General features: G+C 62.5%; 46 protein-coding genes (2 of these 46 cut by a window edge). 19 read left to right on the forward strand and 27 right to left on the reverse strand.

The annotated features are described in order from the left end of the window. Both H0Z09_RS01035 and H0Z09_RS01040 read left to right on the forward strand, forming a co-directional pair. Positions 1 to 1,017, forward strand: partial view of an FAD-dependent oxidoreductase gene (locus H0Z09_RS01035; RefSeq protein WP_186686186.1) — the 3' portion only. Its footprint begins 132 nt before the window's first position; only the last 1,017 of its 1,149 coding nucleotides appear in the window; its start codon lies off the left edge, out of view; its stop codon occupies positions 1,015 to 1,017. Positions 1,018 to 1,208: 191 nt separating this feature from the next. Then, on the forward strand, positions 1,209 to 1,484 hold the full coding sequence (locus H0Z09_RS01040) for an HU family DNA-binding protein (protein WP_003176958.1): 276 nt from the start codon (positions 1,209 to 1,211) through the stop codon (positions 1,482 to 1,484). A gap of 182 nt (positions 1,485 to 1,666) precedes the next feature. On the opposite strand, the gene H0Z09_RS01045 is transcribed toward H0Z09_RS01040, so the two are convergent. The 14 genes from H0Z09_RS01045 to tssA form a co-directional block, all read right to left on the reverse strand. Next, positions 1,667 to 2,290: a hypothetical protein gene (locus H0Z09_RS01045; protein WP_186686187.1), complete on the reverse strand. Its 624-nt coding sequence runs from the start codon at positions 2,288 to 2,290 to the stop codon at positions 1,667 to 1,669. A 10-nt stretch (positions 2,291 to 2,300) separates the two neighbouring features. Beyond that, on the reverse strand, positions 2,301 to 6,683 hold the full coding sequence (locus H0Z09_RS01050) for an RHS repeat-associated core domain-containing protein (RefSeq protein WP_346656772.1): 4,383 nt from the start codon (positions 6,681 to 6,683) through the stop codon (positions 2,301 to 2,303). A 70-nt stretch (positions 6,684 to 6,753) separates the two neighbouring features. Next, the gene (locus H0Z09_RS01055) at positions 6,754 to 7,032 is read right to left on the reverse strand and encodes a hypothetical protein (RefSeq protein ID WP_186686191.1); all 279 of its coding nucleotides are present in this window, start codon (positions 7,030 to 7,032) and stop codon (positions 6,754 to 6,756) included. Positions 7,033 to 7,034: 2 nt separating this feature from the next. After that, positions 7,035 to 11,456: an RHS repeat-associated core domain-containing protein gene (locus H0Z09_RS01060; protein WP_186686194.1), complete on the reverse strand. Its 4,422-nt coding sequence runs from the start codon at positions 11,454 to 11,456 to the stop codon at positions 7,035 to 7,037. A gap of 12 nt (positions 11,457 to 11,468) precedes the next feature. Beyond that, positions 11,469 to 11,903: a DcrB-related protein gene (locus tag H0Z09_RS01065; RefSeq protein WP_186686197.1), complete on the reverse strand. Its 435-nt coding sequence runs from the start codon at positions 11,901 to 11,903 to the stop codon at positions 11,469 to 11,471. 15 nt (positions 11,904 to 11,918) lie between these two features. Beyond that, entirely contained in the window at positions 11,919 to 13,859 is a 1,941-nt protein-coding gene (locus H0Z09_RS01070; protein WP_076952070.1) for a type VI secretion system Vgr family protein, read from the reverse strand. Positions 13,860 to 14,018: 159 nt separating this feature from the next. Continuing rightward, the gene (gene tssH, locus H0Z09_RS01075; RefSeq protein WP_186686207.1) at positions 14,019 to 16,676 is read right to left on the reverse strand and encodes a type VI secretion system ATPase TssH; all 2,658 of its coding nucleotides are present in this window, start codon (positions 16,674 to 16,676) and stop codon (positions 14,019 to 14,021) included. After that, the gene (tssG, locus tag H0Z09_RS01080) at positions 16,669 to 17,712 is read right to left on the reverse strand and encodes a type VI secretion system baseplate subunit TssG (protein ID WP_186686222.1); all 1,044 of its coding nucleotides are present in this window, start codon (positions 17,710 to 17,712) and stop codon (positions 16,669 to 16,671) included. Before tssG ends, tssH begins: the two co-directional genes overlap by 8 nt. After that, a complete protein-coding gene (gene tssF / locus H0Z09_RS01085) occupies positions 17,676 to 19,535 on the reverse strand; it encodes a type VI secretion system baseplate subunit TssF (RefSeq protein ID WP_186686233.1) in 1,860 nt (619 codons plus the stop codon). Before tssF ends, tssG begins: the two co-directional genes overlap by 37 nt. Then, entirely contained in the window at positions 19,532 to 20,047 is a 516-nt protein-coding gene (tssE, locus tag H0Z09_RS01090) for a type VI secretion system baseplate subunit TssE (protein WP_042945974.1), read from the reverse strand. The genes tssF and tssE overlap by 4 nt, the downstream gene beginning before the upstream one ends. A gap of 78 nt (positions 20,048 to 20,125) precedes the next feature. Then, positions 20,126 to 20,614, reverse strand: a complete 489-nt coding sequence (locus H0Z09_RS01095; protein WP_076952066.1) for a type VI secretion system tube protein Hcp — start codon at positions 20,612 to 20,614, stop codon at positions 20,126 to 20,128. A gap of 151 nt (positions 20,615 to 20,765) precedes the next feature. After that, positions 20,766 to 22,262, reverse strand: coding sequence for a type VI secretion system contractile sheath large subunit (gene tssC, locus H0Z09_RS01100; RefSeq protein ID WP_186686248.1), 1,497 nt, complete (start codon positions 22,260 to 22,262; stop codon positions 20,766 to 20,768). Positions 22,263 to 22,264: 2 nt separating this feature from the next. Further along, positions 22,265 to 22,771 (reverse strand): type VI secretion system contractile sheath small subunit, encoded by a 507-nt coding sequence (gene tssB, locus H0Z09_RS01105; RefSeq protein ID WP_010207547.1) that lies wholly within the window; start codon positions 22,769 to 22,771, stop codon positions 22,265 to 22,267. A 53-nt stretch (positions 22,772 to 22,824) separates the two neighbouring features. Further along, a complete protein-coding gene (gene tssA / locus H0Z09_RS01110) occupies positions 22,825 to 23,844 on the reverse strand; it encodes a type VI secretion system protein TssA (RefSeq protein ID WP_186686261.1) in 1,020 nt (339 codons plus the stop codon). A gap of 394 nt (positions 23,845 to 24,238) precedes the next feature. On the opposite strand from tssA, the gene tagH reads away from it, so the two are divergent. The 14 genes from tagH to H0Z09_RS01180 all read left to right on the forward strand — a co-directional run bounded on the left by tagH (position 24,239) and on the right by H0Z09_RS01180 (position 42,508). Next, entirely contained in the window at positions 24,239 to 25,570 is a 1,332-nt protein-coding gene (gene tagH, locus H0Z09_RS01115; RefSeq protein ID WP_186686276.1) for a type VI secretion system-associated FHA domain protein TagH, read from the forward strand. Positions 25,571 to 25,625: 55 nt separating this feature from the next. Beyond that, positions 25,626 to 26,141 (forward strand): type VI secretion system lipoprotein TssJ, encoded by a 516-nt coding sequence (gene tssJ / locus H0Z09_RS01120; RefSeq protein WP_076952062.1) that lies wholly within the window; start codon positions 25,626 to 25,628, stop codon positions 26,139 to 26,141. An 18-nt stretch (positions 26,142 to 26,159) separates the two neighbouring features. Next, positions 26,160 to 27,494, forward strand: a complete 1,335-nt coding sequence (gene tssK, locus H0Z09_RS01125; protein WP_076952061.1) for a type VI secretion system baseplate subunit TssK — start codon at positions 26,160 to 26,162, stop codon at positions 27,492 to 27,494. Between the two features lie 6 nt (positions 27,495 to 27,500). Continuing rightward, entirely contained in the window at positions 27,501 to 28,790 is a 1,290-nt protein-coding gene (locus H0Z09_RS01130; protein WP_186686280.1) for a DotU family type VI secretion system protein, read from the forward strand. Continuing rightward, positions 28,787 to 32,287, forward strand: a complete 3,501-nt coding sequence (gene tssM / locus H0Z09_RS01135) for a type VI secretion system membrane subunit TssM (protein WP_186686291.1) — start codon at positions 28,787 to 28,789, stop codon at positions 32,285 to 32,287. The genes H0Z09_RS01130 and tssM overlap by 4 nt, the downstream gene beginning before the upstream one ends. Next, complete coding sequence (tagF, locus tag H0Z09_RS01140) at positions 32,284 to 32,937, forward strand: type VI secretion system-associated protein TagF (RefSeq protein WP_186686294.1); 654 nt, start codon at positions 32,284 to 32,286, stop codon at positions 32,935 to 32,937. Before tssM ends, tagF begins: the two co-directional genes overlap by 4 nt. Beyond that, complete coding sequence (locus H0Z09_RS01145) at positions 32,938 to 33,657, forward strand: protein phosphatase 2C domain-containing protein (RefSeq protein WP_186686297.1); 720 nt, start codon at positions 32,938 to 32,940, stop codon at positions 33,655 to 33,657. Further along, a complete protein-coding gene (locus H0Z09_RS01150; protein ID WP_186686300.1) occupies positions 33,654 to 36,623 on the forward strand; it encodes a serine/threonine-protein kinase in 2,970 nt (989 codons plus the stop codon). The genes H0Z09_RS01145 and H0Z09_RS01150 overlap by 4 nt, the downstream gene beginning before the upstream one ends. Continuing rightward, on the forward strand, positions 36,623 to 37,327 hold the full coding sequence (locus tag H0Z09_RS01155) for an ABC transporter ATP-binding protein (protein WP_186686976.1): 705 nt from the start codon (positions 36,623 to 36,625) through the stop codon (positions 37,325 to 37,327). Before H0Z09_RS01150 ends, H0Z09_RS01155 begins: the two co-directional genes overlap by 1 nt. Beyond that, complete coding sequence (locus tag H0Z09_RS01160; protein ID WP_186686314.1) at positions 37,327 to 38,511, forward strand: ABC transporter permease; 1,185 nt, start codon at positions 37,327 to 37,329, stop codon at positions 38,509 to 38,511. The genes H0Z09_RS01155 and H0Z09_RS01160 overlap by 1 nt, the downstream gene beginning before the upstream one ends. Then, positions 38,504 to 40,213: an SUMF1/EgtB/PvdO family nonheme iron enzyme gene (locus tag H0Z09_RS01165; protein WP_186686325.1), complete on the forward strand. Its 1,710-nt coding sequence runs from the start codon at positions 38,504 to 38,506 to the stop codon at positions 40,211 to 40,213. Before H0Z09_RS01160 ends, H0Z09_RS01165 begins: the two co-directional genes overlap by 8 nt. Positions 40,214 to 40,297: 84 nt before the next feature. Beyond that, positions 40,298 to 41,221: a type VI secretion system-associated lipoprotein TagQ gene (gene tagQ, locus H0Z09_RS01170; RefSeq protein ID WP_186686327.1), complete on the forward strand. Its 924-nt coding sequence runs from the start codon at positions 40,298 to 40,300 to the stop codon at positions 41,219 to 41,221. A gap of 124 nt (positions 41,222 to 41,345) precedes the next feature. Then, positions 41,346 to 41,723, forward strand: coding sequence for a helicase (locus H0Z09_RS01175; protein WP_186686329.1), 378 nt, complete (start codon positions 41,346 to 41,348; stop codon positions 41,721 to 41,723). A gap of 479 nt (positions 41,724 to 42,202) precedes the next feature. Then, positions 42,203 to 42,508, forward strand: coding sequence for a DUF3077 domain-containing protein (locus H0Z09_RS01180; protein ID WP_186686978.1), 306 nt, complete (start codon positions 42,203 to 42,205; stop codon positions 42,506 to 42,508). 142 nt (positions 42,509 to 42,650) lie between these two features. Here the strand turns inward: H0Z09_RS01180 and H0Z09_RS01185 are convergent, their stop codons facing one another. From H0Z09_RS01185 to exbB, 6 genes are all read right to left on the reverse strand, one after another. Then, on the reverse strand, positions 42,651 to 44,051 hold the full coding sequence (locus H0Z09_RS01185) for an aminoacyl-tRNA deacylase and HDOD domain-containing protein (RefSeq protein ID WP_076952051.1): 1,401 nt from the start codon (positions 44,049 to 44,051) through the stop codon (positions 42,651 to 42,653). A 77-nt stretch (positions 44,052 to 44,128) separates the two neighbouring features. Continuing rightward, positions 44,129 to 46,204, reverse strand: a complete 2,076-nt coding sequence (gene recG / locus H0Z09_RS01190) for an ATP-dependent DNA helicase RecG (protein ID WP_186686331.1) — start codon at positions 46,202 to 46,204, stop codon at positions 44,129 to 44,131. An 8-nt stretch (positions 46,205 to 46,212) separates the two neighbouring features. Next, complete coding sequence (locus H0Z09_RS01195; RefSeq protein ID WP_076952049.1) at positions 46,213 to 47,133, reverse strand: hydrogen peroxide-inducible genes activator; 921 nt, start codon at positions 47,131 to 47,133, stop codon at positions 46,213 to 46,215. 205 nt (positions 47,134 to 47,338) lie between these two features. After that, positions 47,339 to 48,088, reverse strand: coding sequence for an energy transducer TonB (locus tag H0Z09_RS01200; protein ID WP_076952048.1), 750 nt, complete (start codon positions 48,086 to 48,088; stop codon positions 47,339 to 47,341). Next, positions 48,085 to 48,510 (reverse strand): TonB system transport protein ExbD, encoded by a 426-nt coding sequence (gene exbD, locus H0Z09_RS01205; RefSeq protein WP_003195519.1) that lies wholly within the window; start codon positions 48,508 to 48,510, stop codon positions 48,085 to 48,087. The genes H0Z09_RS01200 and exbD overlap by 4 nt, the downstream gene beginning before the upstream one ends. A gap of 6 nt (positions 48,511 to 48,516) precedes the next feature. Continuing rightward, positions 48,517 to 49,485 carry a tonB-system energizer ExbB gene (gene exbB / locus H0Z09_RS01210; RefSeq protein WP_186686334.1) on the reverse strand — a complete coding sequence of 323 codons (969 nt, stop codon included), beginning with the start codon at positions 49,483 to 49,485 and terminating at the stop codon, positions 48,517 to 48,519. A gap of 188 nt (positions 49,486 to 49,673) precedes the next feature. Here exbB and H0Z09_RS01215 point away from each other — a divergent pair, with 188 nt between their 5' ends. Then, positions 49,674 to 50,525 (forward strand): SDR family oxidoreductase, encoded by an 852-nt coding sequence (locus tag H0Z09_RS01215; RefSeq protein WP_186686337.1) that lies wholly within the window; start codon positions 49,674 to 49,676, stop codon positions 50,523 to 50,525. Positions 50,526 to 50,665: 140 nt separating this feature from the next. Here H0Z09_RS01215 and H0Z09_RS01220 read toward each other — a convergent pair whose 3' ends face one another. The 6 genes from H0Z09_RS01220 to H0Z09_RS01245 all read right to left on the reverse strand — a co-directional run bounded on the left by H0Z09_RS01220 (position 50,666) and on the right by H0Z09_RS01245 (position 55,977). Further along, entirely contained in the window at positions 50,666 to 51,409 is a 744-nt protein-coding gene (locus H0Z09_RS01220) for a hypothetical protein (RefSeq protein WP_186686340.1), read from the reverse strand. A 56-nt stretch (positions 51,410 to 51,465) separates the two neighbouring features. Further along, positions 51,466 to 51,846, reverse strand: a complete 381-nt coding sequence (locus H0Z09_RS01225) for a RidA family protein (protein WP_003176922.1) — start codon at positions 51,844 to 51,846, stop codon at positions 51,466 to 51,468. Between the two features lie 39 nt (positions 51,847 to 51,885). Next, positions 51,886 to 53,991 carry a bifunctional GTP diphosphokinase/guanosine-3',5'-bis pyrophosphate 3'-pyrophosphohydrolase gene (spoT, locus tag H0Z09_RS01230; protein ID WP_169376356.1) on the reverse strand — a complete coding sequence of 702 codons (2,106 nt, stop codon included), beginning with the start codon at positions 53,989 to 53,991 and terminating at the stop codon, positions 51,886 to 51,888. A gap of 60 nt (positions 53,992 to 54,051) precedes the next feature. Next, positions 54,052 to 54,315 carry a DNA-directed RNA polymerase subunit omega gene (rpoZ, locus tag H0Z09_RS01235; protein WP_003176920.1) on the reverse strand — a complete coding sequence of 88 codons (264 nt, stop codon included), beginning with the start codon at positions 54,313 to 54,315 and terminating at the stop codon, positions 54,052 to 54,054. Positions 54,316 to 54,482: 167 nt separating this feature from the next. Next, positions 54,483 to 55,103, reverse strand: a complete 621-nt coding sequence (gene gmk / locus H0Z09_RS01240; RefSeq protein WP_103734154.1) for a guanylate kinase — start codon at positions 55,101 to 55,103, stop codon at positions 54,483 to 54,485. A 10-nt stretch (positions 55,104 to 55,113) separates the two neighbouring features. Then, on the reverse strand, positions 55,114 to 55,977 hold the full coding sequence (locus H0Z09_RS01245) for a YicC/YloC family endoribonuclease (protein WP_186686343.1): 864 nt from the start codon (positions 55,975 to 55,977) through the stop codon (positions 55,114 to 55,116). A 187-nt stretch (positions 55,978 to 56,164) separates the two neighbouring features. On the opposite strand from H0Z09_RS01245, the gene rph reads away from it, so the two are divergent. Continuing rightward, complete coding sequence (gene rph, locus H0Z09_RS01250) at positions 56,165 to 56,887, forward strand: ribonuclease PH (protein ID WP_003176917.1); 723 nt, start codon at positions 56,165 to 56,167, stop codon at positions 56,885 to 56,887. Between the two features lie 22 nt (positions 56,888 to 56,909). Then, a complete protein-coding gene (locus tag H0Z09_RS01255) occupies positions 56,910 to 57,278 on the forward strand; it encodes a DUF4870 domain-containing protein (protein WP_186686345.1) in 369 nt (122 codons plus the stop codon). A gap of 58 nt (positions 57,279 to 57,336) precedes the next feature. On the opposite strand, the gene H0Z09_RS01260 is transcribed toward H0Z09_RS01255, so the two are convergent. Further along, a protein-coding gene (locus tag H0Z09_RS01260; RefSeq protein ID WP_003176915.1) for an exodeoxyribonuclease III crosses the window boundary here: on the reverse strand, positions 57,337 to 57,671 show its 3' end. The gene runs 445 nt beyond the window's last position; the window shows 335 of its 780 coding nt (coding positions 446-780); its start codon lies off the right edge, out of view; the stop codon is at positions 57,337 to 57,339.

Below are 57,671 nucleotides of genomic sequence, written 5' to 3' on the forward strand. Positions count from 1 at the left end.
ATGCTCTCCACCGGTTTCGGCAAGAACAAGGAAGCCGATGGCCTGAGCATGGCCGAACCTGGCGCCATGGCCGAGCAACTCAAGGCCCAAGTGCGTACCCACACCCGTGTCAGCGGCATCGACCCCGGCCACAAACGCTTGTGGATCGGCGAAGAAGCCGTGGCCTACCGCGACCTGATCCTGGCCTGGGGCGCGGAAACCGTGCGTGTACCGGTTGAAGGCGATGCGGCGGAGCTGATATTCCCGATCAACGACCTTGAAGACTACGCGCGCTTTCGTGCCGCTGCCGCGGGCAAGCGCCGTGTGCTGTTGCTCGGTGCCGGTTTGATCGGCTGTGAATTTGCCAACGACCTGATCCTTGGCGGCTACGAGATCGACCTGGTGGCGCCGTGCGAGCAAGTCATGCCGACCCTGCTGCACCCGGCCGCCGCCGCCGCGGTACAGGCCGGATTGGAAGGCCTCGGCGCGCGCTTCCACTTGGGCCCGGTGCTCAATCGCCTGCAGCGCACGGCGCAGGGCCTGGAAGCCCACTTGTCGGACGGTGAAGTGATCCCCTGCGACCTGGTGGTCTCGGCCATCGGCCTGCGCCCGCGTGTCGACCTGGCCGCCGCCGCCGGTCTGCAGACCAATCGTGGGATCATGGTGGACCGCCACCTCAAGACCTCCCACGCCAACATCTATGCCTTGGGCGACTGCGCTGAGGTCGACGGCTTGAACCTGCTATACGTCATGCCCCTGATGACCTGCGCCCGCGCCCTGGCCCAGACCCTGGCCGGCAATGCCACCGCCGTCAGCTACGGGCCCATGCCGGTGACCGTCAAGACGCCGGTCTGCCCGCTGGTGGTTTCGCCCCCGCCACGCGGCACCGAAGGGGTTTGGAGCGTTGAGGGCGAGGGCGCCGACATTAAGGCCCTGTGCCGCGACAGCAGCGGCCGCTTGCTGGGTTATGCATTGACCGGCAGCGCCGTGATGGAAAAACTGGCGCTCAATAAGGAACTTCCGCCGTTGTTGGCATAAATACTGGCCGTTCTGTCGGAATAAGCACATTTTTCCCCCTAGAAAGGTCGCCGCGAGACTGGCGCGGCGTTCGGCGGCATGCCATCCTCACTCCCGTCTGCCGCAGAGTAGAGCCTGCGGCGCTTTGGGCGCCGCTCCGTCAGAGAGCGGCACGGACATAACAACAAAAAACCGTCAAAGAGGCTTCACTTATGCGTAAACCAGAACTCGCAGCCGCCATCGCTGAAAAAGCGGATCTCACCAAAGAGCAGGCCAACCGCGTACTCAACGCCGTTCTCGAAGAAATCACCGGCGCCCTGCACCGCAAGGACAGCGTCACCCTCGTAGGCTTCGGCACCTTCCTGCAGCGCCACCGCGGCGCCCGCACCGGCAAGAACCCGCAAACCGGTGAGCCTGTGAAAATCAAGGCCAGTAATACCGTTGCGTTCAAGCCGGGTAAATCGCTGAAGGATACTGTTAACGCGTGATGGCGTTACCGCCTCGTAGGGGGCGGGGTGGTAGGAAAAATGGGCACGCCGACTGGGTTGGGTGCCCATTTTTTGTGGGGGCCTTGGCCTGTTTGGGATTTCACGTCCGATGTCATCACGTAAATTGGATGAGGCAACAGCCACCCCTATCTCCTTCCTTCATTTTTCTGACTCAGAGGGAATCAGCACTCCGGATATATCGATACTCTGCTGTTGTCCGGCAGGACTTCGTAAATGGTGAGTGTGCCGTCCGAGTTCTGTACTTCGTAAACTCTACTGGTGAAATTTTCTCGCCATATATTTTCAGTGATTGAAGTTATTTTGTTAGCGTCGTATTTGTAAGAAGTTTCGAAATACTCGCCGGTGTTGAGCAAGCTATAGTGCGCTGTCGTATGGCCGCTTTCGAGTGTGCTTATTGCAACTGAATCAAGGTTGGCGTCAGAGCTTCCTTCTAAAGCGCTGCCGAAATTCAATTCTATAATAGTGTCTGGTGTGTTTAGAAAAAATCGTCTGTAGACGATCCATTGATTTTTTAGTTTCACATATTTCGCGTATTGTATTTCGCCTATTATTTTTTCATGGTTATCTAAAAAGTAGCACTGCTTATTGTTATCGGGAGTAGCATTTTTTTTTAGTATACGGCCGGGGGTGCATCCTTGCAGCTCGCACGCGTAGGGCGCTGGATTATATGCGGGCATGATGCCCATGCCCCACTGTTTCTTGATATGCGTGCTTTCTGTGTGTGATATGAGTTCGGTATATTTTCCTTTGTATTCGTTAAGTACTGAAAGCAAAAATTCTTTCATGAAAGTTTTCCTATTTTGCCAGTGGGAAAGTTTTTCCACCGCCGAGCTCTAAGTTGAGTGTTTTTAGTCCTTGTTCAAAATCGGTCCTTGTTTTTGCGCCTTTGAGTGTCTCCCACACATGTTTTTTATATGCATTCCCATGTACGCCTTCGCCTGCATGGGCTGTGGCTTTGGTATTTGGCAGGCGAGATTTTGAATTGACGGGTAGCCATATGCCATTTTCTTTTTGGTTTATATCAATACCGAGCCTGTCCATGCGCCTTCTCAGGAAGCGCATGCGTATATCTTTTGAGTTGGACATTACAATGTGATGTGCTCGATAGTCCTTGCTTGGAGCCTTGCCCAGCCGTCCGCCAAGTTTTTTTGCGTCACTTGAGCAGCTTAGCCCAAGCGGATCCAGCCACGTGAATGGGTTGGGTGTGTATTGATAGAGATTGAATCCGCCCAGCAAACCAATCGGATCCGGCGTCGTAAACCGCCCCACATCCGGATCATAAAACCTGAACGTGTTGAAATGCAGCCCCGTCTCCCGATCCAGATACTGCCCCTGAAACCGCAGGTTCTGCTCTTCAATGTAATAAGGCTCGCGCACTTCCTCCAGCGTATTGCCCCACACCCGGTAGGTCGCCTGCCAGACGCTGTGGCCGTCGTCTTCGGTGAGTTGTTCCGGCAGGCCGTTCAGGTCATTGTGGTAATAACGAATTTTTTGCAGCGGCCCAGTGCCATCGACCCGCGCCAGAGGTTCGTAGCCTTCATCTTCGTAAACATAAAGACTGGTCTGGCTATGTTTATGCTCCTGCAACAAGCGCAACCCATCCCAGGTAAACCGCGTTTCCCCCAGCAGATACCCATCGCTGCCATGCTCGGTTTTTTCAATCCGGCGCCCCAGCGGGTCATACGCCATTCTGACCACGCTGCCGTTGTCATTGCGCACTTCAACCAAGCGGCTTTCAGCGTCATACGCAAACCGCTGCACACCCCGCTTGGCGCTGCGCTTTTCAATCATTCGTCCAAACGCGTCATAGCGATAACGCTTGTCCTGATACGTCAGCAGCTTGTTATGCACCACCAACCCGGCACCCGCCTGTGGGCTGTCGAGCAAATTGGCGGCGGCGTCGTAGGCGAAGGTTTCGCGCTGGCCGTGCAGGCTGTCCTGGCTGGCGATGATGCGGCCGGTGGCGTCGTAGTGCAGCAGTTGACGGTGTTGTGCGGCGGGTTGCTGGTCGAGTTTGCCGATCAGGTTGTCGGCGGGGTCGTACTCGAACTGTTTTTGCGCCGCCGCAGGCATCAACGATGGCTGACTGGCGAGGCGGCGTTGGCGCGAGCGCAGGCGGCCACTGCGGTCGTATTCGCTACGGGTAGTGAGCTGGCCTTGGGTGCGCAGCACTTCGCGGTGCAGGCGGTCGCGTTCGAAGTCGCTGATCACCTGGCCGTCGAGGTTGATCTGATGCAGGTGGCCGCTGCCGTAGTACAGGCGGTTGAGCCAACGGCCGTCGGGTAGTTGGGTCTGGATCAGGTTGCCGAGTTCGTCGTAGTGGTGGTGCAGAGTGCCGGCCGCACTCTGTTCGCCAAGCAATTGCCCGAGAGCGTCGTAGGCGAAGCCCAGAGCCTGGGCATTGCCTTGCAGGTCGGTGAACGTCACCGCCGTGAGCTGGTCCACGGCATCGTAGCTGTACTCGGTGCGGCCATCGTCGGTGATTTTCGCAACCAGCCGGCCGACGGCATCGCGCTCCAGCCGATGAACGATGGGGGCGGGCGGTGCCTCGGGGACTACCGCCAGGCCATTGCCGAAAGGCGCGGGAACGGCCGTCACCGTCGTGACGTTATCCAGCGCATCGTAGTCGTAGCGCTTGGCGCTGCCGTCCAGGTCCTGCTGCTCAACCAAACGGTCGGCGGCATCCCAGGCAAACCGATAGCGCTCACCGTTCTCGTTGATCAGTGCTTGCAGGCGCCCGTAGCTGTCGTAGCCGAACTGCACCTGCCGGCCATGGGCGTCGGTGCGCTGGCTGACCTGGCCGCGACGGTTGTGCTGGTAAAGCGTGGTGTGCCCGGCCGGGTCGGTATACCCCAGCAGTTGACCGCTGATGTCGCGCTGGTACTGCTCGATACGGCCATCCGGCAATTGAGTGCTTAGCAAGCGCCCCTGGGCGTCATAGCTGAATTGCGTGCGCTCACCCAGTGCATCGGTGATGATTTGCAGATAACCGCGCTCGTCGTAGCTGAAACGCGTCGGGTAACCCGAACAATCGATATGCTCGACCAGTTGCCCGAACGGGTTCCAGCGCAGCTTCTTGCTTTTGCCGGTGGCGTCGATGATTTCCACGACCTGGCCATGGGCGTCATAGCGGTAACGGGTGACGTAGCCCAGCGGATCGGTTTCGGCGATGCAGTTGCCGCGCGGATCGTAGCGATACTGCCAGCTGTTGTCGGCTGCGTCGGTCTCTACCAGCGGCAACGCCCAGTGTTCCAACCACAAGGTCGAATCGCTGCGGCCCAGTGGGTCGGTTTCGCCGATCAGGTTACCGGATTCGTCGTAGCTGTATTCGTAACGCCCGCCCTGCGGGTCGGTGGCGCTGAGCAATTGGCGCTCATCGTTCCATTCGAACAGCCAGGTCTGGCCGAGGTTGTCGCTGTAACGAATGATCTGATGCTGCGTGTTCCAGTGCCGGGTGCTGACGCGCTGCAATCCGTCGGTGATGCGGGTAAGGCCTGCGCTCAAGTCGTAGTCGAACTGGTAAGTGTCGCCCTCATCGGTCCAGTGCCGGACAACCCTCCATTCCAGGCCTTCAACCAAGGCCCACTCATAGAAACATCGCAACCCGGTGGGCAACTGGTGCTCCACCATGCGCTGCCCGCTGTCGTAGCTGAAGCGCCGCTGCACCTGGCCTGTGGCATCGCGTACCTGCGCCAGGCTGCCGGCGGCGTCGTAGCCATAACTGACGAGTACTTCGCGGCGCTGATCGGGATACAGGCGTTGGATCTGGACCACCTGTTCGCGGTCGCGAATCAGCTCAACCTGCACCAGGTCGAAGGTATCTCGCAGCCGTACCAGGCGTCCTGCCTCGTCATAGTCAATAAAGATGCGGTTGTCGTTGCGGTCACCGAGTTGCACCAGGCGTAACAACGATGCATCGGTCGGCGAGGGTTCAAAAAGACGGTACAGGCCATCATCACTCTCAATCAGCAACTGCCCATTGAGGTGCCGCCGCACGGCAAGCCCTTCACCGGCACTGAACACCGCGCCGCCCAGGGGAATCGAGCCCATGTCGATAGGGCGCCCTTGCTCGTCGGTGTAGACCAGCGTCTCGCCGCCGTCGGGATGAGGTCGGACTTCGACGCACACCTCATACGGCACGCTCCAGCCAGCCCCGAACAGACTGCCGGTGCGTTCGTCACGGCTGTTATAGAAACGTTGCCAGTCAATCGGCAAGATGCCGGGCAGCACGAAATCCAGCTCATCGACATCGCCCAATACCTTCGCGCCTGTCGCCGCATGTACCGGATTCGACGAACCCATCGCCGCGTTGGCCATCGCCCCCATCGCACTGCTGACCGCCATCGAAGTGGCGCCGCCGATCAGCATGCACGGCAACTTACTGAAGAACTTGCCCTTGCCGCCCTTGAGCATCAACAACGCCGTCACCGCCAGCCCGACGCCCGGCGTCTTGCCGCTGCGAATCTCACGCACCACCACCGAGCCGCCGCCGATGGTCACGTTGGATGAAATCAACCCTGACGACACCACAGTCGCATCACAGGTGCTGCGATCACCGCTGCGCACCGCCGGCTGGCCGTTGATCGTGACCTTGTCCGAACCTTCGGCGAGAAACTGCGGCGGCATCGGCGGGTGCTTCATGCACACCACCAGGTCCAGCGGCTTGGGCACGGCACCGGGCGCCGGTGTCGCGACGGTCGGACGCCACATCTGCGAGAAGAAACTCTCGGCCATGTCCAAATAGCTGGCTTCGGGTTCCGGCGCAGGCTTTTCCAGCTCGGTACCGGCCGGCGCGACATGGGAGCTGATCGCCCCGGCGGCGCGGGCGGCGGGGATGTTGTTGGTCAGGGTGTCGGTGGAACCGGTGAGAATATTGGCCTGCACCGTGGGCGGGAACAGCGCGTTGCTGAAGCTATCGCATAACTTCGTCAGGCCTTTGTCCGCCCCGGTCTTGCTCATGGCCAGGCCGACAATCGTGCCCACCACCGCGCCCAGCAGGAAGCAGCCGAGCCCGCCGGTGGCGACGGTAATGCCGGTGGCCGCGACCACGGCGGCGGTCGCCACGGCCGTGATCGCGATATTGGCCGCCACCTCCAGCACACCGCCGAGGATGTCGGCCATCATCGACGTGTGGGAGAGCGCATCGCCCATGCGGGCAGCCCAAAGTGCGTCAGACACGCGTTCTGCTCAACGTCATAGCATTCCCTTGAGACGTTCGATTATCAGGCAGTCAGCCATACTGGTGTATTTACGGCATGCTCATCAAAGCGGTTCTTAGGCGCCTGATCAAACGTGGGTCCTCAAGACAGTCGATAGGACGCACGTTGTCGAGTGCAGGCACTTTGCGTTCAATCCACCAAAGCCCTTCCTTGAGGCCGCGCTTGCCACGCAGCACGACGGCCAAGTCCAGATCACCACCCAATGCCTGCGCCAGGGTACGGGCGTCTTCGTCAAGGTAGTCTTCTTTATATAGCTTTACTGTACTTTGCCAATCGGCATCACCGGGGTATTCATCTTCAAGTGGCATGCTCAGAATCCTGCAAATGATATTAAGTTGCTGCCGGTCGGGTTTCGCGCGGAGGGGGCAAGAATCCCATCATAACCATTGGTTTTTGCCCATTTGCCGATCTGATGAGTCTCGGTGTATTTGTTTCCGGTAATGCTTTTGAGTGAGACGCCTAATTGTTTGCGCACGTCGGCGCGGGTCAAGTCCAGCACATTGTTTAACTGCACCTTTTTACTGACCAGCACTCGCGTGGACAAGTCGACACCCCAATGGCTGACTTCGCCCAGTGCGGTCTTTCGCGAGTTGGCGCCATACACGCCGCCCAGTCCCTTGGCTGTGTAGCGGTGCCGAGAGTCCACATTCCACTTGTGCGCCTGCCAGGTCGTGCCGATACGGCCCGGTTCCTCGAACCGGTACACCGTGCGGTTGACTTTGCGGCCCTTGGGCGGGCTCGAGCATTTCATCAGGCCCAGCGGGTCAATCCAGCTCAGCGGGTTGGGCGCGTACTGATAGAGGTTCAAGCCACCGGCCAAGCCTATAGGGTCGGGCGTGGTGAAGCGACCGATGTCCGGGTCGTAGAAGCGCAGGGTGTTGTAGTGCAGCCCGGTCTCCCGGTCCAGATACTGCCCTTGAAAACGCAGGTTCTGCTCTTCAATGTAGTAGGGCTCGCGAACTTCCTCGACGGTATTGCCCCAGACCTCGTAACGCGCGTTCCATACCGTATGGCCATCGCTTTCCGACAGTTGCTCGGGCAAGCCATTAAGGTCGTTGTGGTAGTAGCGGATCTTTTGCTGATCGCCAATGCCGTCCACTCGAGCCAGAGGCTCGTAGCCCTCATCGGAATAGATGTAAAGGCTGGTTCGTTCACCCTGGTGCTCTTGCAACAACTGCATTGCATCCCAGGTAAAGCGCGTCTGGCTCTGTTGGTGGCCCTTTGAGTCGTAGGTGGTTTTGGCGATGCGCCGACCCAGAGGGTCGTAGGCCATCCTGATGACAGAACCATCGTCGTTGCGCACCTCGGCCAGTCGCTGTTCGGCGTCATAGTGGAACTGCTGGAGGCCACGCCGAGTGCTGCGTTTTTCGACCATCCGGCCAAAACCATCGTAGCGGTAGCGCTTGTCCTGGTAGGTTCGTACAAGGTTGCCCGCCACGTACCCCGGTCCGTCCACCAGATTGGCGGCAGGGTCGTAGGCGAAGGATTCACGTTGCCCTTGGACGCTGTCCTGGCTGGCAAGGATGCGTCCGGTGGCATCGTAGTGCAGCAGTTGGCGCTGTGCCGCCTCAGGCAGACTGTCAACGCGCTCGACCAACTGGTCGCTGGCGTCATAGCCGAAACGCGTCTGCGTTGTCGGTACCAGCATCGATTGGTCCTGCTGGCGACGCTCGCGGGCGCGCAGGCGACCGCTGCGGTCATATTCACTGCGGGTGCTGACACGTCCCTGGGTGCGCAGGACTTCTCGGTGCAACCGGTCACGTTCGAAATCACTGACGACCCGCCCATCCAGATTGACCTGGTGCAGATGGCCGCTGCCGTATCGCAGCCGGTTCAGCCAACGCCCGTCTGGAAGCCGGGTCTGGATCAGGTTGCCCAATTCGTCGTAGCGATGCTCCAGGCGGCCGCTTGCACTCTGTTCAAAAATCAACTGGCCAAGGGCATCGTAACCAAAGCCCAGGGTTTGCTGTTCACCATCATGCGCGGTGAAAGTGATGGCCGTCACTTGATCCAGTGCGTCGTAGCGGTATTCGGTTCGTCCATCCAGCGTGTTCTTGGCGATCAATCGGCCTGCGGCATCCCGCTCCAGGGCATGAACAAGGGTAGCCTCGGTGCCGGGCGCTGCGGACGTCTGCACCTGGGTAACGTTGTCCAACGAATCGTAAGCGTAGCGTTTGAGGCTGCCGTCCAGGCGGTATTCCTGGGTTAACCGGTCGGCCGCGTCCCAGTCGAATCGATAGCGCTCGCCGTTCTCGTTGATCAGGCTTTGCAGGCGGCCATAGGCATCATGGTTCAACTCCACGCGGCGGCCGTGGGCATCGATGCGCAGACGCAAGTGGCCGCTGAGTGTGTGCTGGAAGCACGTGGTGTGGCCTGTAGGGTCGCTGTAGCCAATCACCTGGCCGCTGGCGTCGCGTTGGTACTCTTCGCTGCGCCCGTCGGGGAGTTGCTTGCGGATAATCCTGCCCTGATCGTCGTAGCTGAAAACGGTGCGCTCACCGAGCGCGTCGGTGCTGGCCAGCAGCAGGCCGCGCTTGCAGTAGCTCAGGCGAGTGCTAAGGCCTGAGCAGTCGGTGTGTTCGCTCAACTGGCCCAGCGGTGTCCAGCGCAGGGTCTTGCGTTTGCCACTGGCGTCAATAATCGCCACGACCTGACCGTGTGCATCATGACGGTAGGCCGTGATGTGTCCGGCCGGGTTGGTTTCGCTGATGCAATTGCCACGCGAGTCATAGCGGTATCGCCAGGTGTTACCAGCGGCATCGGTTTCCGCCAGCGGCAGTGCCCAATGTTCCAGCCATAGGGTCGATTCGCTGCGCCCCAATGGATCAAGCGTTTCGCTCAGATTGCCGGCTTCGTCATAGCTGAAGTGGTATTGGCCGCCATTGGGATCTGTGGCAGCCAGCAGTTGGTTTTCATCATTCCACTCGAACGCCCAGGTACGTCCCAGCACATCGGTGGCTTCGAGGATCTGGTGCTGCCGATCCCAGCGGCGAGTGCTCACTCGTCCCAGGCCGTCGGTAATGCGCGTAATGCCGGCGTCCAGCTCATAGTGGTACTGGTAGGTGTCGCCCGCGTCGGTCCAATGCCGCACCACGCGCCATTCCCGATCATCTACCAGGGCCCACTGGTAAAAGCATCGCAAACCTGTGGGTAATTGGTGCTCGACCATGCGCCGCCCGCCGTCACAGGCGAACCGGCGCTTGACCTGCCCGTCGGATTGGCACACGGACGCCAGGTCACCTTGGCTGTCATAGCTGTAGTGCACCAGCACTTCGCGCTGCTCGTCGGGGTACAGCCGATCAATTCGGCTGACGCGGCGCTGCCAGGTGACGTCATAGGTCAGCTCGACCTTTACCAAGTCAAAGCTGTCCCGCAAATGTTGCAACCGGCCGCTGTCGTCATAGTCCAGGTAAATACGGTTGTCGTTGCGGTCACCCAGCTGGCTCAGGCGAAGCAGCGAGGCATCCTGTGGCGTGGGCTCGAACAACCGATACAGGCCGTCGGCACTTTCGATCAACAATTGGCCGCTCAGGTGGCGTCTGACACTGAGACCTTCGCCGGCACTGAATACCGCGCCACCCAAGGGGACAGACCCCATGTCGATACGCCGTCCCTGCTCGTCGATATAGCGCAGCTGCTCACCGCCCTCGGGGTGCGGCAGCAGTTCTACGCTGACCTCGTAGGATACGCTCCAGCCCGCACCGAACAGGCCATCGCGTCGCTCGTCCCGACTGTTGTAGAAGCGCTGCCAGTCGATCGGCATGATACCGGGCAGGGCAAAATCCAATTCTTCAGGGCCACCGAGAACCTTGGCGCCGGTACTGGCATGCACCGGGTTGGATGAGCCCATAGTCGCGTTGGCCAAGGCGCCCATCGCCTGGCTGACCACGAAAGAATTGACACCCGCCAGCAGCATGCAAGGCAGGTTGCTGAGGAACTTTCCCTTGCCTCCCTTGAGCATCATCAGGGCGGTGACAGCCAGCCCCACGCCGGGTGTTTTCCCGCTGCGAATTTCTCGCACCACCACTGAGCCACCGCCGATGGTGACGTTTGGCGAGATCAGCCCCGAGGACACGACGGTTGCGTCGCACGTGCTACGGTCGCCGCTACGTACGGCGGGCTGGCCGTTGACCGTGACTTTTTCCGAACCTTCGGCCAGAAATTGCGGCGGCATCGGCGGGTGCTTCGTGCACACCACCAGGTCCAGCGGCTTGGGAACGGCGCCGGGCGCTGGCGTGGCAACGGTGGGGCGCCACATCTGCGAGAAGAACCCTTTGGCCATATCCAGGTAGGTGGGCTCTTCGCTGGGTTCCGCCTCGGGCTCTTCGGCTTCGGTGCCCGAGGGGGCAGCATGCGACGGCACGGCACCGGCCGCTCGCGCGGCCGGCGTTGAATTGATCAGGGTGTTCGTGGACCCGCTGGTGATCGTCGCCATTACCGAGGGGGGGAACAGCGCATTCCCGATACCCTCGCACATGGCGCTCAAGCCTTTATCAGCCCCGGTCTTGCTCATGGCCACACCAACAATCACCCCGACCACGGCGCCCAGCACGCACGCGCCGAGCCCACCGGTGGCGACCGTTATGCCGGTGGCAGCCACGACCGCCGCGGTTGCAAGCGCGGTAATCGCCACATTGGCTGCGACCTCCAGCACACCGCCGAGGATATCGGCCATGACGCTAGTATGAGATAACCCGTCGCCCAGGCGTGCCGCCCAGAGCGCGTCAGACATCGCAGGTGCTCATCACTGTGGCGCGTCGAACGACAAAGACTGCTTGATCAGCGCCCAGTGCGCCGCCTCGGCATCCCCCAGCTTGTCCGCCTTCACGTAACTCAGGGCAAGCATCTTGCGCGTACCCGGTATCACCAACGCCAGCTGATACTGGAACACCTTGTCATTGCCCTTGTTGAACTGGCTGCGTAACTCGATGCCTTCGACTTCCTGCGCCGCGCCCAAACGCACATCCACGCCCGGTTGATAACGCAACTCCTGCACCTGTTTTTCCAGACGCTGGAGCTGGTCATTGAAATTGCTGTGCAGGGTTTCACCCTCGGCGAGCAGGCTGCGGCTGACGATCAGGGACGTGCCCAGCTCGGGGAACTTTAGGATGTTGATTGTGGCGTCCTGCAGCTCGCCGGCAGGCAATTGAAACTGAAATTCGTTGATTCGATACGTCATGGCAAACAGGTCTCGTCAGGAGCTTTTAGGCGTGGGGAACGCAGCTTTGATATTGGCGTCGATACTGGCTTTCACGCCCTGGCCATCAGGTGTGGCGCCAGCGCCGCCACCGTTGTTCAGGTGCAGTACGCCGCCGGTATTGAACTCGGCGTCGCCGCTGGCATAGAAACTGATTTGCACGCCGGTGAGGTTGATCTGACCGCTGGCGTTCAGCTCCAGGATGCTTTCGCCGCAGACCAGGCGCAGGTTTTCACCCACCTCGATCACGTAGCTCTGGCTGATGCTGTCGGTCTTGCGCTGGCCTACCGAGAGAATGTCTTCCTGCTTGACGATGCGCAGGCGGTTGTTGCCGATGGTCACCGTCTCGTTGTGGCCGATGCTTTTGTTACGGTCATGCCCGACAGAGTGGCTTTCATCCACCTCCACCACGATGTCCTGATTGCGCTCGGCATGGATATACAACTGCTCCAACCCCTTCTTGTCCTCCATGCGGATTTCATTGAAGTTGGCCGGCGTGCCGCCCTTGCTTGAGCGGCTCTTCATGCCGCTCTGGGTCGCGTTTTCCGGCAGGTCGTAAGGCACCGTCTGCTCGGCGTTGTAGACCCGGCCGGTGATGATCGGCCGGTCGGGGTCGCCCTCAAGGAAACTCACAATCACTTCCTGGCCGATCCGTGGGATCTGCATCGAGCCCCAGTTCTTGCCGGCCCAGGATTGCGACACGCGGATCCAGCACGAACTGTTTTCGTTGGATTGATCGTGGCGGTCCCAGTAGAAGTGCACTTTCACGCGGCCGTACTGGTCGGTCCAGATTTCTTCGCCTTTGGGGCCGACCACCAGCGCTGTCTGTGGGCCTTTGACGATAGGCCGGTGCGTGCTGGGCAGCGGGCGGAAGCTTTGCTGGGCGTCGATGCAGGTGAGGCTGCTTTCGAACTGCGCCGAACCCGAGCCGCCGCCGGTTTCCAGGCTTTCCTGGACGATGTAGTAGCGGCAGCCAACAATCAGGTACTCGCGGTTCTGGTCCTGGCGACTGAAGCCGGTCAGGCTGAACAGGTGGCCCGAGCCCAGGCCCCGCGCATTGCCGGCGAACTCGATTTGTTCGTGCAGGGTTTGCAGGGCCTCGATGCGGGTGCGCGCATAGTGTTCGCCGTCCTCGCTTTGCACGTAGGTGCCGGGGTAGTCGTACAGCGGGTAGTCGCCGGCGGTGTGCGGGCGCGGCATGGCCGAACGCACGTCGATGCTGGCGCTGGGGCGCTGGAAGTCGTAGTCGTTGAGCTCCAGCGAGCCCGGCTGCACTTCCTGCGCCAGGTGCCAGTTGTGCATGTGGTCGCGTTCGCGCTGCTGCTCGTCCTTGGGGTAATACGGGATCGACGCGTAGCCCGGCACGGTGGTGTGGGCGCCGTAGGCGTCGGCCAGTACCAGCACATGGCGGTCCTGCTCATGGCGGAAGAAGTAGTAGATGCCTTCCTGTTCCATCAGCCGGCTGACGAAATCGAAGCTGGTCTCGCGGTACTGCACGCAATATTCCCACTCGCGGTACGGGCGGCTCAGCGCGTCTTCGAAGTCGGAAAAGCCCAGGTCGCGGAACACCTGCTTGATGATCTGCGGGATGCTCAGGTTCTGGAAAATCCGGCAGTCCGAGGTGCGGCTCAGCAGCCACAACCACGGGCGCAGCGTCACCTGGTAACTGGCGAACTGGCCCTGGTCGATGTTCTGGCTGCAGCGCGCGACGATGCCGTGGAAGTGCCGTTCACCGCCGTCCGCCAGTTGCAGGCCCACGCTCATGGGCTTGCCGAGCAACTGGTTGAGGTCGATGTTGGCGTCCAGGGACGTCAGTTGCAGCTCGTAGTTGAACAGCCGGCCCAGCTCTTCACCGCCGCCCATTTCATTGAGCAACAGCACATCCGGCCCGAGGGGGCTGGTGATCTTGGCCAGGCGTGAGGCTTGGTTGAATAGCATCGGTTAACCCGTAAATTGCGTAATAACTGGAGGAACCGAATCCAAATGTGGGAGCGGGCTTGCTCGCGAATGCGGTGTATCAGTTGGTGCATCCGGTGACTGGCACACCGCTTTCGCGAGCAAGCCCGCTCCCACAATTTTGATCGGATTTCCGTCAGGTCAATCGTTGAACTGGTAGTGCAATTCATTATCCCGGCTGCTGATACGAACCCCCGCCAGTGCCTTGCCGTCGAGCATGCGCGTGAGGAATTCACGGCTCATGTCCGGCAGCAGGCTGTTGGTGAGGATGGTGTCGATCATGCGCCCGCCGCTTTCGGTCTCGGTGCAACGCGAGACGATCAGGTCGACCACCGCGTCGTCGTAGTCGAAGGCGACTTTGTGGGTATTCTCCACGCGCTTCTTGATGCGGTTCAGTTGCAGGCGGGTGATCGCCTTGAGCATCTCGTCGCTCAGCGGGTAGTACGGAATGGTCACCAGGCGGCCGAGCAGTGCCGGTGGGAAGATCTCCAGCAGCGGCTGGCGCAGGGCCTTGGCGATTTCTTCCGGCTCCGGGATGTTCGCCGGGTCTTTGCAAACCTGGGAAATCAGCTCGGTACCGGCATTGGTCGTGAGCAGGATCAGGGTGTTCTTGAAGTCGATCACCCGGCCTTCGCCGTCTTCCATCACGCCTTTGTCGAATACCTGGAAGAAGATTTCATGCACGTCCGGGTGAGCTTTTTCCACCTCGTCCAGCAGCACCACGCTGTAGGGTTTGCGCCGCACCGCCTCGGTCAGCACGCCGCCTTCGCCGTAGCCGATATAGCCCGGCGGCGCGCCCTTGAGGGTGGACACGGTGTGAGCTTCCTGGAACTCGCTCATGTTGATGGTGATGACGTTCTGCTCGCCGCCATACATGGCTTCGGCCAGCGCCAGGGCGGTTTCGGTCTTGCCCACGCCGGAGGTGCCGGCCAGCATGAACACGCCAATCGGCTTGCTCGGGTTGTCGAGGCCGGCGCGCGAGGTCTGGATGCGCTTGGCGATCATCTGCAAGGCATGGTCCTGGCCGATGATGCGTTTTTTCAGGTGCTGGTCGAGGTTGAGCACCGTCTCCAGTTCATTGCGCGCCATGCGCCCGACCGGAATGCCGGTCCAGTCGGCGACCACCGAGGCCACGGCCTGGTAATCCACGGTGGGCAGGATCAGCGGCGTTTCGCCCTGGAGCGCGGTGAGGCGTTGTTGCAGGTCGACCAGTTGCGTGCGCAATGCATCGCTGCCGCTGTCCACCACGCCGGCTTTTTCACGCAAGGTCGCACGCGTGGCGAGCAGCTCATCCACCAGGGCTTTCTCTTCGGCCCAGCGGCTTTCCAGCATGGCCAGACGCTCACGCTCGGCCGTCAGCAACGCTTCGCTGTTGGTTTGACGCGCGCCAATCGCAATGCCGATGGCATGTTCGCGGGCGATGATCTGCAGCTCGGTTTCCAGTGCTTCGATACGACGGCGGCTGTCGTCGACTTCGGCCGGCACCGCGTGCAGGCTGATGGCGACGCGGGCGCAGGCGGTGTCCAGCAGGCTCACGGATTTGTCCGGCAACTGGCGCGCCGGAATGTAGCGGTGGGACAGCTTCACCGAGGCTTCCAGGGCTTCGTCGAGAATCTGCACCTGGTGGTGTTTTTCCATGGTCGAGGCCACACCGCGCATCATCAGCAGCGCCTTGTCCTCCGACGGCTCGGCAACCTGCACCACCTGGAAACGACGAGTCAGCGCCGGGTCTTTTTCGATGTGCTTCTTGTACTCGGCCCAGGTGGTGGCGGCCACGGTTCGCAAGGTGCCACGGGCGAGGGCGGGCTTGAGCAGGTTGGCCGCATCGCCCGTGCCGGCGGCACCGCCGGCACCCACCAGGGTGTGGGCTTCGTCGATAAACAGGATGATCGGCTTGGGCGAGGCCTGCACGTCTTCGATCACCTGGCGCAGGCGTTGTTCGAACTCGCCCTTCATGCTGGCGCCGGCTTGCAGCAGGCCTACGTCAAGGCTGCGCAATTCCACGTCTTTGAGCGCGGGCGGCACGTCACCGGCGACGATGCGCAAGGCAAAACCTTCGACCACGGCGGTCTTGCCCACGCCGGCTTCACCGGTGAGGATCGGGTTGTTCTGGCGACGACGCATAAGGATATCCACCAGTTGGCGGATCTCTTCGTCACGGCCCACGATCGGGTCGAGCTTGCCGCTGCGAGCTTGCTCGGTCAGGTCGACGGTAAAACGCTTGAGCGCCTCCTGCTTGCCCATCGCACTCGGCGCCATCGCACCACTGGCTTCACCCGGCACTGCACCGGCGTTGAAACCATCGCTGGCGCTCAGGGCGTTTTCCGGCGAGTCGCCGACATATTCGTCAAACCGCTCGCTCAGGGCTTCGGCCTTGATCTTGTCGAACTCGGCAGACAAGCCCAGCAGCGCATGGCGCAGGCTCGGCGTCTTCAAGATACCGAGCACCAGGTAACCGGTGCGCACCTGGCTTTCGCCGAACATCAGGCTGCCGTATACCCAGCCGCGCTCCACGGCTTCTTCCACGTGGGAGGACAGGTCGGTGATCGAGGTCGAGCCGCGCGGCAGACGATCCAGGGCTTCGGTCAGGTCGCGGGCCAGGCGCGCCGGCTCCAGGTTGAACTGCCGGATCAGGCGGTGCAGGTCCGAGTCCTGCAGTTGCAGCAACTGGTGGAACCAGTGAGCCAGCTCCACATAGGGGTTGCCCCGCAGTTTGCAGAACACGGTGGCGGCTTCGATGGCCTTGTAGGCCACGCTGTTGAGTTTGCCGAACAGTGCGGCGCGACTGATTTCACCCATGCTCTGGATTCCTTGAGGTGGTGGCTTGATCGGCGTAGTGCCGGGCCAGGATTAGGTCGTTGGCGTCATGCGCGGGTTGGCCGAGCCAGGTGTTGAAGCCCAGGCGGAACTGGCCGTTGAGTTGCAGCGCCGGGACTTCGGGTTGTTGCAGTACCAGGTTAAGGTCCCAGTCCAATTCATGGCCCAGGTACTCGGCCACCCACGCTACCAACTCGTTGAACGGCTGGTGGCCGGGCAACATGCCCATGTAGTCATCCAGCGTGAGCGGGCCCAGGCGGATGCGGAATTTGTGCTGGCGGTCCCACACGAAACTGCCCAGGCAAAAGTCCATGCCCAGGCGGTTGGCGCTCACGCCGACGCGGCTGCGCTCGGGCAGCTCCAGCCATTGGCCGACGTACTCTTCGATCTGCACCGGCAGGCCGAAGTACTCGCTAAGGATGGCCTTCAAACCGTCCGGATAGCGGGTTTGCGCCGACAGGTGGCCGCTGTAATGCAGCTTCGCCGTGTCCGGGATGAGCCCCTGGTTGAGCAGGCTCGGCATCCCGCGGCCACTCAAGGCGGCGAGGCGTGCGGACCAGTAGTCATCGTCCGGGCGGTCATGGCTGACCGTCGGCCGCGCTTCGGCCCAGGCCCGGTAGAACAGGCTGAGCAGGCGATGATGGAACACGTCCAGGAACTGTTTGCTGGTGCTGTCGGCATGGTTGCGCTGGCGCTCGCGCACGTACTCGGTGATATGCAGCGGCAGCGGGCCGTTGGGGCCGCCGAGGCCGAAAAAGAATTGTTCCAGCCGCGCCGGCTTGCCGTCGCCGCCGGGGGCGACCGAGGCCAGGGTGGCCGGCGCGAAGGTGCAATCGGCCTGCTGGCCCAGGCGCAGCGGGTCATCCGCCAGGCGCAGGGAATGGCCCAGGCGCGGCAGTTGCGGCGCTTCGCATTCGATACGCCGCAGCGCCTGGAAGAAATCGTATTCCCAGGGCTCTTGGTGCATCGCATCCAAGGTACTCACAGGGTCGGACGACGTCCGGGCTTGGCTTTCCATCGCTTGATCTCGCCGCGTTCGGTGGTACGGATCACCGTCTCGGTAAAACTGTTGATCGACACGTAGCGTGCCAGGAAGCGTTCCAGTACGGCACCGAGCAGGAACACGCCGGTGCCGCGAAACGCGTTTTCATCGAATTCCAGGGTGATCTCCAGGCCGCGTCCAAACACGATCGGGCCGGGCATCGGCAGGCGCCGGGTCACGGCTTTGCTGCTGACTTCGCGCAGGCCTTCAATCTGCAATTGCAGGGCGGCGTCGTTGCTGTCGCCGTACAGGCGCAGCAGTTCGCGCAAGGCGCCGGCGCCCTGGCCCTGTTCGCTCAGGGACAGGTAATTGAGCGAGAGCTGGCTGATCAGGCGCCAGGCCTTCGCATCATGGGCATGGCTGGGGCGCGGACGGCTTGGGCCTGCCACACAACGCACGGCCAATACTGGCGCACTGTCGGCCAGGGTGAAGTCGGTCTTGCCATTGCCCACGGTCATGAACAACGGCAAGTCGCGGTTGGTGCACAGCGCGGTCACGCCGAGTTGGCGCAGGTCATGGCGGTACGGCGCTTGCGCGCTGTCCACCAGGCTGACAAAGGTCTCGCTGCCCACATACGTCGAGCGCGGCCCGTTGCGGCGCTGGTCGCTGGACAGCACACGCGGTTCGCGGCGCACGGTGTAATAGGCGCGGTCGCGGCCGTAGCGCGACGGATCGCGCACCGCGTAGAACGGCAAAAACGGCTGCTCGGGCCCGGTGCCGTGGCCGGTGAGGCCGGTCAGGGAGTGGATCTCGAAATCCATCGGCCGCGTGCGGTCGGCGATCACATGGTGTTCGTTGACCCGGTCGGACAAATGGATGCGGTCCACGCGCTTGGGGAACAGGTTGATCGCCGGGGTGCAGAACGGCAGGAACTGCGCCGCGCCGACACTGCCTTCCAGGCTCGGCTCGTGGCGGTCGAACAACACGATCAATTCCAGCTCCTGGCCGTCGCAGCGTTTGACCGCGCGGCTCAGCTCGGCGAACTCGACGAACAGGAAGCGGTGGGGCAGGGCGAAGTATTCCTGCAGCAGGCGATAGCCCTGGAACGCCCGCGCTACCACCGGCATGGCTGCATCCGCGTCGTCGAAACCGCGCGAGCGCAGCGCGTCCGGCGGCAAGCGCTCCACCCAGTCACCGCCAGGCTTGCGCGCAAACACCGCGCAGGCATTGCCCAGCAATTGTTCGTAGAGGCGAAACGGTTGTTCGTCCGCGCCGCTGAGGTACAACGGCAGGTTGTCCAGGTCGAGGCTGTTGAACGGCAGCTCGGCGCCGGTGCGCAGGGTCAGGCGCAGGCCGGCCTTGGCCTTCGGCTCGCTGGCGGCCAGGCGCCCGAGCACGGCGGCGGGGTTGCCGAAGTATTCGGCGCTGCTGACTTGCAACGGCCACAACGTCACCGGGTGCGCGGTGCGGTACTCGCAGCAGGTCTGGGTTTCGCGGCCCAATGCCGCACGCAATACCGTGTCGCGGGGCAGGGGAAAACCGCTGCTCAGGGAGCCTTCGTCCGGATCGGTCTGCAACTGCACCACCGTCATCGACGGGGTGGGCGCCAGGTAGTGCGGGTAGGCGATTTCCAGAAGGTTATGGGTAAAGGTCGGGTACTCGGCGTCGAGCTTGAGCTGCACGCGGGCCGTAAGGTAGGCGAAGCCCTCAAGCAAACGTTCGACGTAGGGGTCGGCGCAGTCCATGCCGGACAGGGTCAGCCGACTGGCGATCTTCGGGTATTCCTTGGCGAACTCGGCGGCGCTTTCGCGCACATGGTGCAGTTCCTGGTTGTACAGCTCCAGCAGGCGCGGGTTCATGGGCGCCTCCGCTGGTCGGCATTCACCACGCGTACGTGGCCGGACTCCAGGTCCAGGTCGGTTTGCAGCAAAAGGCGCAACGGCACCGGCTGCGCCCACAGATCGCCTTCAATCTCGAAACTCAGGGCGTTGTGGTTCATCTCGCCTTGGCCGACACGGGCTTTGACCCGCAGGGTATGGCGCAGGATGCGCGGTTCGAAGGTGGCGATAGCCTGGTAGATCAGCGCTTCAAGCGCCTTGATATCCACGCTGGAAACGCTGTTGCCCGCCAGCGCCGGCAGGCCGTAATTGACCACCGAGGTGCCGGCCGGGGTGTGCAACGTCGCATCGGCATCGAGCAACGAGGTGGTGTTGAGCAGCCACGCCAGGTCGCGCAGGACCGAGGCTTTCAATTGGGTCAGGGACAGCACGCGTTTGTCGGCGCTTTCCTTGGGATTGGTTGGGTCGTCGTCGGTCAACCGGTCCAGCAGGGACGGTTGCAGACGGTCGCGGGAAGCGATTTCAGTTACCACCAAAGCAGCTCCACGGACGGGTTGCGAGAGGAACAGAATCCCTGGGGCCGTGGCGCGCAGCCACGGCCACCAGAGTTATCAGCGCTTGGTGTTGGAACGGATGTTCCAGCCAAACTTGATCGGGCCGCCGTCTTTGGTGCCGTCGGCTTTTTGCGGCTGGTAGTCGACCATCACTTGGGCAAAGTTCAGGGTGACGTTCTCGGTCAGGCGATCTTCGCCGCCCGAACCGCCGGTGCTCAGGGACGTGACCAGTACTTCTTCCAGGTTGATCACCATGTACTCGACCTGGCTTTCGCCACCGGCCTTGCGCACGGTCAGCTTGACCTTGTCGATGTGCTTGCCGCTGGCGCAGTGCATCATCAGGTTGGGCGAAGCCTTGTCGACGTACTTGGTCAGCGACAGGTCCTGGATATTCACCTTGCCCGCGCCACCGCCACCGCCGACGTGCATGTTGCCGGACTGGGCCATGCCCCAGCTCCAGCTCAGTACGTCGATTTCGTCCTTGTGGGCCTTGTCCATGGACTCGCCCTTGATGTCGCCGATCTTGATGAAAATATCAACAGCCATGATTTCTCCCTGTGTGGCACGGGCCACTTGATTTGGTGATCGTTCCCACGCTCTGCGTGGTAACGCATCCTGTGACGCTCTGCGTCATTGGGACGCGGAGCGTCCCGGGCGGCCTTCCCACGCGGAGCGTGGGAACGAGCGAGCAAATTACTTAAGCGCTTTTCGCCGAAGGCAACTTCGATACCAGGCGCAGCGACACCGTCAGCCCTTCAAGCTGGTAGTGCGGGCGCAGGTAGAACTTGGAGTTGTAGTAACCCGGGTTGCCTTCCACTTCTTCCACGATCACTTCGGCAGCCGCCAATGGGTGCTGGGCCTTGGTGGTCTCGGTGGAGTGCGCAGGGTCGCCGTCGACGTAGTTGAGGATCCAGTCCTGCAACCAGCGCTGCATCTCGTCCTTCTCTTTGAAGGAACCGATCTTGTCGCGCACGATGCACTTCAAGTAATGCGCGAAACGGCACGTGGCGAACAGGTACGGCAGGCGCGCGGCCAGGTTGGCGTTGGCGGTGGCGTCCGGGTCGTCGTATTCGGCCGGCTTCTGCAACGACTGCGCGCCGATGAACGCGGCGAAGTCGGTGTTTTTCTTGTGCAGCAGCGGCATGAAACCGTTTTTCGCCAGTTCCGCTTCACGGCGGTCGCTGATGGCGATTTCGGTCGGGCACTTCATGTCCACGCCACCGTCATCGGTGGGGAACGTGTGCGCCGGCAGGTTTTCCACTTCGCCGCCGGACTCGATGCCACGGATGCGCGAGCACCAGCCGTAGTGCTTGAACGAGCGGTTGATGTTCACCGCCATCGCGTACGCGGCGTTGGCCCAGGTGTACTTGGAGCTGTCGGCGCCGTCGGTGTTTTCTTCGAAGGCGAAGGCTTCCACGGGGTCAGTCTTGGCGCCGTACGGCAGGCGCGCCAGGAAGCGCGGCATGGTCAGGCCGATGTAGCGCGAGTCTTCCGATTCACGCAGCGAACGCCAGCCGGCGTATTCCGGGGTGGTGAAGATCTTGGTCAGGTCGCGCGGGTTCGACAGTTCCTGCCACGAGCCCATGCCCATCACGGTCGGCGAGGCCGCGGCGATGAACGGCGAGTGCATGGCGGCGCAGACTTTCGACAGCTCCCCCAGCAGTTCCACGTCGGGTGGCGACTGATCGAAGTAATAGTCGCCTACCAGGCAGCCGTAGGGCTCGCCGCCGAACTGGCCGTATTCTTCTTCGTACATCTTCTTGAAGATCGGGCTCTGGTCCCACGCGGTGCCCTTGAATTTCTTCAGGGTCTTGTGCAGTTCCGGCTTGGCGATGTTGAGCACGCGAATCTTGAGTTGCTCATCGCTCTCGGTGTTGTTGACCAGGTAATGCAGGCCACGCCAGGCGCTTTCCAGTTGCTGGAAATCCGGGTGATGGATGATCTGGTTGACCTGGGCGGTCAGCTTGGCGTCAATGGCGGCGATGATCGATTCGATCGACTTGATCGCGTCATTGGACACCAGGTCGGTCTGTGCCAGGGCCTGTTCGGCCAGGGTGCGCACAGCGGTTTCCACGGCTTCGCGGGCACGCTCGGTCTTGGGTTTGAATTCTTGCATCAGCAAGGATGCGAACTCGCTGGTTTCTTCGGTAGCGCCCAGGTTCAGCGCGCCTTCGCGAACGGTATTGTCGGTCATGATTACTGGTCCCCTGCAGGCTTGGGCGCGCTGGCAAGTGCCTGAAGCAGTGCCGGGTCCTTGATCGCCTTCATGATGATTTCTTCAGCGCCGGTCTTGCCGTCCATGTAGGTCAGCAGGTTGGCCAACTGGGTACGGGCTTCGAGCAACTGGTTCAGCGAGTCGACCTTGCGGGCCACGGCGGCCGGGCTGAAGTCGTCCATGCTTTCGAAGGTGATGTCCAGGCTCAGGTTGCCTTCGCCGGTCAGCTCGTTGGGTACGTGGAACGCCACGCGCGGCTGCATGGCCTTGAGGCGCGAGTCGAAGTTGTCGACGTCCACTTCAAGGAACTTGCGGTCGGCCACCGGCGCCAACGGCTCGGCAGGCTTGCCGGCGAGGTCGGCCATCACACCCATCACGAAGGGCAGCTGGACCTTTTTCTCGGCGCCGTAAAGCTCGACGTCGTACTCGATCTGCACTCGAGGCGCGCGGTTGCGCGCGATGAATTTCTGAGAACTTTGCTTCGCCACGTTGCTGCTCCTGGTCGCTTAGCGACGGTGTTGTTACTGCACAGTCGGGCGGTTTACTCGCCGTCCGGGCCGCGCAGGTTTTCAAATTGGGACATGCCATCGGGAATCAGATTGCGCACGATGGCCGCGAAGTCGGCGTGCACCAGATTTTTCGCCCGGTTCAACAGCACCGGCAGCGGGCTCGAGGGCTCGTGCCGGGTGTAGTACGCAAGAATCTTGTCGAGGCTGCGCAACACGTCATCGCGGCTGGCGATATCACCGGCCGGGCGTGGTGCGGCGGGGGCGGGGGCGAAATCGACCGAGGGGGCATGGTCGTCACTGACCGCCTCGGATTCACTGCTGCTGTCGCTGCCCGGCACCGCTTGATTGAGTATCTGCAACGCCTGCTTGAGCGGTTGCTTCAAGGCCGTGAGGTCCACGCCCTGGGCGGAACCGACCTGCTCATTGACTTGTTGCTCGATGGCTTCGCACGCCGCACGCGCTGCACTCAAGGCGTCGCGGGTGGCTTGCAGGTGCTCGGGGTCGCTGTCGAGGAATGCGGCGTTGAGTTGCTGGGCGCCGAGTTGCTCATCGGGGAAGCTCAGCAGGCCACTGGCATTGAGCGCCGCGCGCAGGCTCACGGGACCGAAGGTGCGCGAGCGCGTGAGGATGCTCTCGCGCAGCAGGCGAATGTTGGTGTCGCAGGTCATGCCCGTGAGCGCGTTGATGCGCACGGTGGGGTCGTTATCGTCGTCGGCGTCCAGGCGCGGGTGCAGGTCGGCCCAGTAGTCGCGCAGCAACGCGTTGATCAGCGTGAGGACTTCGGCCAGGCCGGCCACGCCTTGGAGTGCGAGGGAGCTTTGCAGCAGGAAATGGGTGATGCGCAAGTCTTTGCTGCGCGCCAGCAAGTCCAGGCTTTGCTGCTGGATGCTGCGCCATTCCGGCGGTTCGGCGGGCAGGACGGAGTCGCCCATGCTGCGCTCGGGCTGGCCTCTGGCATCACGCTCCAGTTGGAGAAATTGCGCGTCATACTCCATGTCTTCGCCACAGGGCGAAGTTGCGGAAACGGCGGTGAGCAGCAACGGCACATCCACTGAAATCGATCTCCCTATCAGCCCGTTAAGATGACGGGCAGTTCATGCATTAGTTGCGCAAGGAACTTTGCATGTTTTCTTGGTCATATAAGCACAATGCTACTAATGTGCCATCATTGGTGTGCAAGAAGTTGTGCATTTTTGGTGTAGTACTTATGCCTTGTCAAGGTAAGCTATTCGCCCTGTGTGACAGATGTGCGGTGTTTAACAACCTGTGCGACTGGCGGGTCGAACGACGCACCGGGGCAGGATTTTTGTCATAGAGGCCAGTTAAGATCAGCGATCATGCTGACATTGGCAGGTTTGGACGGTCGACTGCTCGACCGGATGGGGATATCCCGGGAAGCGCTGTCCCGGGAATCGACCGCGCGCGAAGTATCAGCAAGGAGACAAGATGTCGCTGTGTTTGACTATCACTAGTTATCACAAGATTACCCCTGGGCAGTGCTCCGAAAAGTCCATCAATCAGGGCTCGATGGCTATCGGCCGCAGCTCGGATAATGATTGGGTACTGCCTGACCCAGAGCGCCTGGTCTCCTCGCAACATTGCGTTATTCAATACAAAGACGGTCGTTATTACCTGACCGATAACAGTACTAATGGTGTGGAGTTGGTAAAAGCCGGTGTTCGTATGCGTCGGGGCAACAGCGAGCCGTTGCAGGATGGCGAGTTGATCCGTATCGGCGATTACGAGATCCAGGCGCGTATCGATTTCAACGTACAGGCTGTTGCAAGCCAGCCGTTTGCCGGCGAATCACCCAACAGCTTTGAAGCGCTGATGGGCGCCGTGGTGAGCCCGTCCACACCTGTGCCGGTGATCGCCCCGCAATTCCAGGGTGCATCCTCGATGGATACGCTGCCGGATCTGTTTGATTTCCTCAGCCCCACCACCGTGCCGCCACCGACCGTGGCGGACCACGTGCCCAGCGAGCAACACGATTTCCGCCCGCCAACGCCGGTCAGCGTGCCGGTGGAACAGGCGCCTGTGGCGTCAGGCGCGGTGATCCCCGAGGATTGGGACCTGTTTGGCGACGCGCCTGCACCGGTGACCAGTGCACCACCACCACCAATACCATCAGCGCCAGTCATCCTGCCGCCACCCGTGGTCGAGCCCGTGCTCCCCGTGGCGGACAACCAGCAACCCGACCTTCTGCAAGCCTTCCTGCGCGGCGCGGGCCTTGATCAACTGCGCCTGGACAAGGCTCAGGCTGAGGCCCAGATGGAGAGCATCGGCCGCAGCTACCGCTTGATGGTCGAAGGCCTGATCGACGTGTTGCGTGCCCGCGCCAGCCTCAAGGGTGAGTTCCGCATGCAGCAGACGATGATCCAGCCCGCGGAAAACAATCCGTTGAAATTCGCCCCGAATGTCGACGAAGCGTTACTGCTGTTACTACGTCACGGCAACCAGGCGTTTATGGCGCCGGACCTCGCCGTGCGCGACAGTTTCAACGACCTGCGCGCGCACCAGTTGGCGGTGATGGCCGGCGTGGAGGCGGCGATCAAACACCTGCTCAGCCGCTTCGAACCGGCGCAACTGGAAGAGCGCATGGGTAAGCCCGGCGGGCTGTCGAGCCTCTTCAACGGCTCGCGCCAGGCCCAGTACTGGCAGCAGTTCACCGAGCTCTACAGCAATATTTCCCGTGAGGCCCAGGAAGATTTCCAGGACCTGTTCGGCCGCGAATTCAGCCGGGCCTACGAAGAACACAGCGCCCGACAGCGTCGGTAACCGCGCCGCAATACATGGATTAACGGATAGCCAAGTACGTCATTGAGGACGCAGGATGATTCCCAGGTTTTTACTCGCAGTTGCCACACTGCTTCTGCTGACGGCGTGTGCCAAAGACGCCGCCAAACCCGAAGCGCCTGCCGAAGCAGAAGCTGAAGCAGACACGGCCGCCGTCGAGCTGCATTTCCACGCGATCAGCGGGCTTAACCCCGGTGCCGACGGCCAGGCCGCGCCGGTGCGGGTGCGCATTTTCGAGCTGAAAAACGCCGCCACGTTCGCCCGTTCCGATTACTTCGCGCTGGCGGACCGCGCGCAATCGACCCTGGGCCTGGACCTGCTGGACCAGGACGAAGTGGTGGTGCAGCCCGGCGCGCAACTGAGCATCCAGCGCGACCTCGACCCGTCCACGCGCCAGATCGGGCTGTTGGTGGGTTATCGAGAGTTGGACCGCGCGCAATGGCGCACGGTCATCAATGTGCCCGCGCGCCAATACACCGAATACCAGATCAGCCTCGATGTGCGTGCCGTGCGCGCCGACGTCGTGGCCTCCCCATCCAGCCCTGCCCAATAAGAAGCAATCGGAGCTCCCATGTCCTGGAACAATCGCGTGGTCTGGTCGGAAGGCATGTTCATCGGAACGCAGCACTTCCAGCAGCATGACCGTTACCTGGAAAACCTGATCGACGCCCGCAGCCGTCCGCTGTGCGCAGGCGCCTGGGGTTTTTCCGAGTTGCTGATCGACCAGGGCCTGCTGGCCCAGGGCAAGCTGGCAATTGTCTCGGCACGCGGCCTGTTGCCCGACGGCACGCCGTTCAATATTCCCCAGGATGACCTGGCGCCGAGCCCGCTGAATATCGACGACAACCTGCGCGACGGCCTGGTGTACCTGGCCCTGCCGCTCAAGCGCGCTGGCGCCCGCGATACCGTGGAGCAAGGCGAAGCCCTGGAAGCCGCGCGTTACGTGAGCCAGGTACGCGAAGTGCGTGACGATAACGCGCCGTTCGAAAACCGCGCCCCAGTGGCCGTCGGTTCACGTGCCCTGCGCTTGCTGACCGCCCAGGATGGCATCAGCGACTACGCCGCCGTGGGCCTGGTGCGCATCAAGGAAAAACGCGCCGACCGCGCGCTGGTGCTCGACGACACTTACATTGCGCCCGTACTCGACGTGGCCGCGAGCAAGCCGCTTACCGCGTTTCGCAGTGAATTGCTCGGCCTGCTGCACCAGCGCGGCGAAGCCCTGGCCGGCCGCGTGGTTGCGTCGGGCGCCGGTGGTGCGTCGGAGATTGCCGATTTCATGCTGCTGCAACTGGTCAACCGTGCGCAACCGCTAGTCCAGCATTTGAGCCAACTGAGCCCGTTGCACCCCGAGCGCTTCTACAGCGAATTGGTCAGCCTGGCCGGCGAGTTCTCTACCTTTTCGACCTCGGGCCGTCGCCCCCAGGAATACCCGCAGTACCAGCATGACGACTTGGCCCTGAGTTTCGCTCCAGTGATGGCCGCGCTGCGCGAAGCGCTGTCGATGCTGATCGACAGCAAGGCCACGCCGATCCCGATTGTCGAGAAAGCCTACGGTGTCCACGTGGCCATGCTGGCCGACAAAACCTTGCTCGACAGCGCCAGTTTCATTCTGGTAGTGCGTGCCGATGTGCCCGGCGAAACCCTGCGCGCGCGTTTCGGCCAGCAGAGCAAAGTCGGCTCGGTGGAACACATCCGCGACCTGGTCAACCTGCAACTGCCGGGCATCAGCCTGTTGCCGTTGCCGGTGGCGCCACGCCAACTGCCGTACCACGCGGGCTCGACCTATTACGAGCTCGATCGTGGCAGCGAGCACTGGCAACAGCTGAGCAATTCCGGCGGTTTCGCTTTCCACATCGCCGGGCAGTTCCCGGGCTTGAACCTGGCCTTCTGGGCGATCCGAGGATAATCCGCGATGCACCCCAACGACGATGACCGCACCCAGTTCATGCCGCGTCCGGGTGGCCGGGCGCCGGAACCTGCGCGTGCCGAGCCTGCGCCTTTGGCGATGCCGGCCGCGCCGATGCTCACCGGCAAGAGCCACGGCCTGAACCCGCTGGAAAGCGCCGCCGGCCCGCTGCTCGCCTTGCTGACGCGCCTGCGCAACACCATCGCCCACCCCGCGCCAGCCAGCCTGCGGGCGCAGTTGCTGGCCTACCTGCGCCAGTTCGAAGAGCGCGCCGAAGCCGCCGGCATCGCCCGCAACGAAGTGCTGCTGGCCCGTTACGCGCTGTGCACCGCGCTGGATGAAGCGGTGTTGAGCACACCCTGGGGCAGCACCAGTGATTGGGGTAAGCAAAGCCTGCTGATCACCGTGCACAACGAAGCCTGGGGCGGCGAAAAGGTCTTCCAGCTGCTTGAGCACTGCCTGCAAAGCCCGCGCGAACGCCTCTACCTGCTGGAGCTGTTGTACCTGTGCATGTGCCTGGGTTTCGAAGGCCGCTATCGCGTGATGAACGACGGTCGCAGCCAGCTGGAGGCCCTGCGCGAACGCACCGCCGCGGCCATTCGCAGCGCCCGTGGCGAACACGAGCGCGAACTGTCGCCGCACTGGCGCGGCGTGACCGTGGCGCGTGATCGCCTGGCGCAATTCATGCCGCCGTGGATCGCCGTGGCCATCGGCCTGGCGCTGCTGTTGGCGCTGCTGTTTGTCTTGCGCCTGTTGCTGGCGGCTGACGCCGAGCCGGTATTCAAGAATATCCATGCGCTGGGCGAAATCCCGGTGCAAGCCATCGACCGTCCGGTGGCGCAGCCCAAAGTCATCGAGCGGCCGCGCCTGGCGGGCTTCCTCGCTGAAGAAATCAAGGCCGGCCGCGTCGCCGTGGAAGATAAGGTCGACCGCTCGGTGGTGACCATTCGTGGCGATGAACTGTTCGCCTCCGCCAGCGCCAGCATCGTCGACGATTATCAGCCATTGATGCTGCGCATTGCCGACGCTATCCGCAAGGTCAAGGGCCAGGTGCGCGTTACCGGGCACAGCGACAACCGCCCGATTGCCACGCTGCGCTTTCCGTCCAACTGGGCCTTGTCCGAAGCACGGGCCAAGTCGGTGCTGGACATTCTGGCGGCCAAGACCGGCCAGGCCGATCGCTTCAGTGCCGAGGGCCGCAGCGACACCGAGCCATTGGCGACCAACGCAACAGCTGAAGGCCGTGCCCGCAATCGTCGGGTTGAAATCACCGTATTGGCGGAGGGCGTCGAGTGAAGGCGTTGTTCAGTTTCATGATTCGCTGGGTGATTCCCGTGCTGGGCCTGATCGCCCTGAGCCTGATCATCTGGTTTGTCGGGCCATTGCTGGATGTGCTGGTGCCGGAAGGACGCCGTTGGGCGCTGATCGTCCTGGTGTTTGCGCTGTGGATCGCCTACCGCGTGTTGCGCATCGTCCAGGCGCGGCGCCAGGCCGCCGAAGTGATGCGCAGCCTGGCCGCCGAAACCCCGGCCGACCCGAACAGCGTCGCCACCGCCGAAGAACTCACCACCCTGCGCCAGCGCATGGACGAGGCCCTGGCGCTGCTGAAAAAGGCCAAGCTGGGCGGTGATGAACGGCGCAATCTCTACGAGCTGCCGTGGTACGTGATCATTGGCCCACCGGGCTCGGGCAAGACCACGGCGCTGGTCAATTCGGGGCTGCATTTCCCGCTGGCCGCGCAGTTGGGCGCAGGTGCCGTGCGTGGCGTTGGCGGTACGCGCAACTGCGACTGGTGGTTTACCGACCAAGCCGTCTTGCTCGACACGGCAGGCCGCTACACCACCCAGGACAGCAACTCCACGGTGGATAAAGCCGCGTGGCTGGGCTTTCTCGACCTGCTGAAAAAGCAGCGCTCGCGGCGGCCCATCGACGGTGCATTCATTGCCATCAGCCTCTCGGACTTGCTGCTCGGCACCGACGCCGAGCGGGCCGCCCACGCCGCGGCGATCCGCCTGCGTATCCAGGAGCTGTACACCCAGCTGGGCGTGCGCTTTCCGATCTACCTGATGCTGACCAAGCTCGACCTGGTGCCGGGCTTCATGGAGTTCTTCGACAACCTGAGCAAGGAAGACCGCGCCCAGGTGTGGGGCATGACCTTTGCCCTGGACGACGGCAAAAACAGCGACAGCCCGCTGGCGCACCTGCAAAGCGAATTCGCCGGCCTGGAACAGCGCCTCAACGAACGCCTGGTGGAGCGCCTGCAACAAGAGCGCGACCCGGCGCGGCGCGACCTGATCTACGGCTTCCCGCAGCAGTTCGGTGCATTGAAGGATTGCCTGCAAAGCTTCCTTGAAGGCGTGTTCAAGCCCAATGCCTTTGAAGAACGCGTGCTGCTGCGCGGCGTGTACTTTACCAGCGGAACCCAGGAAGGCAGCCCGATCGACCGCCTGATCGGCGCCATGGCCCAGAGCATGAACCTGGACCGCCAGCACCTGGCGCGCCAGAGCGGCACCGGGCGCAGCTACTTCATCGAAAAGCTGTTCACCGCGGTGGCGTTTGCCGAACGTGGCTTGGTGGGGGTGAACCCCAAGGTCGAACGGCGCCGCAAATGGATTGCGCGTGGGGTGCTGGCCGCCACCGTGGCATTGGTCGTGGTGGTCAGCGGCCTGTGGTGGGTGAGTTATCGCGCTAACCAGGCGTATATCGCGCAAGTCGACCAGAAGGTCGCGCCGCTGGGCCAGGCCGTGCAGAACCTGAGCCCGGCGCAGCGCGAAGTGCTCGCGGTGCTGCCACTGCTCAACGCGGTGAAGAACCTGGCGGGCGATTCGCCAAGCTGGTCCGAAGGCCTCGGCCTGTATCAGGGCGACATGCTTGAAGCCGAGTCGGCCAGTGTCTACCGCAAGCTGTTGATTGCCGTGTTCGCGCCCCGCCTGGTGACCCGCATCGAAGAACAACTGCACGGCGGCGGCAATTCCGACTTCCTCTACGAAGGCCTCAAGGCCTACTTGATGCTCGCCGACACCGAGCATTACGACCCTGACTTCATCAAGGCCTGGATCGCCCTCGATTGGGACCGCAACCTGCCGCGCGACCTGCCGGCCGATCAGCGCCAGGCGTTGGCCGGGCACCTGCAGGCCCTGTTCGAACGCCACCCGCCGAGTGCGCGCCTCGACCCGCGCCTGATCGACGATCTGCGCCGCCAATTGCAACAGCTGCCGGTGGCGCAACGCGTCTACGACCGGGTCAAACGCCAGAAACTGCCGGAAGGCATTCCAGATTTTCGCATCAACGAAGCCGCCGGCCGTGATGCGGCGCTGGTGTTCAGCCGCAAGAGCGGCAAGCCGCTGGGCGAGCCGCTGAGTGGCTTCTTCACCGCTAAGGGCTATCGCCAGGCGTTCCTGTTGAGCAGCCTGAACCAGACCGGCACCCTGGCTGAAGAGCAATGGGTACTTGGCCACGAGCAGGCCGACCAGCAGAACGTAGCCAGCCTGGCCGCCGATGTGCGCCGCCTGTACTTCCAGGATTACCAGCGCCAGTGGGATGCCTTGCTCGCGGATATCGACTTTGTGCCGATCACCAGCGTGGCCCAGGCGGCCGATGTGCTGCGGGTGATTTCCGGCCCCACCTCGCCGCTGAAAAAACTGCTGGTAGCCGTGGCGAAGGAAACCGATCTGCAAGCTGAAGAACGCCAATTGGTCGCCAAAGGCGTGCCGGTGGAAGGCGGCGTCGATAAGCTCAAGGAGCGCCTCGGCAGCCTGCTCGGCCAGGAACAACCGAGCGCCAATGCACCTGCCGCCATGGATGACCCGGTGACGGCGCACTTTGCCGAACTCAACAGCATTGTCAGCAAGAACGAAGGCGAACCGGCAGCCATCGACGGCCTGCTCACGGACATGAACGCGCTGTATGTGCAGGTCAGCGCCATGGTCGGTGCCAGTGGCGATGCCTTGCTGGGCGAGGCGAAGAACCAGGCGGCGGCTGCGGCGACGCGGGTCAGCCTGAATGCCGAACGCCAGCCGCCGCTGGTGCAAGGCATGGTCAAGTCGGTGGTCAACTCCACCACCAACAGCATGATGGGCGGGGTGCGTAACCAGCTGAACGCGGCCTGGGTCAGCGAAGTGGTCAACGTGTATCGCCAGTCCCTGGCCGGGCGTTACCCGATGTCGCCGGGCAGTGCGCGTGACGCCACCCTGGATGACTTCGGTCAGTTCTTCGGCGTGGGCGGGGTGATGGATAACTACTTTCGCAAATACCTGCAACCCTACGTGGATACCTCGGCGCAGACCTGGCGCTGGCAGCCGGGCGCGGCGCAGAAGCTGGGGATTGCACCGGGTGTGCTGCAAACCTTCCAGCGTGCCGCGATGATTCGTGACGCGTTCTTCAGGTCGGGGGGCACCCAGCCCATCGTGCGTTTCGAACTCAAGCCCGTGTCGATGGATCCGACCATCACCCAGTTCCTGCTGGACCTGGACGGCCAGCAATTGAGCTACGACCACGGCCCGAGTCGCCCGGTGGCGATGCAATGGCCGAACCCCGGCAGCATTGGCGTGGTGCGCATTTCGATCATGCCGCCCTCGGCCAGCGGCCGCTCCGGCGTGACCCTGGACGGGCCGTGGGCCTGGTTCCGTCTGCTGGAGCAATCGGACCTCACCGCCGGTAATTCGCCGGACCGCTTCAACCTGCGCCTGCGCGTCGACGGTGCGAGCATCGCCTACGAGCTGCGCGCCAACAGCGCCTTCAACCCGTTCAAGAGCCGCGTGCTCAGCGGCTTCAGCCTGCCGGAGCGGCTATGACGACGCTGGGTTTCTACGGCAAGTTGGCCAGTCGTGGGGATTTCGTCAGCCGTGCCTTGCCCCAGAGTTTTGTCGGCCCGTGGGACAGCTGGCTGGCGGCGGGGTTGCTCGCCAGCCAGAACAGCCTCGGCGGCGAGTGGCTCGACGTGTACCTGGTCAGCCCGTTGTGGCGCTTCGTGCTGGCGCCGGGTGTGTGTGGGCCGGACGCGGCGGCGGGCGTGGTGATGCCGAGCATCGACCGCGTCGGACGGTATTTTCCGCTGGCGGTGGTGGCTTTGCTCGATCACGACACCAACCCGGCATCCTTGGTGGGCGGGCCCGACACGTGGTTCGAACAGGCCGAAGCGTTGCTGCTCAGCACCCTGGATGCAGGCGCGACCTTCGAACAGTTCAATGAAGGCCTCGATAACTTGGGCCTGCCAGCCACTGAACCGCGTGCGGTGGACAGCCGCTTCGCCGGCCTGCAACGCATGGCCGCTACCGAGCCGCATCAGCGCCTGGCCGCGCTGGCGGAGCAGGCCTGCGAGGGTGCGAGCCTGTGGTGGGGCCGTGGTTCGCAGCGTATTTCCCCCGGTTTATTGCGGTGTCAGGGACTGCCTGCCGCCGGCGATTTTGCGCAGTTTTTGCTCGGACAAGAAGGTGTGGTGTAGATGGGCGCGACGTACAAATCCGCGAGCAAAAGCCATGTGGGCATGGTGCGCCAGGTCAACGAAGATGCTTGCCTGGACCTGCCGGAGAATCGCCTGTGGGTGGTGGCAGACGGCATGGGCGGGCACGCCGCGGGCGATTACGTCAGCAGCCTGATCGTCGACAGCCTGCGCAGTGTGCCGCTGGGGCGTTCTTTGGAGGAATACTCGGCGGCGTTGCGCAACGACCTGATCCGCATCAACGCCGCCGTGCGCGAAGAAACCGCCAACCGTGGCGTGAGCATGATGGGCAGCACCGTGGTGCTGCTTGCCGCCCGGGGCTTGCGCGGCGTGTGCCTGTGGGCCGGCGACAGTCGCCTGTACCGCCTGCGCGACGGGGTGTTGGAGAGTCTTTCGCGCGATCACAGTTATGTGCAGGACCTGCAAGACAGCGGCCTGCTCAGCGAGGCCGACGCCCGCAGCCATCCGCGCGCCAATATCGTCACCCGCGCCGTCGGCGTGGAAGCCCAGCTTGAAGTGGCCGTGCTCGACCTGCTGATTGCCCCCGGTGACAGTTACCTGCTGTGCAGCGACGGCCTGAACAAGACCATTGAAGACCATGAGATCCGCGAAGTCCTCAGCCATGATGCGCCGGATGAAATCGTGCGCAGCCTGGTGCACCTGGGGCTCAACCGAGGCGCGCCGGACAACATCACCGCCATCGTCGTGAAGGTATCGTCATGAACTTTGTCATCCCTGGTTATGACATCGAAGGCGAGATCGGCGAAGGCGCCATGGCCAGCGTCTACCTGGCGACCCAGCGTTCGCTGGAGCGCAAAGTGGCGCTCAAGATCATGGCGGCGGCACTGGCCGCCGACCCGACCTTTTGCGAGCGTTTCCTGCGCGAGGGCAAGACCCTCGCGCGCCTGTCGCACCCGCACACAGTGACCATCCATGACATCGGCAACGTCGGTGAGCTGTATTACATGGCCATGGAATACCTGCCCAACGGCACGCTCAAGGAGCGCATTGCCGCCGGCCTGACGCCGGAACAGGGTGTGACGCTGATCCGCCAGATTGCCTCGGCGCTGGGCTATGCCCATGCCCAAGGCCTGGTGCACCGCGATGTGAAACCGGCGAACATTCTGTTCCGCGCCGATGGCACGGCAGTGCTGTCGGACTTCGGCATCGCCAAGTCGCTGGACGACCGCACCCAATTTACCCAGGCCGGGTTCGCCGTGGGCACGCCGAGTTATATGAGCCCTGAACAGGCGCGCGGCCAGGAGATCGATGGCCGCGCGGACCTGTATGCGCTGGGCGTGGTGCTCTACGAGATTCTGGTCGGCGAGCTGCCTTACCGTGGCACCGATGCGCTTTCGACGGCACTCGCGCACCTGACTGAGCCGTTGCCGGAATTGCCGGTGCACCACGGCCGCTACCAGGAGGTGCTGCGCAAGTTGCTGGCCAAGGACCCGGCGGAGCGTTTCGCGGATGCGGCGGCGTTGCTGCGGGCTCTGGATAACCTGCCGGGGGAGTCGCCGGAGGCCACGCTGGTACGACCGCTGCCGATCCCGATGAGTTTTGATTTGGCCGGCATCACCCCGCAATCCATCGAGATACCCACCGACAGACCCCAGGCGGCGCGCCAGCCGGTGGTGACGCCGACGCAGCACCCTGCAGTGTCCGAGCAGCGCCGTGGGCCGGTGTTGGCGTTGGCCGCCGTTGCAGTGGCGGTGGCGTTGGCCATTGGTGGCGCCAGTTATGGGTGGTTGAGCGCCGGCGATGAGCCTGCCAAACCGCCCGCTGCGGTGCTGCCGAAGGTGACGCCACCACCGCCTGCGGTCGCTGAAGTCGACGGCGGTCAGCGCCCGCTGTTGATGGCGGGCAAGAAGACCCTGTTTCAACGCGTCCTCAGCAAACCGGGGGCCAAGCTCTCGAATGAAGCGGGCAGCGCCGCCGGCAAAGCCCTGCCGGCGTTCTCGGTGCTCTACGTTTACCAGCGCAAAGACGTCGACGGCAGCCCGTGGGTGCGTGTCGGTGCTGCCACCGACGGGCGCAGCGATGGTTGGCTGCCTGCGGCTCAGGTCAGCGACTGGAAACAGAGCCTGGTACTGAAGTTCACCGAACGCTCGGGCCGGGCGCCGGTGATGTTCCTGCGCCAATCCAGCGAAGTGGAAAAACTGCTGGCCGATCCTGCGGCGGCCAAAGGTGCATTGGCCAAGGCGCAGAAGAACAGCGAAGACAATAGCCAGATCCTCGCCCTGGAACCGACCGCCAGCGCGGTGCCGCAGAACCAGTTCTACCTGCTGCCGATCTTCGACTCCAAAGAAAGCTTCGACGAGAACGGCCAGCCGGTGCAGTTGCTCAATGTGGCCTCCATCGATCCCGGCAGCAGCGCCGCCAAACCGTCCACGCCGGTGATCAATGCGAACGCCGATGCCTTCCGCACGGCCGTGGTACTGGTGGTCGATACCACCGTGTCGATGCAGCCCTACATCGACCAGATCCGCGACGTGGTGCACGAGCTGCAAACCCGTATCGGCGAGCGCGGCGAGCTGGACAGCGTCAGTTTCGGCATGGTGGGGTTTCGCAACAGCATCAAGAAGACCCCAGGCCTGGAGTACGTGGCCAAGACCCTGATCACCCTCGACCAAGGCCGCGATCCGCAACGCTTCCTCGACATGGCGCGCCAGGTCAAGGCGTCCACCGTGTCGAGCCATTCGTTCAACGAAGATGCGTTCGCCGGGGTGATGCAAGCGGTGAACGGCATGGATTGGTCCGGTTACGGCGGGCGCATCATCCTGTTGGTCACCGATGCCGGTGCACTGCGCAAGAACGACCCGTTTGCCACGACCCAAATGAACGAAGCCGAAGTGCGCCAGGCTGCGCTGGGCAAGCAGATCAAGATCTATGCCCTGCACCTGCGCACCGACGCCGGCAAGAAAACCCATGCCGGTGCCGAGAGCCAATACCGCATCCTCACCGCTGACGCCAACCCGCAGATCGGCGACCTTTACACGCCGGTGCCCGGTGGCGATGTACGCAAGTTGGGGGAACGCGTGGATGAAGTCGGCACGGTATTCGCCAACCTCGTGCACCAAGTGCGCAGCAATACGCCGCAACCGGTGCCGTTGCTGAGCAGCGCGCCTAGCCTTGCGGATAAATCCGCGGCGGTCGGCTATGCCATGCACATGGATTTCCTCGGCCGCAAAAGCGCGAGCCAGGCGCCGCAACTGGTCAGCGCCTGGACCGCCGACCGCGACCTGACCAACCCCGCGCTGCCGGCATTCCAGGTGTGCGTGATGCTGACCAAATTGCAGCTCAACGACCTGCAGCAGTCGCTGAAGCTGATCGTCGATGCCGCACGCAAGACCCAGACGTCACCCAAGGATTTCTTCCAGGAAATCGCCAGCGCTTCGGCCTACATGAGCCGCGACCCACAGGCCTTGCGCAAGGGCGGCAACCTGGCCGACGGCGGCATTCTCGGCGAGTACCTGGAAGGCCTGCCGTACCGCAGCAAGTCACTGAACATGACCCAGGACTTGTGGCTATCGTTGAGCGTGGCCGAGCAGGAAGACTTCATCGACGAGCTGGATTCGAAGATCCGCCTGTATGAAACCTTCCACAACGACCTGGCCAATTGGGTCCGTTTCGGCGACGCTGAGCCGGGCGATGCGCTGTACCGCGTGCCGTTGTCGACGCTGCCGTGATGCTGAACCTGAGCGCGGTGCACAAGAGCCGGGGCGTCGGAAGCCAGCGCTACAGCCTGGTGATTCCGGCGCTGGCGCTGCGCGCGGGTGAGCAAGTGGCGATTGTCGGGCCGAGCGGCTGTGGCAAGAGCACCTTGCTGGACCTGTTGGCGCTGGTACTGGCGCCGGATCAGGTCGGGCAATTTGAATTCAACCGGCAGGACATCGCCGGGTTGTGGCGGGCGGATAAGCAATCCACCTTGGCCGCGCTGCGCAGTCAGCATCTGGGCTATGTGCTGCAAACCGGTGGCTTGCTGGGCTTTCTCGATGTGCGCGGCAATATCGCGCTGTCCCGGCAACTGCTGGGCTTGAAGGACGACGGCAGCGTGGCGCGCCTGGCCGAGCAATTGGAGATCGGCGATCAGTTGGCCAAGAAGCCGGCTGCGCTTTCCGTGGGCCAACGCCAGCGGGTCAGCTGTGCCCGTGCGTTGGCCCATGCGCCGCAACTGGTGCTGGCGGACGAACCGACGGCCTCACTCGACCCCTTGAACGCCGAGCGCGTGATGCACGCCTTGCTGGCCCAGGCCCGCGAGCACCGTGCCGCCTGTGTGATCGCCACCCATGACGAGCCGCTCGCCCGCGCCAGTGGCTTGCAGGTGCGGCGCATCAGTTGCCGTCGCGACACCGACGGCGGCGTCACCGCCACCCTCGGGGAGGCGTGCTGATGCGCATCGGTCTGGTGGCGTCGCTGGCCTGGCAGGACTATCGCAACGATGCCTGGCTGTCCGCCTGTTCGGTACTGGCGCTGGTCGCCGTTATCGCGCCGTTGCTGGTGTTATTCGGCCTGAAGTTTGGACTGGTTAGCAGTTTGACCGAACGTTTGCAGACCGATCCCGCCACCCGTGAAATTATTCCGCTGGGCGGTGGTCGATTCAGCAGCGTCTTTATCGAGCAACTCGGCCAGCGCGCCGATGTGGCGTTCGCCATACCGCGTACGCGGCAGATTGCGGCGACGGCGCAGGTGGGCACGTTGGCCCTGGAAATGCTGCCGACTGCGACCGGCGACCCATTGCTCGCCGGGCTACCGGTGCCAAGGGGCCTGGACCAGATCGTGTTGAGCCACACCGCCGCCGAGAAGCTGGCGGCGCGGCCTGGGGATTGGCTGCAAAGCAGTTTTGCGCGGCAAGTGGCGGGGCGCGTGGAGGCCCAGCGCACGCGCGTGCAGGTGCTGGCGGTGCTGCCGTTGGAAGCCTTTGCCCGTGACGGGTTGTTTGCCGACTTGCAGCTGCTGGAAGCCGTTGAAGATTACCGCGATGGCCGTGCAGTGCCGACATTGGGGTGGGCCGGCGATGAGGTGGGTGTGAGCGAGCAGCGTGTGTATCCGGCGTTTCGCCTGTATGCGCGCAGCCTCACCGACGTGGAGCCGCTGCGCGTGTTTTTCGCCGGGCAGAATCTGCTGGTGTCGACCCAGGCGCAGACTATTGCGCAGGTGCAGTCGTTGAGCCGCAATCTGTCGATTGTGTTTTGGGTAATCTGTGGGCTGGCGCTGGCGGGGGCATTCGCGGCGATCTTTGCTGGCGCGCTGGCAGCGGTGGCGCGCAAGCGGCGGGAATTGTCGGTGTTGCGCCTGTTGGGGTTTTCCACCGGTGGGCTGTTGTTGTTTGTGGTGCTGCAGGCGCTCTATAGCGCAGGCTTTGCCGCCGTGCTCAGCGCCGGGCTGTATGGCCTGGCCGAGGCGAGCTTGAATAAATTATTCGTGCAGGTGCCGGGCGAACACGCCAGCCGCCTGCTGGCGCATCATTACGGCCTGGCCCTGGTTGCAGTCCTCGGCGTCAGCGCCGTGGCGGCGGCCTGTGGCGGTTGGCGAGTGGCGCGTATCCAGGCTTCTGAAGGAATCAGAGATGTATAAGTTACTGGGCGCCTGTGTGGCGCTGACCTTGGCTTCGATGGCCTGGGCCGATGAAGCGAGCGACAAGCTCGACAACCCCAGGCCGTTGCCGGATGACGTGAGCCTGCCGCTGCCGTGCGAAGGCAATATGGTGTTCCGCTATGCCTACGTATTGGCCCAGGGCACGCTGGACGACCGCGAGATCAGCCTCGGCTACCCGTTTGCCGAAGGTGAGGCGGGCTACCAGCAGTCGTTTATTTCCGGTTACCGCCGCGACTTTATCAACGGCCAGTTCACCCTCAAGGACTTGCCCAAGGACTGGAATAAAGTCATCGCGCCCTTGATGCCGAAGACCGATGCCAAGACCCCGCTCAAGCCGATGCTGTATTTCATCGGCAAGTACGAAGTGACTGCGCGCCAATATGCCCAAGTCATGTCCCAGGCGCAGTCCCTGGCCAGTGGCGAACCGGCGCCGGCGTGCGATGCACCCACCGGCATGGCTGGGCGCTTGCCCAAGGTGAAGCTGTCGCGCTTTGAGGCCGAGCGCTTCTCGGCGGTGTACAGCGCCTGGTTGATGAAATACCACCGCGAGCTGTTGCCGGTGAGTGGGCGCGGTTCGTCGGCCGAAGACGGCGGCCTGGGTTTCGTGCGCCTGCCTACCGAAGTGGAATGGGAATTCGCCGCACGCGGTGGCCAGGCCGTGAGCCGTCAGGACCTGGAAGGGCGGCTGTTCCCGCGCCGCGTCGAAGGCAGCGAAAGCGACGGCCCGCTCGGCGATTACGCCGTGTTCAATCAGGTCGCCGGCGGCACCGGCCAGGCCGCGCGCCTGATGCCCATCGGCACCAAATTGCCCAACCCGATCGGCCTGTTCGATGTGATCGGCAACGCAGCGGAAATGGTCCAGGAGTCGTTCCAACTGGTGCACGCCGGGCGTCGCCAGGGCACCTATGGCGGCTTTGTGGTCAAGGGCGGCAATTACCTGGAAGGCGAGGGCACGTTGTTCACCGGCATGCGTCGCGAGTACCCGTTGTTTGCCGCCGATGGCACCGAGCAAAGCAACGAGACCACGGGGTTTCGCGTAGCGATTGGTGCGCTGTCGGCGCCGCGATCGCGCTACAAGGAGCTGTTCGCCCAGTGGCAGAAAGAAGGCCGTCTGGCGTCGCTGACCGATGCCATCGATGACGCCCAGGACCCGACCAAGCGCCTGGACAGCATTATCGCCGCCAGCGTCGACCCCAAGCTGCAAGCCGAGTTGGGGCTGGTCAACGAAGAGCTCAAGCGCAACGTCTCGCTGATCGCCCAGCAACGCGAGGAAGCGGCGGGCAACCTGATTCAGTCGGCCGCCCTGGTGGCGGAGACCATCGCCAACTACAACATCCGCCTGGCCAACCTGCAAAAGAGCCGACAGCAGGCCATCGACGCCAAGGATGAGCCCAGCGCGAAGCTGTTTGACATAGCCCTTGCCAATGGCCGCAGCGCCCTCGACGGCGCGGTGGCGATCTATATCGACAACCTGGCCACCGGCACGCGCTACACCGATGCGGTGATCCAGGCGCAGTTTCAACGGATCAAGGAAGAGTTGGATCGCAAGCCTGTGCTCGGCAAGAGCCTGGTAACGCGCGCAACACTGTTCGTTCGCCATGTCGGCGACTACCGCAAGCAACAGCGGGCCGACCCGGCAGCGATCTTGAAGGAATTGCTCGCAGCGAGCGGTCAGCGATGATCGCTGGCTGTATGGCGAGCTTGGAAGGGACTCAGACGGCGGTGGGCCGTACTGGGCAAGTCAAACTTAAACGAGAACACACCTATGCTTTTTTCCCGTAAGGCGGTTTCCAAGCGTCACTTGCTGCTGATCGCGGCCGGTTTCAGCACTGTGCTGACCGGTTGCGCCACGTCGCCGGCCTCCAAGGTCGCGTCGAGCACCAAGGTCGAGTACTACCCCAACTGCTACGAGCCGGTGCAGCACTTGCGTGCGACCGATTCGAACATGACCCAGTCGGTCGTGACCGGCGCGGCCATCGGCGCGGCGGGCGGTGCACTGCTCGGTGCGTTGACCGGCGACAAAGAAAAACGCGGCCGTAACGCGGCCATCGGTGCCGCCGGCGGCGCCCTGGCGGGCGGCGCTGCGGGTTACTACACCGAGCGTCAGAAGCAGATCGCTGATGACAATCAACGCATTGCGTCGTACGCGACTGACGTCAACAAGCGTGCCTCCGACATCGACCGCAGCACCGCGTACGCCAAGGCGTCGCAGCAGTGCTACCAGAGCGCGTTCACCAAGCTGGTGGCCGACCGCAAAGCCAAGACTGTCAACGACAGCGAAGGCCGCAAGCGCCTGGCGGAAATTGTGTCGGGCCTGAAGGAGTCCAATGACCTGATCGTCGCGGTCAACGGCAAAGCCGCCGAAGACCTCAACAACTACACCCAGGCCTATGAGAAAGACCTGCAGCAAGTGGGCGTGCAGCGTAATGATGTCGTGACCGTTGCGACCGCTGACACCACGCCTGTTGTCGCGCCGACCAAAGGTAAGAAGCCGGTCAAGGTTGCGAAAAAGCCGCCTCTGCCAGTCGTACCGAAAGAAGCGGTCGCCACCGAGAAAACCCTTCAGGCGGCAACGGCGAAGCAAGCTGAAAGCAAACAGGTTGCCAGCGCGGGTGATTCGCAGCTCAAACTCAACTGCACCAACCCGAACCTGGCCGACTGGGCGCCAGTGCCGTGCCCTAACGTTTAAGTAACATGCTGCTATAAGCGTCAAACGCCAGCCGATCTTCCGCTAATGCGCAAGATCGGTGGCGTTCTTTTTGCAAATCGTTAAACTGCTGCGGCCACTCAATAATTACACCGAGGCCGTGTGCATGAAATTTCGTCTTCTGCTGTGGGTGCTGGGCCTGATGATGGGCAAAGCCAGCCGCACCAATCCTGCCTTCCAGCAGCAACTGGGTGACAAAGACCTGGCCTTCCAGCTGCAGACCCTCGACGGCAAGGTTGCCCGCCACTTCATCGTCAAAGACCAGCGCATCACCAGCCGCTCGGGTGTCCACCCTGCGCCGGCGTTTGCTATTGCCTTCAAGGATGCCGCCTATGGTTTTGCCACGCTGCAGGCGAAGAACAAACAGCTGGCATTTATGACGGGAATCCAGGACAAGTCGATCCAGATCAAGGGCAACCCGGCGCTGGTGATCTGGTTCCAGGGGTTGACCAAGTATTTGAAGCCGAAGAAAAAGAAGAACTGAGTTTTTCAGTCAGACCGAGGTGAGTTCTTCGCGAGCAAGCCCGCTCCCACATTCAACCGAGTTCCAGCCTTGGAATGCGGTCAACTGTGGGAGCGGGCTTGCTCGCGAATGCGGTTTAACAGACTACAGATTTATCCCTGGCTGAACCGGGAAGCGATTTCACTGCCTTCGCTCCAACCAGAAAGATCCTACTGACTCTGCGAGTTGCAGCCCAAAGCCCATCGCGCTAACCTCCTTCGCGTCGCTGCTCATCAGCGACCGGGCCTGGAAACCCGATGCTTAAGGACGCTACAGCGTCGTCAACCAATCAGCAGGCGCTTTTTTTATGCCTGATGTTTGTGCTTTTTGGCGGCTGTGCGTGGGAGACCCTCGGGTCTGCCGGGTTCCTTTTGCCTCGGTTTCCAGCCCGCGTACAGCTGCCACCTTTCGCCTGGAAACGTTCGGTGCAGCTCTTTTTGTTCATGCAAAGGGAGTTAGTTATGCCTTACGAAAAACCTTTTACCCCCACCTCAACAAAAACCATTGGCGCCGCCACCTTCGCAGACTGTGGCGAGAACAAAAGCCATTTAAAGCTCTTCCGTGTAAACGCAGGTGTCCCGCTTCGGGAAGCTGTCGAACACGCCGCGCATGTGCTTGGCCTGGCGCAGATGCTCTCGCTTGAGGCCGCAATGGATCCCAGGGCGGAGAGGTTCGCGTTCGCTGCGCATTATCTGTGCGAAATGGGCAAAGCGATTCTTGATGATCTGCTTCTGGCGGTAGAGCCAGGTAAACCAGCTGCGCAGTAAATAGGGCTGAGGGGCTTCAGTCAGACCGAGGTGACTTCATCGCAGGCAAGCCAGCTCCCACAGGTGACGGTGTTCCAACTTTGGAATGCGGTTACCTGTGGGAGCTGGCTTGCCTGCGATAGCGGTCTGACAGGCGACGGATTCAGCCCTGGCTGAACTGGGACGCCAGCTCCCGCAACAACACCTCGGCATCCAGCACCTTGCCGACCACCTCTTCAGCCTTGTCACGGCTCAACCCCAACCGCTCCAGCAATGCATCCGGAATCGCTTCATCCGGCCCGGAGCCGATGCCGCGGCTGCGCAACAGGCGCACGGCCAGGCACACCAGGTTCGGGTACTCGGCATATTGGCCGTCGTACGTCGGGTCGTGCTGGAAGCGCAGGGCGGTGGACAGTTCGTCCGGCATGTCCCAGTAACGCATCAGCCAGGCACCGATCTGTTCGCGGCTGATGCCCAGCAAGTGTTGCTCGACGTAGCTGTGGCACAGGTGCGGGTTGACCTCCAGGTGCCGGCAGATCAGCGAGAAGTGCGGCGGGAACACGTGGGCCAGCAGCAGATAACCGAAGTTGTGCAGCAAGCCGGCCAGGTAGGTCAGGCCGGCTTCCGGGCGCTGGGCGCGGGGCATGGCGCGGGTCAGGCCTTCGATCACGGCGGCGGTGTAGATGGATTGGTGCCAGTACGGCGTGGCCTGGTGCGGGTGGTCCTTGGGCAGGCTCAGGGTCTTGCCCAAGGCCAGGCCCAGCGCCAGGTTTATCACCAGGTCAAAACCCAGCACGCGCACGATCGCGTCTTCCACCGAGCGGATCTTGCCCGGCGACGCGTAGTACGGCGACGCCGCCCAGCTCACGACCTGCGCGGCCAGCGCGGGATCGGTTTCCACCACGCTGGTGATGTCATCAATGGTGGCGTTGGGGTCGACACGCAGCTTGATGATCTTTTGCGCGGTATCCGCCAGCGGTGGGATCTCGATCGTCGCTTCCAGGCGCTGCTGGATACGGCGCGCGGTGAACGCTTGCATCGCCTGGGTGATTTCCTCGCGGTCATCGTTCGGGCGGTCGAGGTTGGGACGAATATTGCTCAGCGGCTCGCCAAAATGCGCGGCGCTGGCCTTGGTGAGCATGGTCTTGAAGGCATCGCTGGGGATGTCCAGCAGCAACCCGGCTTCGCCCGAGTGCACCAGCAGGCTCGGCTCGTCGAGCAGGCTGCCTTCGTACAGGCACGGCGAACTGGTGAGGGGCGGCAGGCCCGGCAGCAGGCTCAGGTCATGCTTGTCCAACATGCGCCTGACGCGATCCGGCGACACGGCCGTGAGGCGTCGCCCGGTGAGCTCGGTGAGGCGGTTGAGGTCGAGCAACTGGCTCTGCGGAAATAGCACCATCAGCGCACCCACCGCGTCTTCCAGCAAAACCGCCTGGACCTTTCGTGCAGGATTCAGGCCCGGTAGATCGGCGACTTCCGCGTAGGGGACGGCGAGTTTTGCGAGCAGAGCCCGAATGACCGGCGGGGCGGTCAGTGGGGCTGTGGCGAGGGCAACTTCTGACATGGCCTGATCCAATTTCGTACAGTCGTCGAAGTATAACCAGCTTGACACACCTGTAGGTCGGTTAAGTGCGTCGGGCGTCACACTTGACCGTATTGCTGCCCGTGCCTGAGCCAGCGATCCAGCAACGGGCTGACATGTTCCGGCCAGCGTTCCATCAACGCTTGCGCCGCATCGCGCACGGCGGGGAGCAAATCGGCGTCGCGCATCAGGTCGGCCACCTTGAATTGCAGCAGGCCGGTCTGGCGAGTGCCGAGCATTTCGCCGGGGCCGCGCAGTTCGAGGTCTTTTTCGGCGATGACGAAACCGTCATTGGTTTCACGCATGATGCCCAGGCGCTGGCGACCGATCTGTGACAGCGGCGGGTGATAGAGCAGCACGCAATGGCTGGCCGCGCTGCCCCGGCCGACACGACCGCGCAACTGGTGCAACTGCGCCAGGCCCAGGCGCTCGGGGTTCTCGATGATCATCAGGCTGGCGTTGGGCACGTCCACGCCGACTTCGATCACCGTGGTGGCCACCAGCAATTGCAAGTTGCCTGCCTTGAACTCGGCCATGACCGCCGCCTTTTCCGCAGGCTTCATGCGACCGTGAATCAGCCCGACCTTGAGTTCACCGAGGGCGCTGGTGAGGTCTTCAAAGGTGGTTTCGGCCGCCTGGCAGGTCAGTTCTTCGGACTCCTCGATCAGCGTGCACACCCAATAAGCCTGGCGGCCTTCGGCACAGGCGCCGCGCACGCGCTCAATCACCTCGACACGCCGGGTGTCGGTTACCAGCACGGTATTGACCGGCGTACGGCCTGGCGGCAGCTCGTCGAGGATCGAAGTGTCGAGGTCGGCGTAGGCACTCATCGCCAGGGTCCGTGGGATCGGCGTGGCGGTCATGATCAGTTGATGCGGGTTCATGCGCCCGCCCACGCCTTTCTGGCGCAGGGCCAGGCGCTGTTGCACGCCGAAGCGGTGCTGTTCGTCGATGATCACCAGGGCAAGGCTCTTGAACTGCACTTCGTCCTGGAACAGCGCGTGGGTGCCCACCACCATCGGTGCGCCGCCGGCGATCTGTTCCAGCGCCGCCGCGCGCACCTTGCCCTTGAGCTTGCCGGCCAGCCACGCCACTTCCAGGCCCAGCGGTTCGAGCCAGCGTTTGAAGGTGATGAAGTGCTGCTCGGCAAGGATCTCGGTGGGCGCCATCAGCGCCACCTGGTAGCCGGCTTCCAGGGCTTGCAGGGCGGCGAGGGCGGCGACCACGGTTTTGCCCGCGCCGACGTCGCCCTGGATCAGCCGCAGCATCGGTTCGTTCTGGCTGAGGTCGTAGGCGATTTCATTGCCGACACGCTGCTGGGCGCCGGTGGGCGCAAAGCCCAGGTTGGCCAGGTATTGCGCAGGCAAGCGTGTGGCCTTGGGCATCGCCGGCGCACGCAGGGAACGCATGCTTTCGCGCAGGCGTTGCTGGGAAAGCTGGTGGGTCAGCAGTTCTTCAAAGGCCAGGCGGTGCTGGGCCCAGTGATGACCGAGTGCCAGTTCGTCGACATCGGCGTCGGCCGGTGGGTGATGCAGGTAGCGGATCGCATCGGCCAGCGGCGCCAATTGATAGTCGCGGGCCAGTTCCAGCGGCAGCCAGTCGGGCAGGCTTTTCGGGCCGAGCAGGGCCAGGGTCTGCATGCACAGTTGGCGCAGGCGTTGCTGGGTCAGGCCTTCGGTGAGCGGGTAGATGGGGGTAAGCGTGGTGTCGACCGGTGGCGGCTCATCGCCAGTGATGGCGCGGTATTCCGGGTGGTAGATCTCCAGGCCTGATGCGCCGGGCCGCGCTTCGCCGTAACAGCGCACGCGGGTGCCACGCTTGAGGCCCTCTTTCTGCGCGTTGCTGAAGTGGTAAAAGCGCAGGCTCAAGCCGCCGGTGCCGTCCTGCAGGCGCACCACCAGGCTGCGGCGCTTGCCCATCACCACATCGGCACCGCTGACGGTGCCTTCGACCACCGCGTCCTGCCCTGGGCGCAACTGGCCGATGGGCACCACGCGGGTTCGGTCCTGGTAGCGCAGGGGCAGGTGGAACAGCACGTCCTGGAGGTTCTCCAACCCGACCTTGGCTAGTTTCTCGGCCATGGCTTCACCGACACCCTTGAGTGCCGTCACCGACACCTGCGACAGCTCAGTCATACCGTGGCTCAGCTCGCAGCAGTCGGCTTGGCCACCGAGCAGAGTCGGATCGAGTCGGCCAGGATTTCAATCGCTTTGGGCCGTGGGAAGCTGGCGCGCCAGGCGATTGCCACGGTGCGAAATGGCACCGGTGGCGTCAGTGGGCGCACTTCGATCACGCCGGGGGCGTAGTGATGGCTGTCTACAGCCGACAACGGCAGGATCGATATGCCCAGGCCCGAAGCGACCATGTGACGAATGGTTTCCAGGGAGCTGGACTCCACCGTGGTGTGCTTGGCGCCGTCGTTGCCCTTGGTCAGGGTCGGGCAGGCTTCCAGCACCTGATCGCGGAAGCAGTGGCCTTCGCCGAGCAGCAGCAGGCTCTTGTCGTTGAGCAGGCCGGCATCGATGGTGGCTTTTTGCGTCCAGGGGTGGGAAGCGGGCATCAATACGTAGAATGGCTCGTCATAGAGCGGCAGGGTCAGTACGTCCGCCTCATTGAACGGCAGGGCGATGATGATCGCGTCCAGCTCGCCGTTGCGCAGTTTGTCGCGCAGCACGTGGGTGAAGTTTTCTTCGATATACAGCGGCATCTGCGGCGCGACGCGGTGCAGTTGCGGGATCAGGTGCGGGAACAGGTACGGCCCGACGGTGTAGATGGCGCCGACTTTCAGCGGCGCGGTCAGCTGGTTCTTGCCGGCCTGGGCCAGTTCGCGAATGCTTTGCGCTTGCTCCAGCACCTTCTGGGCCTGGGCCACGATGCCTTCGCCCACCGGAGTCAGGCGCACGGCGCTCTTGCTGCGCTCGAAAATCAGCACACCGAGTTCGTCTTCAAGTTTCTTCACGCCCACCGACAGCGTCGGCTGACTGACGTGGCAACGCTCGGCCGCGTGACCGAAGTGCTGCTCTTGGGCGAGGGTAACGATGTAGCGTAATTCTGTAAGAGTCATAGCGGGCGTCCATGAGGTGCGAGCCAAGCATACCGGCTGCAATCGATAGACGCACGTTATCAGAAGTTGGGTGGGGATTGAGCGGGGAATTCCGGGGATTTTACTGAAGCGATGTTGTGGGAGCTGGCTTGCCTGCGGTGCAGACACCTCGGTGTATCAGGCAGTTCGAGGTGATGCTATCGCAGGCAAGCCAGCTCCCACAGCGTCAGCGGCGACGCTTCTCGATGTTGTACACGAACGGTGCAACGATCTCGATGCTGCCGCCTTTGAGCATGTCGGCCGGAGGCTTGGGCAGCGGCTGGGCACGACGGATCATGTCCAGCGTGGCGCGGTCCAGGTCGGCGTTGCCGGAGCGGCCCACCAACTCGTAGGACAGCACGTTGCCGTCGGCATCCACCACGAACTTCAGGCGGTTCAGGCCTTCCTTCCCACGGGCCTGGGCACCTGGCGGGTACTTCTTGTACTTCTGCAAGTGCGCCAGCAGCGTGCCTTCCCAGGACGCCTTGGCGGCGATCTGCTGCGGCGACGGGCCAGGAACGGGCTGGGCCGATTTTTCAGCGGGCGCCTGGGTCGGTGGTGTTTCGCTCGGCGGGTCCTCGGACGGTTTCTCCTTGGGCGGCTCGATCTTTTTCTCCACAGGCTTGGGCGGCTGCGGTTTGGGCTTGGGCTTGACCGGCTTGGGCACCTGGATAGTCGGCTTGGGCGCCTCGGCCAGTTTCGGCAAGGGCAGCTCTTCCACCGGTGCAGGCGGTTGCGGCGGCGTCACGACTTTGGGCGGTGCCGGCGGCGGTGGTGCTGGCATCGGTGCCAGGTCGATGACCATGGCAGCCGGTGGCAACTGCACCGTGCGCGGCGCCGACCAGTGAAGCGCGATAGCGATCGCGACGGCATGCACGCCCAGCACGACGGCGAGGCTGGTGCCATAACGCGTCAGTTTGTGGCGCGTCGTGATCATTTCTTGGCTGCCGTCTCAAGTCCGACCAGGCCTACCTTGAGGTAGCCGGCTGCCCGCAGGGCATCCATCACGCTCATCAGGTCGCCGTAGTCCACGCCCTTGTCGGCCTGGAAGAAGATCGTCGTGTCTTTCTTGCCTTGGGTCTTGGCGTCCAGCACCGGGCCCAGGGTTTCAGCCTTGACTTCCTCTTCGCCCAGGAACAGGCGTTGATCCGCCTTGACGCTGAGGAAGATCGGTTTCTCCGGCCGCGGCGCCGGCTTGGCGCTGGACGCGGGCAGGTCGACCTTGATATCCACGGTCGCCAGCGGCGCCGCCACCATGAAGATGATCAGCAGCACCAGCATCACGTCGATAAACGGCGTGACGTTGATTTCGTGGTTCTCGACGAGTTCGTCGTCGCCTTGATTCAAATGCAGGCCCATGGCCGATTACCCCACTTTCACCATGTGCGGTTGCGAGCTGCGCTCGGTAGGCAGGTGATCGAGGTCGCGGCTGACCAGCAGCAGGACTTCTGCCGACGCGTCCGATACCTGGGCCTTGTAGCCGGCAATCGAACGGGCGAAGACGTTGTAGATCACCACCGCGGGAATCGCCGCAACCAGGCCCAAGGCTGTCGCCAGCAGGGCTTCGGCGATGCCTGGGGCAACGACGGCGAGGTTGGTGGTCTGGGTTTTGGCGATGCCGATGAAGCTGTTCATGATGCCCCACACGGTACCGAACAGGCCGACGAACGGCGCAGTTGAACCAATGGTCGCTAGCACGCCGGTGCCGCTGCTCATGTTACGACCGCAGGCCGCTACCAGGCGCTCCAGGCGGAAAGCAACACGTTCCTTGATGCCTTCTTTTTCGCGGGCGTTGGCCGACAGGCGCATCTCTTCGAGCGCATCGTGCACCAGGGTGTTGGCCAGGGTGCCTTTCTTGGTCGCGCTTTCGCTGGCTTCCTTGAGGGTGGTGGCTTTTTTCAGGTGGACGATTTCGTTACGCAGGCGGCGCTTGGCGCCCAGCAGCTCGAAGCCCTTGGCGATCCAGATGGTCCAGGTGATGATCGAGGCGATGGCCAGGCCGATCATGACGGCTTTTACCACTACGTCAGCGTTCTGATACATGCCCCATGGCGACAGGTCATGGGCCATGCCCAGTGTGTTGTCTTCTTCCAGCACTACGCCAGTGTCATCGGCGGCGGCAGGCGCAGCCGGTGCGGTAGCGGCCGGAGCAGCGGCAGGCGGGGCTGGAGCTGCATTCTGCTCGGCAGCAGCCGGCGCAGCAGGTGCCGTGGCATCCGCGAAGGCGGCGGTCGGTGCCAGCAAAACGCTGAACAGCAGCGCAGCAATCGCGCGCCAGGCGCGGGATGGGCTGTGAAGCTTGGTTGGCGAAGCGGGGTTTGTCATACGTGTCATGCTGGCCGGACCTGAGTAAAAAAATGAGTGATCGTCCTTCCAGACCCTGAGGGGTCGAGGACAAATGGGCGGTTATTATTGCAAGTAATTCTTGTTAACTAAAGTAATACAGTAACTTTATTTGTGCTTTTTATGGCCGCCGGTCTGCTGTGACCGCTAATCTAGACCTTTCAGTACGGAGTTTTGTGATGTCAGCGCCTTCTGTTGTGATTGCCGGTTGTGGCGATGTGGGTAGCCGGCTGGCTAGCCAATTGCTCGTCTCTGGATGGGAGGTTCATGGCCTGCGGCGTGATATTTCACGGCTGCCCGACGGGGTGATCGGCATTGCCGGCGACCTGTTCAGCAAGGATTGTCCCGACACCTGGCCCATCGGCGGGGTGGATTACCTGGTGTACTGCGCCGCCGCGACAGACCACGACGAGGCCGGCTATCGCGCGGCTTACGTCCAAGGGTTGAAACATGTGCTGGAATGGCTGGGCGACTATGGCCAGGAGCCGAAACACCTGTTGTTTGTGTCCAGCAGCAGCGTCTACGGGCAGCAGGATGGCGAATGGGTCGACGAGACGTCGCCGACTCAGGCGAAGGGTTATTCCGGGCAGGTGATGCTGGAGGCCGAGCAAGTGGCGCTCACTAGCGGCATCCCGGCCAGCATCGTGCGCCTGACCGGTATTTATGGGCCGGGCCGCGAATGGCTGCTGACTCAAGTGCGCCAAGGCTACCGTGTAGCAGTCGATCCACCTTTATATGGCAACCGGATTCATGCGGATGACGCGGCGGGTTTGCTGGCATTTTTGTTGCGGCATGTGGAAAAGGGCGGTTCGCTGGACAAGATCTACATCGGCGTCGACGATGCGCCCGCGCCGCTGGCAGAAGTGGTGGCGTGGTTGCGTGAGTATCTGGGCGTGACGCAGTGGTCCGAGGACGCCAGTGTGCGGCGGGCCGGCAGTAAACAGTGCAGTAATGCGCGCATCAAGGCGTTGGGCTGGACACCAACCTATCCGACGTATCGTGAAGGCTACGCCGCCATTCTCAAAGGCTGAAACGCGGTTAAAACTGTGGGAGCGGGCTTGCTCGCGAATGCGGTGTATCAGCAACAAATTCAGTAACAGACACTCCGCTTTCGCGAGCAAGCCCGCTCCCACACTAGCCCGCTCCCACATTTGGATCTGTGTTTGGCTGGTTATTGCTTTTCAAGCAGCCATTGGCGGGGGCCTGGGGTGAACTGAGGCACCTCATCCGTCTGCGCCGTATTGATCGCCTGGAAGATTTCCAGCTGCTTGCCCTTGCGCGTGAAAATCCAAGGGTTGCCCTGGCCATTCAGTTGCAGCCAGATGCTGTCATAGCCGCCGCTCATGGAGGCGCAATCGCCCGCCAGGCATAAGGAATACCGATCAACCCTGGGCAGGCCGACCACTTTGCCGTCGGCCTGGAACTGCACGATGGCGCCGTTGCCAAAGCCGTCGGTGATCTTCCAGTCGCCGCCCATGTATGCCGCATACAGCGCCCGCTCGAAGTTGGCACCCAATGGCGCGCCTTCCGGGGCCGGGTCTTTGGGGCGGGCAAACAGCTGCTGCGGCTCGTTGTCGTTGGCCACTTGCAGCAGTTGTTTGCCTTTGCGCTTGAGTTCGGTGGCGGAGCTGCCGTAGAAATCTACGCTCCAGGCGCCGGATTTTTCACCCAACAACTTGCCTTCCGCTACTTCAAAGCCGTTGTAGTAGCGCGCCTGCGAGGCCTTAGTATTGACCTCCCATTCGAGGTTCGGGCCATAGCTCTGCAGGGCTTCGCGCAAAGGGCCGCCCTTGGCTGCCGCATCGATGGCGACCTGGTTGATCCAGGTGCCGCTCACATCCAGGTTGGCAGGGTTGCTGGCGCAGCCGCCGAGCAACAGGGCGAGCATGGATGAGGCTACAAGCGCTTTGCGCATCATGAAATCCTTTTAAAACGAAGTCGGCGCAACCTTTGGGGGCTGCGCCGGGTGTTTTACTCGATGACCAGAATCGCGTCCATCTCAACCTGTGCGCCCTTTGGCAGGGCAGCAACGCCGATGGCGGCGCGGGCCGGGTACGGCTGTTCGAAGTACTTGCCCATGATCTCGTTGACCTTGGCGAAGTGACTCAGGTCGGTGAGGAAGATGTTCAGCTTGACGATGTCTTTGAACGAACCGCCGGCGGCTTCGGCAACCGACTTGAGGTTTTCGAAGACCTGGACGGTCTGTGCTTCAAAGCCTTCAACCAGTTCCATGGTCTTTGGGTCCAGCGGGATCTGGCCGGACATGTAGACGGTGTTGCCCGCCTTGATCGCCTGGGAGTAAGTGCCGATGGCGGCCGGGGCTTTGTCGCTGGTGATAACGGTCTTGGTCATTTATGACTCCTTGTAAGAGGTGATGACGTATTTGAAGGGCTATGCCCGCATGCGAGTGATGCGGATCACACCGGTCAAGGCGCGTAGCTTCTTGATCACGCGGGCCAGGTGCACGCGGTCGTGCACACTGACCACCAATTGGACCACGCTGATGCGACCATCGCGCTCGTCCATGCTGATTTTCTCGATATTGCCGTCGGCCGCGTTGACGCTGCTGGCGAGCAGGGCGATCAGGCCGCGCTGGTGCTCGAGCTCCACCCGCAGCTCGACGTTGAATTCGCCGGTGACATCCTTGGCCCATGAAAGCTGGATGCATTTTTCCGGGTTGTGACGGATTTCGGTGATGTTGCGGCAGTTGTCCAGGTGCACGACCATGCCCTTGCCGGCGGACAGGTGGCCGACAATCGGGTCGCCCGGGATTGGCGTGCAACATTTGGCGTAGCTGAGTACCAGGCCCTCGGTACCGCGAATCGCCAGGGGACCTTCCGGGCTTGGCAACTGTTCGCCTTCGCCCAACAGGCGGCGGGCGACCACGTAGGCCATGCGGTTGCCCAGGCCGATGTCTTCCAGCAGATCTTCGATGGTTTCCTGGCGATACTCGTGGAGCATCGCCTGCACGCGCTCCGTGGGAATCTTGTCCAGGGCACTGTCGAAACCATTGAGCACTTTATTGAGCAAGCGTTCGCCGAGGCTGATGGACTCGGAACGGCGCTGCAATTTCAGGGCGTGACGGATGTGCGTGCGCGCCTTGCCGGTGACCACGAAGTTGAGCCAGGCCGGGTTGGGGCGCGCGCCCGGAGCGCTGACGATCTCGACCGTGGAGCCGCTCTGCAGCGGTTCGGACAGCGGTGCGAGACGACGATTGATCCGACAGGCAATGCAGCTGTTGCCCACGTCGGTATGCACCGCGTAGGCAAAGTCGACCGCCGTGGAGCCCTTGGGCAGCTCCATGATCCGGCCCTTGGGCGTGAATACGTAGACCTCGTCCGGGAACAGGTCGATCTTCACGCTTTCGATGAATTCGAGGGAGTTGCCCGCACGTTGCTGCATTTCCAGCACGCCCTTGACCCACTGGCGGGCGCGGGCATGGGTGCCCTTGGGCTGCTCGTCGCCGCTGGATTTGTACAGCCAATGGGCGGCGATGCCATTGTTGGCCATCTCTTCCATTTCCTGGGTGCGGATCTGGATCTCGATCGGCACGCCATGCATACCGAACAGCGTGGTATGCAGCGACTGATAGCCGTTGGCCTTGGGAATGGCTATGTAATCCTTAAAGCGCCCAGGCAAGGGTTTGTACAAATTATGTACAGCGCCTAGCACGCGGTAGCAGGTGTCGACCTTGTCGACGATGATCCGGAACGCGTACACGTCCATGATTTCGTTGAAGGCCCGACGCTTGCCGCGCATCTTCTTGTAGATGCCGTAGATGTGCTTCTGCCGGCCGCTGACTTCGCCCTCGATCTCGTCGATCGCCAGGCAATGGCTCAGCGACTCTTCAATCTTGTTGACGATTTCCTTGCGATTGCCCCGGGCGCGCTTGACCGCCTGGTAGATGCGCGCCGAACGCATCGGGTGCATGGCCTTGAAGCCGAGGTCTTCGAATTCGATACGAATGGCGTGCATGCCCAGCCGGTTGGCGATGGGCGCGTAGATTTCCAGGGTTTCCTTGGCGATGCGCCGGCGCTTTTCGCCGGAGAGCACTTCCAGCGTGCGCATGTTGTGCAGCCGGTCGGCGAGCTTGACCAGGATCACGCGAATATCGCGCGCCATGGCCATGGCCATTTTCTGGAAATTTTCCGCCTGGGCCTCGGCCTTGGTCTCGAAGTTCATCTGGGTCAGTTTGCTGACCCCGTCGACCAGTTCGGCCACGGTTTCGCCAAATTGCGCGCTGAGCGCTTCCTTGGCGATGCCGGTGTCTTCGATCACGTCATGCAGCATCGCGGCCATCAGGCTCTGATGGTCCATGTGCATGTCGGCAAGAATGTTTGCCACCGCAAGAGGATGGGTGACATACGCCTCGCCACTGCGGCGGCGTTGGCCGTCGTGGGCTTGTTCGGCGTAGAAATACGCTCGGCGGACCAGGTTGACCTGGTCTGGGCCGAGGTAGGCCGATAAGCGATCGGCGAGGGCGTCTATGCTCGGCAAAGGATGAACTCCTGCCGTTGGCTGTGACCCCGCGCCGTGCTACGTCGACCAGGCATAGGCTTAGACGGCCTCGTTGGACTCGTCCTCGAACGCTGCAAACAGCGGTTCGTCTTCAACGATTTCAGCGTTGGCGATGAACTCGTAGCTCATCAGGCCTTCGGCGATTTCACGCAGGGCCACAACGGTAGGCTTGTCGTTTTCCCACTGGACCAGGGGCTCTTTGCCGCCAGTGGCCAGTTGACGGGCACGCTTGGTAGAGAGCATGACCAGCTCAAAGCGGTTATCCACGTGTTCTAGGCAGTCTTCAACGGTTACGCGGGCCATGGTATTCCTCGGAGCGAATGCAAGATGCGCGCTGCCCGGTTGGGCGAGCGGACTGAGCAGTTTAAAAAAACACCAGCGTTAAGGGAAGCGCTGATTTTGCGCGGGCCCTGGCAAAAGCGCTGCAAGTGCCAATGTAAAGCGCTTGCAGCGGTTTTGGGAAGAGCCAATCAGCCGAGCAGTTCGGCCAATAATTTGCCGAAACGCTGCTGCTGGCGCTTCTGCTGAAGCTGGTTGGCGCGGAAAATCGCCTTCAAATCATCCAGTGCGTGGGCAAAGTCGTCATTGATGATCAGGTAGTCGTAGTCGACGTAGTGGCTCATTTCGCTGACGGCTTCGCGCATACGGCCTTCGATGATCTCGTCACTGTCCTGGCCACGGTTGGTCAGGCGCTGGTGCAAGGCTTCCAGGGAGGGCGGAAGGATGAAGATCGAGCGCGCCTTGGGCATTAATTGGCGCACTTGCTCGGCGCCCTGCCAGTCGATTTCCAGGATCAGGTCGTGGCCTTCATCCAGGGTCTGCTGCAGGTGGCTTTGCGACGTCCCATAAAGGTTGCCGAACACTTCGGCGCGTTCGAGGAAGTCACCGTGCTCGATCATCTTGACGAACTCGGTGCGCTCGACGAAGTGGTAGTGCACGCCGTCCACCTCACCCGGACGCATGGCGCGGGTGGTGTGGGAGACCGAGATGCGGATCTGCTCGTCAGCGTCGGTGAGGGCCTTGACCAGGCTGCTCTTGCCCGCGCCCGAAGGGGCGGAAATGATGTAAAGGGTGCCGGTGCTATGGGTCATGGAGGTTGCCTTACTCAATATTCTGTACTTGTTCGCGCATCTGCTCGATCAACACTTTGAGGTTGACCGCCGCCGTGGTGCTGCGCGGATCGAACGCTTTGGAGCCGAGTGTATTGGCTTCGCGGTTGAGTTCCTGCATCAGGAAGTCCAGGCGCCGACCGGCGGCACCGCCCGACTTGAGCACGCGGCGCACTTCAAGGATGTGCGTGCTCAGGCGGTCGAGCTCTTCGGCGACGTCGCTCTTCTGTGCCAGCAGCACCATTTCCTGTTCCAGGCGCGTGGGGTCGAGGTCGGCTTTCATGTCGGTGAAGCGGTCGAGCACCTTCTGACGCTGGGTGGCGAGCATCTGCGGCACCAGCTCGCGCAGGGTGACCACGTCTTCTTCAATGGAGCTCAGGCGCTCGCTGATCAGGCGCGCCAGTTCGGCGCCTTCGCGCTCGCGGCCGGCCTTGAGTTCCTTCAAGCCCTGGTTGAACAAGGCGAGGGCTTGCGCATTGAGGGCCTGCGGGTCGGTGGCGTCGGCCACCAGCACGCCAGGCCAGGCCAGCACTTCCAACGGGTTGAGCGCGGCAGGCTGTTTGATGAGCCCGGCGATGGTCTCGGCGGCGGCGACCAGTTGCGCCGCACGGTCGCGATCGACCTGCAGCGGCTTGCCGGTGGTTTCTTCGGTAAAGCGCAGGGTGCACTCCAGTTTGCCCCGAGAGATGCCCTGGCGCAGCGCTTCACGCACGGCGCCTTCAAGGTCGCGGAACGACTCCGGCAGGCGCAGATGCGGCTCCAGGTAGCGGCTGTTGACCGAGCGCAATTCCCAGCTCAGGGTGCCTTGTACGCCGGCTTTTTCGACGCGGGCGAAGGCGGTCATGCTGTGCACCATGGAGGTACCTCGCGTTGCAGTCCCGTTAATCACGGGCTGATGGTTAAGAAGGCGCGCGATTGTAGCGCAGTGGGGCGAGCACGCCCAAACGCGAGCATTCGTAACCGAATTTTTTAGCAGTGCCCCGAATCGGTCCACGGCTCTATAATGCTCGGCAGTTTTTCGTCCTCAGTACAGGTGTCTCCCTATGAAACGTCCAAGTGGTCGCGCTGCCGATCAGCTCCGCTCGATCCGCATCACCCGCAACTACACCAAACACGCCGAGGGGTCTGTACTGGTCGAGTTTGGCGATACCAAGGTGATCTGCACCGTCAGCGTCGAAAACGGCGTCCCACGCTTCCTCAAAGGCCAGGGCCAGGGTTGGCTGACCGCTGAATACGGCATGCTGCCGCGCGCCACCGGGGAGCGTAACCAGCGTGAAGCCAGCCGTGGCAAGCAAGGCGGCCGCACCCTGGAAATCCAGCGCCTGATCGGCCGCTCCCTGCGCGCGGCACTGGACATGTCAAAGCTGGGCGACGTGACCCTGTATGTCGACTGCGACGTGATCCAGGCCGACGGCGGCACCCGCACCGCGTCCATCACCGGTGCCATGGTGGCCCTGGTTGACGCGCTCAAGGTGATCAAGAAGCGCGGCGGCCTCAAGGGTGGTGACCCGCTCAAGCAAATGATTGCCGCCGTCTCGGTGGGCATGTACCAGGGCGAGCCCGTGCTGGACCTGGATTACCTGGAAGACTCGGCCGCCGAGACCGACCTGAACGTGGTCATGACCAGCACCGGTGGCTTCATCGAAGTGCAGGGCACCGCCGAAGGCGCGCCGTTCCAGCCGGCCGAGCTCAACGCCATGCTCGCCCTGGCCCAGAAAGGCATGACCGAAATCTTCGCACTGCAGAACGCCGCTCTGGCTGACTGAGCCCCACCCAAGGAGAAACGCCATGAATGACAGCCAGATGCCGGTGCCTACGCCTTCCTACGAAGTGCGCCAGGGGGCGATGTTGTGCCATCTCGCGGCGTTCCTGGGGTTTGTGTTCCCCTTCGGCAGTGTCGTCGGCCCGCTGATCCTGTGGCAGATGAAAAAGGAAGTGGATCCGTTCATTGATGATCAGGGCAAGGAAGCCTTGAATTTCCAGCTCACCGTGGCCATGGCCTGGATCGTCTGCATAGTGCTGGCCTTCGCGGTGATTGGGTTCTTCCTGATGACTGCCCTGGCAATCGCGAGCGTGGTGCTGACGATCATCGGTGCGATCAAGGCCAACAAGGGGATTGCCTATCGCTATCCCTTGACTTGGCGTCTGGTCAAATAACGAGCACCCACAAAAAAACCGACAGCGATGTCGGTTTTTTTGTGCCTGGAAAAAGACCTCAGATGGTCAGTGTCCAGTCGTAGTCCACGATCAGCGGCGCGTGCTGCGAGAAGCGCGGCTGGCGCGGCAGGCGTGCGCTGCGAACGAACCGGCGCAGACCGGGGGTCAGCAACTGGTAGTCGAAACGCCAGCCCAGGTTGAGCATCTCCGCCTGTTCGTTGTCCGGCCACCAGCTGTACTGGTCGCCTTCGCGGCTGACTTCGCGCAGGGCATCCACATAACCCATGTTGCCGACAATCTCGTCCATCCAGGCCCGTTCAGGCGCCAGGAAACCCGGGGATTGCTGGCTGTCGCGCCAGTTCTTGATATCCAGCTTCTGTTGCGCCACGTACA

The sequence above is a fragment of the Pseudomonas sp. SWRI18 genome, assembly GCF_014268345.1.
GTDB classification, from domain to species: Bacteria; Pseudomonadota; Gammaproteobacteria; order Pseudomonadales; family Pseudomonadaceae; genus Aquipseudomonas; species Aquipseudomonas cedrina.

Excerpts from the sequence above, each read along its gene's own strand:
- H0Z09_RS01195 (WP_076952049.1), bottom strand. The coding sequence starts at position 47,133 with ATGACTCTTACAGAATTACGCTACATCGTTACCCTCGCCCAAGAGCAG.
- tssF (WP_186686233.1), bottom strand. The coding sequence starts at position 19,535 with ATGAACCCGCGCCTGCTGGAGCTGTACAACCAGGAACTGCACCATGTG.
- rpoZ (WP_003176920.1), bottom strand. The coding sequence starts at position 54,315 with ATGGCCCGCGTAACCGTTGAAGACTGCCTAGAACACGTGGATAACCGC.
- H0Z09_RS01145 (WP_186686297.1), top strand. The coding sequence starts at position 32,938 with ATGGGCGCGACGTACAAATCCGCGAGCAAAAGCCATGTGGGCATGGTG.
- tagH (WP_186686276.1), top strand. The coding sequence starts at position 24,239 with ATGTCGCTGTGTTTGACTATCACTAGTTATCACAAGATTACCCCTGGG.
- H0Z09_RS01060 (WP_186686194.1), bottom strand. The coding sequence starts at position 11,456 with ATGTCTGACGCGCTCTGGGCGGCACGCCTGGGCGACGGGTTATCTCAT.
- tssJ (WP_076952062.1), top strand. The coding sequence starts at position 25,626 with ATGATTCCCAGGTTTTTACTCGCAGTTGCCACACTGCTTCTGCTGACG.
- H0Z09_RS01255 (WP_186686345.1), top strand. The coding sequence starts at position 56,910 with ATGAATGACAGCCAGATGCCGGTGCCTACGCCTTCCTACGAAGTGCGC.
- H0Z09_RS01150 (WP_186686300.1), top strand. The coding sequence starts at position 33,654 with ATGAACTTTGTCATCCCTGGTTATGACATCGAAGGCGAGATCGGCGAA.
- H0Z09_RS01130 (WP_186686280.1), top strand. The coding sequence starts at position 27,501 with ATGCACCCCAACGACGATGACCGCACCCAGTTCATGCCGCGTCCGGGT.
- H0Z09_RS01055 (WP_186686191.1), bottom strand. The coding sequence starts at position 7,032 with ATGCCACTTGAAGATGAATACCCCGGTGATGCCGATTGGCAAAGTACA.
- exbD (WP_003195519.1), bottom strand. The coding sequence starts at position 48,510 with ATGGGCCTGCATTTGAATCAAGGCGACGACGAACTCGTCGAGAACCAC.
- H0Z09_RS01245 (WP_186686343.1), bottom strand. The coding sequence starts at position 55,977 with ATGGTGCACAGCATGACCGCCTTCGCCCGCGTCGAAAAAGCCGGCGTA.
- tssG (WP_186686222.1), bottom strand. The coding sequence starts at position 17,712 with ATGGAAAGCCAAGCCCGGACGTCGTCCGACCCTGTGAGTACCTTGGAT.
- H0Z09_RS01165 (WP_186686325.1), top strand. The coding sequence starts at position 38,504 with ATGTATAAGTTACTGGGCGCCTGTGTGGCGCTGACCTTGGCTTCGATG.
- H0Z09_RS01095 (WP_076952066.1), bottom strand. The coding sequence starts at position 20,614 with ATGGCTGTTGATATTTTCATCAAGATCGGCGACATCAAGGGCGAGTCC.
- tssK (WP_076952061.1), top strand. The coding sequence starts at position 26,160 with ATGTCCTGGAACAATCGCGTGGTCTGGTCGGAAGGCATGTTCATCGGA.
- H0Z09_RS01180 (WP_186686978.1), top strand. The coding sequence starts at position 42,203 with ATGCCTTACGAAAAACCTTTTACCCCCACCTCAACAAAAACCATTGGC.
- gmk (WP_103734154.1), bottom strand. The coding sequence starts at position 55,103 with ATGACCCATAGCACCGGCACCCTTTACATCATTTCCGCCCCTTCGGGC.
- tssC (WP_186686248.1), bottom strand. The coding sequence starts at position 22,262 with ATGACCGACAATACCGTTCGCGAAGGCGCGCTGAACCTGGGCGCTACC.
- tagQ (WP_186686327.1), top strand. The coding sequence starts at position 40,298 with ATGCTTTTTTCCCGTAAGGCGGTTTCCAAGCGTCACTTGCTGCTGATC.
- tssH (WP_186686207.1), bottom strand. The coding sequence starts at position 16,676 with ATGGGTGAAATCAGTCGCGCCGCACTGTTCGGCAAACTCAACAGCGTG.
- H0Z09_RS01070 (WP_076952070.1), bottom strand. The coding sequence starts at position 13,859 with ATGCTATTCAACCAAGCCTCACGCCTGGCCAAGATCACCAGCCCCCTC.
- H0Z09_RS01040 (WP_003176958.1), top strand. The coding sequence starts at position 1,209 with ATGCGTAAACCAGAACTCGCAGCCGCCATCGCTGAAAAAGCGGATCTC.
- H0Z09_RS01185 (WP_076952051.1), bottom strand. The coding sequence starts at position 44,051 with ATGTCAGAAGTTGCCCTCGCCACAGCCCCACTGACCGCCCCGCCGGTC.
- recG (WP_186686331.1), bottom strand. The coding sequence starts at position 46,204 with ATGACTGAGCTGTCGCAGGTGTCGGTGACGGCACTCAAGGGTGTCGGT.
- H0Z09_RS01200 (WP_076952048.1), bottom strand. The coding sequence starts at position 48,088 with ATGATCACGACGCGCCACAAACTGACGCGTTATGGCACCAGCCTCGCC.
- tagF (WP_186686294.1), top strand. The coding sequence starts at position 32,284 with ATGACGACGCTGGGTTTCTACGGCAAGTTGGCCAGTCGTGGGGATTTC.
- H0Z09_RS01220 (WP_186686340.1), bottom strand. The coding sequence starts at position 51,409 with ATGCGCAAAGCGCTTGTAGCCTCATCCATGCTCGCCCTGTTGCTCGGC.
- H0Z09_RS01225 (WP_003176922.1), bottom strand. The coding sequence starts at position 51,846 with ATGACCAAGACCGTTATCACCAGCGACAAAGCCCCGGCCGCCATCGGC.
- H0Z09_RS01215 (WP_186686337.1), top strand. The coding sequence starts at position 49,674 with ATGTCAGCGCCTTCTGTTGTGATTGCCGGTTGTGGCGATGTGGGTAGC.
- rph (WP_003176917.1), top strand. The coding sequence starts at position 56,165 with ATGAAACGTCCAAGTGGTCGCGCTGCCGATCAGCTCCGCTCGATCCGC.
- H0Z09_RS01160 (WP_186686314.1), top strand. The coding sequence starts at position 37,327 with ATGCGCATCGGTCTGGTGGCGTCGCTGGCCTGGCAGGACTATCGCAAC.
- H0Z09_RS01155 (WP_186686976.1), top strand. The coding sequence starts at position 36,623 with ATGCTGAACCTGAGCGCGGTGCACAAGAGCCGGGGCGTCGGAAGCCAG.
- H0Z09_RS01175 (WP_186686329.1), top strand. The coding sequence starts at position 41,346 with ATGAAATTTCGTCTTCTGCTGTGGGTGCTGGGCCTGATGATGGGCAAA.
- H0Z09_RS01045 (WP_186686187.1), bottom strand. The coding sequence starts at position 2,290 with ATGAAAGAATTTTTGCTTTCAGTACTTAACGAATACAAAGGAAAATAT.
- H0Z09_RS01065 (WP_186686197.1), bottom strand. The coding sequence starts at position 11,903 with ATGACGTATCGAATCAACGAATTTCAGTTTCAATTGCCTGCCGGCGAG.
- exbB (WP_186686334.1), bottom strand. The coding sequence starts at position 49,485 with ATGACACGTATGACAAACCCCGCTTCGCCAACCAAGCTTCACAGCCCA.